This is a genomic window from Vibrio sp. 10N.261.54.E10, assembly GCF_002877735.2.
Lineage (GTDB): Bacteria > Pseudomonadota > Gammaproteobacteria > Enterobacterales > Vibrionaceae > Vibrio > Vibrio crassostreae_C.
Window position 1 is genome coordinate 230687 of record NZ_MCXE02000001.1, and the last position, 57671, is coordinate 288357.

The 57671-nt window shown below is 44.7% G+C and carries 49 protein-coding genes (1 of these 49 cut by a window edge); 32 read left to right on the forward strand and 17 right to left on the reverse strand.

The genetic code is table 11. The features are described 5' to 3' along the window. Positions 1-385: 385 nt before the first annotated feature. Together ung and BCU07_RS00940 are read left to right on the forward strand one after the other, a co-directional pair. Positions 386-1066, forward strand: coding sequence for a uracil-DNA glycosylase (ung, locus tag BCU07_RS00935; RefSeq protein ID WP_102428207.1), 681 nt, complete (start codon positions 386-388; stop codon positions 1064-1066). Between the two features lie 86 nt (positions 1067-1152). Further along, the gene (locus tag BCU07_RS00940; RefSeq protein ID WP_017070073.1) at positions 1153-1704 is read left to right on the forward strand and encodes a hemerythrin domain-containing protein; all 552 of its coding nucleotides are present in this window, start codon (positions 1153-1155) and stop codon (positions 1702-1704) included. A 151-nt stretch (positions 1705-1855) separates the two neighbouring features. Here BCU07_RS00940 and BCU07_RS00945 read toward each other — a convergent pair whose 3' ends face one another. Beyond that, on the reverse strand, positions 1856-2044 hold the full coding sequence (locus BCU07_RS00945) for a DUF3545 family protein (protein ID WP_017059319.1): 189 nt from the start codon (positions 2042-2044) through the stop codon (positions 1856-1858). Between the two features lie 709 nt (positions 2045-2753). Between BCU07_RS00945 and BCU07_RS00950 the strand changes: the two genes are divergently transcribed. Beyond that, positions 2754-4181 (forward strand): alanine/glycine:cation symporter family protein, encoded by a 1428-nt coding sequence (locus BCU07_RS00950; protein ID WP_032545312.1) that lies wholly within the window; start codon positions 2754-2756, stop codon positions 4179-4181. Positions 4182-4389: 208 nt separating this feature from the next. Then, positions 4390-5166: a peroxide stress protein YaaA gene (gene yaaA, locus BCU07_RS00955; protein WP_102428206.1), complete on the forward strand. Its 777-nt coding sequence runs from the start codon at positions 4390-4392 to the stop codon at positions 5164-5166. Positions 5167-5281: 115 nt separating this feature from the next. Here the strand turns inward: yaaA and srmB are convergent, their stop codons facing one another. Then, complete coding sequence (gene srmB / locus BCU07_RS00960; RefSeq protein ID WP_017059323.1) at positions 5282-6547, reverse strand: ATP-dependent RNA helicase SrmB; 1266 nt, start codon at positions 6545-6547, stop codon at positions 5282-5284. A gap of 107 nt (positions 6548-6654) precedes the next feature. Further along, positions 6655-7383, reverse strand: a complete 729-nt coding sequence (locus BCU07_RS00965) for a tRNA1(Val) (adenine(37)-N6)-methyltransferase (protein WP_102428205.1) — start codon at positions 7381-7383, stop codon at positions 6655-6657. A gap of 314 nt (positions 7384-7697) precedes the next feature. On the opposite strand from BCU07_RS00965, the gene brnQ reads away from it, so the two are divergent. Continuing rightward, a complete protein-coding gene (brnQ, locus tag BCU07_RS00970) occupies positions 7698-9011 on the forward strand; it encodes a branched-chain amino acid transport system II carrier protein (protein ID WP_017059325.1) in 1314 nt (437 codons plus the stop codon). 146 nt (positions 9012-9157) lie between these two features. On the opposite strand, the gene fldB is transcribed toward brnQ, so the two are convergent. Then, positions 9158-9679 carry a flavodoxin FldB gene (gene fldB, locus BCU07_RS00975; RefSeq protein ID WP_017062875.1) on the reverse strand — a complete coding sequence of 174 codons (522 nt, stop codon included), beginning with the start codon at positions 9677-9679 and terminating at the stop codon, positions 9158-9160. A 150-nt stretch (positions 9680-9829) separates the two neighbouring features. Between fldB and xerD the strand changes: the two genes are divergently transcribed. The 8 genes from xerD (at position 9830) to BCU07_RS01015 (ending at position 19303) form a co-directional block, all read left to right on the forward strand. Further along, positions 9830-10744 carry a site-specific tyrosine recombinase XerD gene (gene xerD / locus BCU07_RS00980; RefSeq protein ID WP_017059327.1) on the forward strand — a complete coding sequence of 305 codons (915 nt, stop codon included), beginning with the start codon at positions 9830-9832 and terminating at the stop codon, positions 10742-10744. 26 nt (positions 10745-10770) lie between these two features. Continuing rightward, entirely contained in the window at positions 10771-11550 is a 780-nt protein-coding gene (locus BCU07_RS00985) for a thioredoxin fold domain-containing protein (protein ID WP_017067617.1), read from the forward strand. An 80-nt stretch (positions 11551-11630) separates the two neighbouring features. Next, positions 11631-13367, forward strand: a complete 1737-nt coding sequence (gene recJ, locus BCU07_RS00990) for a single-stranded-DNA-specific exonuclease RecJ (RefSeq protein WP_017059329.1) — start codon at positions 11631-11633, stop codon at positions 13365-13367. 235 nt (positions 13368-13602) lie between these two features. After that, positions 13603-14701, forward strand: a protein-coding gene (prfB, locus tag BCU07_RS00995; RefSeq protein WP_100208942.1) for a peptide chain release factor 2 whose coding sequence is annotated in 2 segments (ribosomal slippage) — positions 13603-13677 and positions 13679-14701 — 1098 coding nt in all. Because the reading frame shifts where the segments join, the coding sequence is not laid out codon by codon here. 98 nt (positions 14702-14799) lie between these two features. Beyond that, positions 14800-16332, forward strand: coding sequence for a lysine--tRNA ligase (gene lysS / locus BCU07_RS01000; protein ID WP_017059330.1), 1533 nt, complete (start codon positions 14800-14802; stop codon positions 16330-16332). A 271-nt stretch (positions 16333-16603) separates the two neighbouring features. Beyond that, positions 16604-17938, forward strand: a complete 1335-nt coding sequence (vpsR, locus tag BCU07_RS01005; protein WP_102428204.1) for a cyclic-di-GMP-binding transcriptional regulator VpsR — start codon at positions 16604-16606, stop codon at positions 17936-17938. A 587-nt stretch (positions 17939-18525) separates the two neighbouring features. Further along, positions 18526-18777, forward strand: coding sequence for a DUF1127 domain-containing protein (locus tag BCU07_RS01010; RefSeq protein WP_102428203.1), 252 nt, complete (start codon positions 18526-18528; stop codon positions 18775-18777). Positions 18778-18991: 214 nt separating this feature from the next. Next, complete coding sequence (locus tag BCU07_RS01015) at positions 18992-19303, forward strand: DUF6482 family protein (protein WP_004735016.1); 312 nt, start codon at positions 18992-18994, stop codon at positions 19301-19303. 68 nt (positions 19304-19371) lie between these two features. On the opposite strand, the gene mutH is transcribed toward BCU07_RS01015, so the two are convergent. Beyond that, positions 19372-20037 carry a DNA mismatch repair endonuclease MutH gene (gene mutH / locus BCU07_RS01020; RefSeq protein ID WP_102332791.1) on the reverse strand — a complete coding sequence of 222 codons (666 nt, stop codon included), beginning with the start codon at positions 20035-20037 and terminating at the stop codon, positions 19372-19374. A 616-nt stretch (positions 20038-20653) separates the two neighbouring features. Here mutH and rppH point away from each other — a divergent pair. The 5 genes from rppH to BCU07_RS01045 are packed head-to-tail and all read left to right on the forward strand — an operon-like array spanning position 20654 to position 25964. Beyond that, the gene (gene rppH, locus BCU07_RS01025) at positions 20654-21172 is read left to right on the forward strand and encodes an RNA pyrophosphohydrolase (RefSeq protein WP_017059335.1); all 519 of its coding nucleotides are present in this window, start codon (positions 20654-20656) and stop codon (positions 21170-21172) included. 2 nt (positions 21173-21174) lie between these two features. After that, positions 21175-23424 carry a phosphoenolpyruvate--protein phosphotransferase gene (gene ptsP, locus BCU07_RS01030; protein WP_017059336.1) on the forward strand — a complete coding sequence of 750 codons (2250 nt, stop codon included), beginning with the start codon at positions 21175-21177 and terminating at the stop codon, positions 23422-23424. A gap of 8 nt (positions 23425-23432) precedes the next feature. Then, positions 23433-24224 carry a sulfite exporter TauE/SafE family protein gene (locus tag BCU07_RS01035; RefSeq protein ID WP_017059337.1) on the forward strand — a complete coding sequence of 264 codons (792 nt, stop codon included), beginning with the start codon at positions 23433-23435 and terminating at the stop codon, positions 24222-24224. A gap of 57 nt (positions 24225-24281) precedes the next feature. Continuing rightward, complete coding sequence (gene lgt, locus BCU07_RS01040) at positions 24282-25103, forward strand: prolipoprotein diacylglyceryl transferase (RefSeq protein ID WP_017059338.1); 822 nt, start codon at positions 24282-24284, stop codon at positions 25101-25103. 9 nt (positions 25104-25112) lie between these two features. Continuing rightward, complete coding sequence (locus BCU07_RS01045; RefSeq protein ID WP_017059339.1) at positions 25113-25964, forward strand: thymidylate synthase; 852 nt, start codon at positions 25113-25115, stop codon at positions 25962-25964. A gap of 555 nt (positions 25965-26519) precedes the next feature. Here BCU07_RS01045 and BCU07_RS01050 read toward each other — a convergent pair. Continuing rightward, positions 26520-27665, reverse strand: coding sequence for a Na/Pi symporter (locus BCU07_RS01050; protein WP_017059340.1), 1146 nt, complete (start codon positions 27663-27665; stop codon positions 26520-26522). Between the two features lie 389 nt (positions 27666-28054). Here BCU07_RS01050 and nhaR point away from each other — a divergent pair, with 389 nt between their 5' ends. Next, positions 28055-28945, forward strand: a complete 891-nt coding sequence (gene nhaR, locus BCU07_RS01055) for a transcriptional activator NhaR (protein ID WP_017059341.1) — start codon at positions 28055-28057, stop codon at positions 28943-28945. 100 nt (positions 28946-29045) lie between these two features. Then, complete coding sequence (locus tag BCU07_RS01060) at positions 29046-29339, forward strand: ArsR/SmtB family transcription factor (protein ID WP_004735028.1); 294 nt, start codon at positions 29046-29048, stop codon at positions 29337-29339. 277 nt (positions 29340-29616) lie between these two features. Here BCU07_RS01060 and rpsT read toward each other — a convergent pair whose 3' ends face one another. After that, positions 29617-29877, reverse strand: a complete 261-nt coding sequence (gene rpsT / locus BCU07_RS01065; protein WP_004739529.1) for a 30S ribosomal protein S20 — start codon at positions 29875-29877, stop codon at positions 29617-29619. A 251-nt stretch (positions 29878-30128) separates the two neighbouring features. Between rpsT and murJ the strand changes: the two genes are divergently transcribed. The 6 genes from murJ (at position 30129) to ispH (ending at position 37989) form a co-directional block, all read left to right on the forward strand. Beyond that, a complete protein-coding gene (gene murJ, locus BCU07_RS01070) occupies positions 30129-31691 on the forward strand; it encodes a murein biosynthesis integral membrane protein MurJ (RefSeq protein WP_032545655.1) in 1563 nt (520 codons plus the stop codon). A 70-nt stretch (positions 31692-31761) separates the two neighbouring features. Next, positions 31762-32697: a bifunctional riboflavin kinase/FAD synthetase gene (gene ribF / locus BCU07_RS01075; protein WP_017062867.1), complete on the forward strand. Its 936-nt coding sequence runs from the start codon at positions 31762-31764 to the stop codon at positions 32695-32697. A 63-nt stretch (positions 32698-32760) separates the two neighbouring features. After that, positions 32761-35637, forward strand: coding sequence for an isoleucine--tRNA ligase (ileS, locus tag BCU07_RS01080; protein WP_017059344.1), 2877 nt, complete (start codon positions 32761-32763; stop codon positions 35635-35637). Positions 35638-35794: 157 nt separating this feature from the next. Then, complete coding sequence (gene lspA / locus BCU07_RS01085; protein WP_004739521.1) at positions 35795-36295, forward strand: signal peptidase II; 501 nt, start codon at positions 35795-35797, stop codon at positions 36293-36295. Positions 36296-36444: 149 nt separating this feature from the next. Beyond that, complete coding sequence (fkpB, locus tag BCU07_RS01090) at positions 36445-36876, forward strand: FKBP-type peptidyl-prolyl cis-trans isomerase (protein ID WP_017059345.1); 432 nt, start codon at positions 36445-36447, stop codon at positions 36874-36876. A 156-nt stretch (positions 36877-37032) separates the two neighbouring features. After that, a complete protein-coding gene (gene ispH / locus BCU07_RS01095) occupies positions 37033-37989 on the forward strand; it encodes a 4-hydroxy-3-methylbut-2-enyl diphosphate reductase (RefSeq protein ID WP_029235913.1) in 957 nt (318 codons plus the stop codon). 139 nt (positions 37990-38128) lie between these two features. On the opposite strand, the gene btsR is transcribed toward ispH, so the two are convergent. From btsR to BCU07_RS01110, 3 genes are all read right to left on the reverse strand, one after another. Then, the gene (gene btsR / locus BCU07_RS01100; RefSeq protein ID WP_017067611.1) at positions 38129-38860 is read right to left on the reverse strand and encodes a two-component system response regulator BtsR; all 732 of its coding nucleotides are present in this window, start codon (positions 38858-38860) and stop codon (positions 38129-38131) included. Between the two features lie 105 nt (positions 38861-38965). Further along, entirely contained in the window at positions 38966-40636 is a 1671-nt protein-coding gene (locus BCU07_RS01105; RefSeq protein ID WP_017080271.1) for a sensor histidine kinase, read from the reverse strand. Between the two features lie 264 nt (positions 40637-40900). Beyond that, a complete protein-coding gene (locus BCU07_RS01110; protein WP_102428684.1) occupies positions 40901-42391 on the reverse strand; it encodes a carbon starvation protein A in 1491 nt (496 codons plus the stop codon). A gap of 354 nt (positions 42392-42745) precedes the next feature. Here BCU07_RS01110 and BCU07_RS01115 point away from each other — a divergent pair, with 354 nt between their 5' ends. Beyond that, the gene (locus BCU07_RS01115) at positions 42746-43096 is read left to right on the forward strand and encodes a DUF2799 domain-containing protein (RefSeq protein WP_017059350.1); all 351 of its coding nucleotides are present in this window, start codon (positions 42746-42748) and stop codon (positions 43094-43096) included. 117 nt (positions 43097-43213) lie between these two features. On the opposite strand, the gene murQ is transcribed toward BCU07_RS01115, so the two are convergent. Together murQ and BCU07_RS01125 are read right to left on the reverse strand one after the other, a co-directional pair. Beyond that, complete coding sequence (murQ, locus tag BCU07_RS01120) at positions 43214-44134, reverse strand: N-acetylmuramic acid 6-phosphate etherase (RefSeq protein ID WP_102428685.1); 921 nt, start codon at positions 44132-44134, stop codon at positions 43214-43216. Between the two features lie 45 nt (positions 44135-44179). Continuing rightward, positions 44180-45295 (reverse strand): anhydro-N-acetylmuramic acid kinase, encoded by a 1116-nt coding sequence (locus BCU07_RS01125; protein WP_102332793.1) that lies wholly within the window; start codon positions 45293-45295, stop codon positions 44180-44182. Positions 45296-45416: 121 nt separating this feature from the next. On the opposite strand from BCU07_RS01125, the gene nagZ reads away from it, so the two are divergent. From nagZ to tyrA, 3 genes are all read left to right on the forward strand, one after another. Then, positions 45417-46406, forward strand: a complete 990-nt coding sequence (gene nagZ / locus BCU07_RS01130; protein WP_102321446.1) for a beta-N-acetylhexosaminidase — start codon at positions 45417-45419, stop codon at positions 46404-46406. A gap of 246 nt (positions 46407-46652) precedes the next feature. Next, positions 46653-47726: a 3-deoxy-7-phosphoheptulonate synthase gene (locus tag BCU07_RS01135; RefSeq protein ID WP_017059354.1), complete on the forward strand. Its 1074-nt coding sequence runs from the start codon at positions 46653-46655 to the stop codon at positions 47724-47726. A 117-nt stretch (positions 47727-47843) separates the two neighbouring features. After that, complete coding sequence (tyrA, locus tag BCU07_RS01140; protein WP_017056144.1) at positions 47844-48971, forward strand: bifunctional chorismate mutase/prephenate dehydrogenase; 1128 nt, start codon at positions 47844-47846, stop codon at positions 48969-48971. A 129-nt stretch (positions 48972-49100) separates the two neighbouring features. Here tyrA and BCU07_RS01145 read toward each other — a convergent pair whose 3' ends face one another. The 3 genes from BCU07_RS01145 to ettA all read right to left on the reverse strand — a co-directional run bounded on the left by BCU07_RS01145 (position 49101) and on the right by ettA (position 52308). Then, positions 49101-50132, reverse strand: a complete 1032-nt coding sequence (locus tag BCU07_RS01145; RefSeq protein ID WP_065584727.1) for a M23 family metallopeptidase — start codon at positions 50130-50132, stop codon at positions 49101-49103. Between the two features lie 49 nt (positions 50133-50181). Next, entirely contained in the window at positions 50182-50550 is a 369-nt protein-coding gene (locus tag BCU07_RS01150) for a PilZ domain-containing protein (protein WP_102428686.1), read from the reverse strand. Positions 50551-50640: 90 nt separating this feature from the next. Then, on the reverse strand, positions 50641-52308 hold the full coding sequence (ettA, locus tag BCU07_RS01155; protein ID WP_017056147.1) for an energy-dependent translational throttle protein EttA: 1668 nt from the start codon (positions 52306-52308) through the stop codon (positions 50641-50643). 263 nt (positions 52309-52571) lie between these two features. Between ettA and sltY the strand changes: the two genes are divergently transcribed. Further along, the gene (gene sltY / locus BCU07_RS01160; RefSeq protein WP_102428687.1) at positions 52572-54521 is read left to right on the forward strand and encodes a murein transglycosylase; all 1950 of its coding nucleotides are present in this window, start codon (positions 52572-52574) and stop codon (positions 54519-54521) included. Positions 54522-54693: 172 nt separating this feature from the next. Continuing rightward, positions 54694-54987: a trp operon repressor gene (gene trpR / locus BCU07_RS01165; RefSeq protein WP_017059358.1), complete on the forward strand. Its 294-nt coding sequence runs from the start codon at positions 54694-54696 to the stop codon at positions 54985-54987. Positions 54988-55115: 128 nt separating this feature from the next. Here trpR and yjjX read toward each other — a convergent pair whose 3' ends face one another. Together yjjX and BCU07_RS01175 are read right to left on the reverse strand one after the other, a co-directional pair. Further along, positions 55116-55637 (reverse strand): inosine/xanthosine triphosphatase, encoded by a 522-nt coding sequence (gene yjjX / locus BCU07_RS01170; protein ID WP_017062855.1) that lies wholly within the window; start codon positions 55635-55637, stop codon positions 55116-55118. Then, positions 55600-57671, reverse strand: the 3' portion of a protein-coding gene (locus BCU07_RS01175) for a putative bifunctional diguanylate cyclase/phosphodiesterase (RefSeq protein WP_102428688.1). The gene runs 307 nt beyond the window's last position; the window shows 2072 of its 2379 coding nt (coding positions 308-2379); its start codon lies off the right edge, out of view; its stop codon occupies positions 55600-55602. The genes yjjX and BCU07_RS01175 overlap by 38 nt, the downstream gene beginning before the upstream one ends.

Consider the following 57671-nt stretch of genomic DNA (forward strand, 5'->3'; position numbering starts at 1 on the left):
AAATTTATTTCCGTCTATTTCTAAAAATTGGCACCTTTCTTTCATAGTATTAAAGTGAATATGTAGTTCACGATGTCTTAGAGGAGGTGCCTTTATGTATTCAATCACCCAAACTTCAACTATTGCTGTCGCACGCCGTTTACCTACACCAAACCGTCACGTGCATAACCACGGCCACCATCGTACACAGCAGAAAAGTGGTTAATCGAGATAAGCACAACTTGAACTGATTATTATGATTCATCAACAAGTGAACCCTACACATCATGTTTATTGATAGCTGTATGAGGTATAACTAGAGCCTTATTTAGGACAGTTAGCCGATACAGCTATTTTTTTGTCTGGCGAAAGCCGCTAGAAACCTTGATGATTGGGAAGTAAAACGATGAGCGCACCAAAGACTTGGGAATCCATTATTAATGATGAACGTGATAAAGAGTACTTTCAGAGTGTCCTCGCGTTTGTTGAACAGCAACGTAATAGTGGTAAAACCGTCTACCCGCCACAAGAACAGGTGTTCAGTGCCTTTGATATGACGCCTTTCGAATCTGTGCGAGTGGTTATCTTAGGGCAAGATCCTTATCACGGTGCTAACCAAGCTCACGGCTTAGCATTCTCAGTGCTTCCTGGTGTGAAAATCCCACCTTCTCTACGCAATATGTACAAAGAGCTTGCACAAGATATAGAGGGCTTTGAGATTCCTAGTCATGGTTATCTCGATTCTTGGGCATCGCAAGGGGTGTTGATGTTGAACACAGTCCTTACAGTCGAAGAGGCAAAAGCACACTCACATGCTAAGTGTGGCTGGGAAACCTTTACCGATGCCATTATTGCTGAGCTCAATCAGCGCTCTGAACCGATCATCTTTTTGTTGTGGGGCGCACACGCCCAGAAGAAAGGTCAAGCGATTGATGACGACAAGCATCATGTGTTGGTTGCACCTCACCCATCGCCATTATCGGCACGCCGTGGATTCTTCGGTTGTCAGCATTTCTCTACAACCAACAAGCTGCTTTCTTCTATGGATCAACAACCTATTGACTGGCGTTTACCAACAGAAGTGTAGGTTGGTGGTTTTCTGAGCAGGGTCAAATCATAAATCAGCATATTCGTATACACTTATAAATAGTAGGTGTAATGGAGTGCAATACTATGATGATTGAAAGGATAAGACGAGAGCATGGCTATATGGCTCGTTTACTCGCGATACTCAACAGTAAGTTAGAGTTTCTGAAACAGGAGCGAGAAATAAACTATAGCCTGATCGCAGAGGTGGTTCATTACCTTATGAACCATTCAGACAAAGTGCATCACCCTAAAGAAGACGTCATTTATCGCTACTATCTTAAGCAATATGGCAGCGAGCAAGCGATTGAAGACTTGGAGTTAGAGCATCAATTGCTTTCTGAGAAAACGGCGGACTTTTTAGGTTTGGTCGATATGATCCTTCAAGATGCGGTGGTTCCTCAGCAAGTCTTTATTGAGCAGCTTGAAGCGTTTGTTAAGGCTCAGCGAAAGCACATGGAATATGAAGAGAAGCATGTGCTACCCATGATTGTTGAGGCGTTCACGGTGAAAGATTGGCAAGAAGTGGAGTCTCAATGGCTTCAACCGGAAGATGACCCTGTTTTTGGAGAGACCATCGCCGATCAATATCGCCAACTCGCGGCTCGGGTTCGACAAAATGAACAAGAGTGTGTTTAGCCCGTTGTAATGTTGAGGTGCACCTATTTTAGGTGTCCTCTATATTAGAGGGTTGGTTTCCAAATGGCGCTTTGAGCGGATTAACTACCTCAAAAAATAAAAAAGGCACCTATATAGGTGCCTTTTGCTATCTGATTTCTTATCGTGCTGATTAAAGTTTTATATCGTCAAGGCTAAAATCAAGACCTAGGTTCATCTCTCTCAGCTCTTTCTCAAGCTGCCTACGATCGTTGATGGCTTCGATTTCACGCCACTTACGCTTGAGTGGTTTCGAGCGTGATTTTTGAGTTACACGAGGCATTTCTAGTTCTGATACTTCATCGAATTGAAAGCTATCCATAAGCCATATCTCCTTCCGTGGGACTAGTTCTTACGAACCAATAAATATCATATTTAGGTTCACAATAACTTTGATTTGTTTCTCATTTGTTTCAAATCCATGAAGCTTTTGTTCTATTTTCTTATGCATGCTCACACATTGTGAGAATTATTATGTATAAAAAACAGGCAAACAAACCTAAGTAAACGATTAAATTGGGGGTTATTGAATGTTAATTCATTGTGCGAATGGAATAGCGTTTTGACTATAATGCATTGAAGTGCACATGGTACCGTGCGGTATAGGGATCTCATTGGCCTAGAAAAAAACGAAGATCTTCACTATACCTTGTAAAACCTAGGCTGACGTCATTTTTATAGGATGGTGTTCTTGTTGGGGTAGTGCCGCGGCTGTTGTTGATATTATGTCCCGATAATGTGACTTTTATTGGGCTGCATTGTTGAAAGTTGTGTTAACAAAAGGTGTGTTATTAGTGAAATGTCATTTTAATATAAGTGTATTTGCATATTGATTTTTAGGCCGTCTCGCTGCATTATCCGCCCGTCAAAAAATACACTGATACGTAAAATGGATGCATGAAGCGACATTTACAGTCTCAATCGCCGCAAGAATATAACAAGAGTGCCGACACAACATTGACAGAGGCATAGGCGATTAAGAGGAAGGCTAGGAAGCATGATCGGTGCTTAAACTCAATTACGAGGTTCACGTGACAGACTTAATCAATTTGATGAACGATCTCCTTTGGGGATCTATCTTAGTTTACTTACTGGTTGGTGTGGGTATCTACTTCACTGTACGACTAGGCTTCATTCAATTCCGCCATTTCGGCCACATGTTCTCTGTTCTTAGAAACAGCCGTAAAGCAGACAGTGCTGGTATCTCTTCTTTCCAAGCTCTTTGTACTAGTCTCGCTGCTCGTGTAGGTACGGGTAACATGGCAGGTGTTGCTGTAGCACTAACCGCTGGTGGCCCTGGTGCTATCTTCTGGATGTGGCTAATCGCAATGCTAGGTATGGCAACATCGTTTGCAGAAAGCACACTGGCACAGCTATACAAAACGCGTGATAACGACGGTAACTACCGCGGCGGCCCTGCATACTACATGGAGAAAGGCCTAGGCATGCGTTGGATGGGGGTTCTATTCTCTATCTTCCTCATCATTGCATTTGGTCTTGTATTCAACGCGGTTCAAGCGAACGCGATTGCAAGCGCAATGAATACGGCATTCGACCTTGAGCGTAGCTACGTTGGTGTTGGTATCGTAATCATCTCTGCGTTCGTTATCTTCGGTGGTATCCGTAAGATTGCACGCACAGCAGAAATCATCGTTCCAATCATGGCATTGGCTTACCTAGCGATCGCTATGTACGTGATGTTCGCGAACATCGAGAAAGTGCCTGAAGTACTGGCTCTTATCTTCAAGAGTGCATTCGGTCTGCAAGAAGCAGCAGCGGGTGGCCTAGGTTACGCAATCGCACAAGCGATGATTAACGGCATCAAACGTGGTTTGTTCTCGAACGAAGCGGGTATGGGTTCTGCGCCAAACGCAGCAGCTTCTGCTACGCCTTACCCACCGCACCCAGCATCACAAGGTTACGTGCAAATGCTAGGCGTGTTCATGGATACCATTGTTATCTGTTCAGCAACAGTCGCAATCATCCTGATGTCTGGTGAGTATGTACCACACGGTGAAGTAACGGGTATCGAACTAACGCAACGTGCACTAACAGCACAAGTGGGCGAATGGGGCGGCATTTTTGTAGCGGTAGCGATTTTCTTCTTCGCTTTCACTTCAATCATTGCAAACTACTCGTACGCTGAAACGAACCTTATCTTCCTTGAGCACAACAACAAGAAGGGCCTAGTGCTGTTCCGTATCGTTGTTCTGGGTATGGTTATGTTCGGTTCTCTAGCGACGTTACCAACGGTATGGGCACTGGCTGACGTATCGATGGGCCTAATGGCGATTGTTAACTTGGTGGCGATTATCCTGCTATCAGGTATCGTGATTAAGCTAGCGAAAGACTACAACCGCCAACTAGACGCGGGTAAAGTACCAACATTCGATTCGAATGACTTCCCAGAGCTTAAGTCTCAGCTGGAAGACGGTATTTGGGACAACAACAAGAAGTAATCTTGTTGGAGCGATAAACGGCTCATCCTAAAGTGATTAGAAAGGCTAAGGTTTCGACCTTAGCCTTTTTGTTTGCCTGTCATTTGTCTCATTCTGTCTATCGAAGCTCATTCTCCCTATCGAAGTAATAGGAAGAGTCATAAAGACAAGTTGATGTTTTTTCTATACTCTAGCAGCATCCAGTTAGATAACCGATTAGGGTAAAGTTATGTTAGTTGTCGTTTCTCCAGCCAAAACACTTGATTACGAATCACCATTAGCGACGGAACGCTTTAGTCAGCCTGAGTTTGTTGAACACTCTGCTGAGCTGATTGAAGAGTGCCGCAAACTGACGCCAGTAGATATTTCTGCACTGATGAAAGTCAGCGATAAAATCGCAGGGTTGAACGTAGCGCGCTTTGAGCAGTGGAGCGAGACCTTTACCCAAGACAACGCACGCCAAGCAATCCTAGCCTTTAAAGGCGATGTATACACTGGCCTAGACGCTGAAACGCTATCGGATGAAGATTTTGACTACGCACAAGACCACCTGCGCATGCTTTCTGGGTTATATGGCTTGCTTAAGCCGTTGGATTTGATGCAGCCATACCGCCTAGAGATGGGTACACGCTTAGCCAATGCTCGTGGTACTAACTTGTACCAGTTCTGGGGCAACATCATCACAGACAAGCTCAATGAAGCGTTGAATGCTCAAGGCGACAATGTGTTGATCAATCTAGCGTCGAACGAATACTTTAAAGCCGTGAAGCCGAAGAACTTGGATGGCCAAGTGATTACCCCTGTATTCAAAGACTGCAAGAACGGTCAGTACAAGGTGATCAGTTTCTACGCGAAGAAAGCGCGTGGCATGATGGCTCGCTACATCATCGAGAACAAGATCGACTCGGTTGAGGCGCTGACCCAGTTTGATACGGCGGGCTACTACTTCGTTGAAGAAGAGTCGAACGTGAAAGAGCTTGTCTTTAAGCGCGAAGAGCAAAACTAGTAGTCCTTGGCTAACGAGTAGCTCTCGGTTTTAGCCTGATAACAGACCAGATAGAGAAAAGCCCCATGCAGCGAACTGCATGGGGCTTTTTTATTGAATCGTTGAAGCTGGTAGATTACTTCTTCTTTGCTGCTTTCTTTTTCTTCGCGATTTTTTTCTTCTTCGCGATTTTTTGTTTCTCTACCGCTTTCTTATCTTCTTTCTTCGGCTTCTTCTTCTTAGTCACGGCCGCTTTCTTATGCGTAGGGCGCATGCCTTCAATAAAGCGTTCTTTGATTGGTTCGTCTGTGTAACGAGCCACACGCTCAATCATTAGTTGATCGTGCGCTTCAATGATAGAAACCGCGTTACCTTTTTTACCAGCACGAGCAGTACGGCCAATACGGTGTAGGTATACGTCAGCAGTACGTGGCATGTCGTAGTTGATTACGTGGCTTACGTCTGGAAGGTCGATACCACGAGCAGCAACGTCAGTCGCTAGTAGTACGTTTACAGAGCCGTCACGGAAACGAGCAATCGCGTTGTTACGACGATCTTGAGGCATTTCACCTTGGATCCACGCACATGGGATTTGCGCGCTTTCAAGTTGAGCTCGTAGATCACCTAGACGATCACGCGTCTTCAAGAATACGATGCTGCGCTCAGCTTGCTCTGTGATGACGTGCTTTAGGATGTTTAGCTTGTGCTCTGCCGTGTCTGCACGGTGGTACCACTGAGTGATCTTCTTACGCTCACGAAGTGATGATTTCGCATCGATCTCCGCTGGGTTTTTAAGTAGATCTTCAGTGAAGCCTTCAATGCCTTTACCTTCTAGTGTTGCTGAGAACAGTAAAGTTTGTTTACGCCAGCGACACTCTGCAGACAGACGGTCAACAACAGGACCAAAGCCCATGTCTAGCATGCGGTCGGCTTCATCTAGAACCAGCCATTCAATCGCACGACAGTCAAAACGCTCGCCTTCAATGTATTCCATCAAACGGCCAGGTGTTGCTACTACGATATCTTGAGTGGTACTTAAGATATCTGCGTGCTCTTGGTACATAACACCGCCCGTGATCGTGAAGATATTTAGGCTGGTGTATTTAGCAAGCTCACGTGCTTGTTCGGTGATCTGCATTGCTAGCTCACGCGTTGGCGTCAGGATAAGCATACGTGCAGGGCCAGATTTCTTACGTGGGAAATCCAGTAGGTATTGCAGTGCTGGCAATACAAATGATGCTGTTTTACCAGTACCTGTTGGCGCAGAAGCCAAAACGTCTCTTCCATCTAACGCTTGTGGGATTGCTTCAGCTTGTATCTGTGTTGGACGTTCGTAGCCCATTTCGTCAATTGCTTTAAGCAGCTCTTGGTTTAGATCGAGTTCTGCAAAGGTTCTGATCACTGTTGTTTCTCCACAAGCAATAAATGTTTCTGCCTCAAAAAGCAGACGATAAAAAAGAGTAGTCGGACATTATAGAAGCATTAGTGATTAGGATCACATGGTATTTGCTACATCTTGAGATAAAAATCTTTAGTGAGCGCAATAAATGCTTCGCTATAACCACCTTGATGGTGAATTGTAAGCGATTCGCGCTGCAAATCTTGCTCGCAAGCAGGATCTTTAGATAACTCAAATAGAATTCGGCTAGCCGGTTTCTTGTCTGTTGTTTTCACATCAAGGCGTTTTGCTAGAGACCAACCACATTGCTCGGCAAGCTTGATAAAACCTTCCCCCTCAGGCGTCGGTAGGATGAAACTGGCAGTCGCGGCTTCAGTGGTTATCTCGAAACAACGCTGGGCAAGCGCTAAGTGATCCAAGCTGTCGGTGTGTCTGGCGGTGGCTCTTTGGCTTTGCTGCGCCTGTTCTCCAGAGTTGAAGTAGGGCGGGTTACAGATGATCGCATCAAACCTTTGTGGAAAGTCGGCTGTCAACACGCTGCCGTGATGAAGGGAGATGCGATCTTGCCAAGGCGACTGCTCAATATTGACTGTGGCAGCATTAATGGCGTGTTGATCAATATCTATCGCAGAGATTGAAGCATCTTCAAAACGCTGAGCAGCCATCAAAGCCAGCAGACCTGTCCCTGTTCCAATATCGAGTACACATGATCTTTGTGGCAGGCTTACCCACGCGCCAAGTAATACGCCATCGGTACTGACTGGCATACCGCTTTTCCCGCCGTAAATTGAGAATTGCTTAAAATTGAAGCTTTTAGTTTGCACTGTTTTGTCTTTCATTAATGTTCTGAGTATCGAGATATTTTAAGTGATTAGCTCTAATGTTAACCGCTTGTATGAATCAATGTTCTGCTTGGGAGAATATTGTTGTGCATTATGGTTAGTTTATAATTGTGGCTATTTTTCTATAGCTAGTGGAATCCACTGCTTTTTGTTCTCATATGCAAATTTATATGGTGTTTTTGTGTGGTGACTTGCAGCTAGCCAGTTGTTTCGTCATTATGCGCGACTATTTTATAGATTGATTGGCAGCTTTGAGCTGTAACATTCATGTAAGCACAACATAAATTCATAAATATAATTAAGGATTATCTGTGAAACAGAGTCTAAAACTAACAGATATAATGGCATTGGGCTTTATGCTTTTTGCGTTTTTCTTGGGTGCGGGTAACATCATCTTCCCACCTCTAGCTGGCCAATTAGCCGGTGATCACTTCCTTCCAGCGATGTCTGGTTTTCTGCTGACTGCCGTTGGTCTGCCGTTAATCACTATCGTCGCGGTCGCAGTGGCTGGTGGCTCTTGGGGTCACTTAACTAAAGATCTTCCTAAGAAAGCAGCAACCATCATGGCTGTACTGATCTTTATCATTATCGGTCCTGCATTTGCTGCACCGCGTACTGGCCTTGTTGCCTATGAGATGGCGGTGAAACCGTTCTTCATCGATGCCTCTCAAGCTCACCTAACTCTCTTTTCGATTGCATTTTTTGCAGTAGCGATGTTCTTCTCATGGTCGCAAGGTAAGCTTATTGACGTCATTGGTAAGGTGCTAACACCTGCACTGTTCGTTGGTTTGGTTGTGCTGGCGATTGCTGTATTCGTTAACCCTCAAGGCGATATTCTTGCGGCTCACGGTGAGTACATCACTCAACCACTGACCAAAGGTTTCCTTGAAGGCTACAACACCATGGATACTTTTGCTTCTTTGATGTTTGGTATGCTGATTGTTGATGCGATTCGTAGCAAGGGCATTACTGACCGTGCAGCGACGACTAAGTACCTAATTAGCGCGGGTTGTATTGCCGCAGCGGGTCTGGCGTTTGTTTACATCTCTCTATTTTTCCTAGGCGCAACAAGTGCAACAGTCGCAGCTGGTGCAGACAATGGCGGTGCTATTTTAAGCCTATACGTTCAATCGTTGTTTGGTCCTTCTGGTCAGCTAGTGCTTTCTGTGATCGTACTATTAGCATGTCTAACTACGGCGATTGGCCTTGTGTCAGCATGTTCTGATTACTTCAGCTCGCTAACGCCTCTGTCTTACAAGACTTGGGTAATCATCAATGGTGTAGCTTGTGCAACCGTTGCGAACGTTGGTCTTTCTCAACTGATTTCTCTGTCTGTTCCAGTACTGTTTGCACTGTACCCAGTCGCTATCGCGTTGGTTGCTCTGACATTCTTACGTAGCCGTTTCCCTAATCCAAAAGCGGCTTACCGCGTAGTGGTATTAGTGTCACTGCTGTTTGCTCTTATTGATGGCGCTAAAGTAGCGGGTGTAGACGTGTCTGCACTTAAGATGCTGCCACTGTTTGAGATCGGTATGGGTTGGTTGCTTCCAACAACGGCTGCAATCATCTGTATGTTCTTTGTTGGCAAGTCAACAGAACAAGAGATGGCTGAAGAGACTGTTTAATCTTCCGTTGAGATTAGATTGTCCTTCGAGATGAAATAGAAAAGGCCTCATTACTTCGCAGTAATGAGGCCTTTTTGTATTCTGTGGTCTTTTTATATCCAGCTAGTTACTTGGTTAGCTACTTAGCCGGGAGTACTTCTGTTTGGTTATAGCTTTTCGCTGTACTCAACCAGTACTTGCTCAACCCAGCTTGCGATACGGTCGTCGCTTAGCTCGTATTGTGAATCTTCATCAAGCGCCAAACCAACGAATTGAGATTTGTCTTCGGTTAACGCTTTAGACGCTTCGAACTCGTAGCTGTCATCGTTTGGCCAGAAGCCAACAAACTCTGCACCCGCGGTTTTCAGTTCATCATGCAATAGACCCATCGCATCTAGGAACCATTCGCCGTAGCCTTCTTGGTCACCCAAACCAAACAGAGCCACAACCTTGCCTTTCATAGGCGTGGTTGCGATGTCTTCCCACAGTTCATTCCAATCTTCTTGGATTTCACCGAAGTCCCAAGTCGAGATGCCCAGCAATAAAAGGTCGTAGTCCGCCATCAATGAAAGAGGGCTTTCTTTCACGTTATGGATATCAACTAGGTCTTCACCAATAATGCCGCGAATTTTCTCTGCTGCCATTTCTGTGTAGCAGGTGGTTGAGCCGTAAAATAATCCAATTTTCATAGCAAACGTTCGATTTTAATTTCAGATGGCGAATTCTAACCATAAATCGACTTCGATTGCAGCGATTATCCGCTCAAGTCGTAATTTTTATGGCATTCATATTTGCTCTGGCATACTCTCAAAACAGTTTCCAATATTGTGAGTAACACTATGCAGTCGCCTCAAGGGCAGAGCGCAGACCACGGTCTCGTTGAGCAGTTTTTAGATGCTATGTGGATGGAGCGAGGATTATCGGAGAATACGCTTGTCTCGTACCGTACCGATTTGTCCAAGTTATTAGCGTGGATGGAAAAGAACAATTACCGCCTCGACTTCATTAGCCTTTCAGGTTTACAGGATTATCAAGGCTGGTTAGCCGACGCCGATTTTAAGCAGACCTCTCGTGCCCGTATGTTGTCGGCGATTCGTCGCTTGTTCCAATATTTGCACCGCGAGAAAATCAGAGGCGATGATCCAAGTGCCTTGTTGATCAGCCCGAAGCTGCCGCAACGCTTGCCGAAAGATTTGAGCGAAGAGCAGGTTGATGCTTTGCTCGATGCGCCAGATCCGAACGATCCGATTGAGCTTCGCGATAAGGCGATGCTTGAGTTACTCTATGCAACCGGTTTGCGTGTGACAGAACTGGTTAGCTTGACGATGGAAAACATCAGCCTAAGACAGGGCGTGGTGCGTGTTATTGGTAAGGGTGGCAAAGAGCGCTTAGTACCAATGGGCGAAAATGCGGTGGATTGGATAGAGACTTTTATTGAACAAGGTCGTCCACATCTACTTGGCGAAAACAGTTCTGATGTGGTTTTTCCGAGTAAACGCGCCAAGCAAATGACCCGTCAGACGTTCTGGTATCGTATTAAGCACTACTCGGTCGTCGCTGGGATCGATACAGAGCTGTTGTCACCACACGTATTGAGACACGCTTTTGCGACGCATTTACTGAACTATGGCGCAGATCTCAGGGTCGTACAGATGTTACTTGGGCATAGTGACTTATCGACAACCCAAATTTATACTCACGTGGCGACTGAAAGGCTGAAGCAAATTCACGCGCAGCATCACCCACGTGCTTAAATCCATTTATTTTTAAGGTGAACTTAATGAGCGTATTACGCCGTCTTCCTCTACTAGCGCTTCCTCTTATGATTACTGCATGTAATGCATCAGAAGCGAAAGTAGAAACAACATCAACAGCCGTAGAAGCTGCTCCAGCTCAAGCTATTGATACAGCTGCGTTAACTAAGCGTTTTGAAAAAATCGGTATTAAGGTCGATAAGATTGTGCCTTCGGATATCGATGGTCTTTTAGAAGTTCAAACCAACAGCGGCATTATCTTTTCTTCTCCAGAGGGCGATCACTTTCTAGCCGGCACTCTTTACTCTTTGGATGAAAACGGAAAGTTCAGTGATGTTTTGGCTGAGCGTCAAGCTCCGCTGAATGCTGAAAAAGTCGCGGCGATGTCGGATACGGTTATTGAATACAAAGCCGATAACGAAAAGTATGTTGTGACGGTATTTACTGACATTACGTGTGGCTACTGTGTTCGTCTGCACAGCCAAATGCAGGGCTACAACGATCTGGGTATTACCGTTCGTTACATGGCTTACCCACGCCAAGGTGCGACAGGGCAAGTTGCCGATCAAATGGCAGCAATCTGGGCTTCAGATGATCCAAAAACAGCGATGCATGACGCTAAAGTAAATCGTCAAATGCCAGCGTCTGGTAAAGATCTAGCAGAGCAAAAGCAGATCATTTCTAAACAGTACCAATTAGGTCGTGAGCTTGGCATCAATGGCACACCGGCTATCGTGCTAGCAAGTGGTGAGTTGGTGAGTGGTTACTTACCGCCAGCACAACTTCTTCAACGTTTAGAGCAATAATCTCGTTTTCTGTATTGCCAATTTATCCCCCATGTTTTTGATTTAAGGAGTGGCCTGATTGATATCGGGCCCATTTTTATATGATAGAGATCCAACGCCGTCCTGAGGTCGACATTTCAGTCTTACCTGCTCACTTACCTGACTTGTTAAAGCGCATTTATGTGAGTCGTGGAATCGACAGTGCCGACCAACTAGAGACAGCAGCGAAAGGCTTGCACTCTTATCAAAAACTGGGCGGCATTGATGCTGCGGTTGAGCTGTTGTTCAAAGCTATTCAGCAGCAAAAACGCATCATCATTGTTGGTGACTTTGATGCCGATGGCGCGACCAGCTCGGCGCTGTCTGTTTTAGCGTTACGTATGCTCGGCAGCTCTAACGTCGACTATCTGGTACCAAACCGTTTTGAAGATGGTTATGGCTTGAGCCCTGAGGTTGTTGAACAGGCAATCGAGCTTGGTGCTGAAGTGATCATGACGGTCGACAACGGTGTATCTTCAATTGAAGGTGTTCGCTTTGCTAAAGAGAAAGGGCTAGAGGTTCTGGTTACCGATCATCACTTGCCGGGCAATGAACTGCCAATGGTCGATGCTATGGTTAACCCAAACCTTGAAAGTTGTGCTTTTCCTTCGAAAGCCCTAGCGGGGGTTGGTGTCGCTTTTTACCTGATGATGGCATTGTGTGTTCACATGCGTAAATTGGGTTGGTTTGCAGAGCGCGGCATGACAGAACCTAAGTTGATGGAACTGATTGACCTTGTGGCGCTGGGTACGGTTGCCGACGTGGTTCCACTCGATGAAAACAACCGAATTTTAGTTCATCAAGGTTTGCAACGTATTCGTGCGGGTAAAGCTCGTCCGGGCATTCAAGCCTTGATCGAAATTGCTAAGCGAGACGCTAAGCGTTTGGTGGCGTCTGACTTTGGCTTTGCTCTTGGTCCTCGTATCAATGCAGCTGGTCGATTAGACGACATGTCTTTTGGTGTTGAGCTGCTAATGAGTAACAACATCCATGCGGCTCGTCGAATGGCGAGTGAGTTAGATGGCTTGAACCAAACACGTAAAGAGATCGAAGAGGGTATGAAGCAAGAAGCGATGGCTTTTTGTGAGCGCCTTGAATTTGGTAAAGACGACCTACCTTCTGGCTTGGCACTATTCCAACGTGATTGGCACCAAGGTGTGATTGGTATTTTGGCTTCGCGTATCAAAGACAAATACCACCGCCCAGTGATTGCGTTTGCAGATGGCGGCGAAGGTAGTATTAAAGGCTCTTGTCGTTCGATTCCGGGTCTGCACATGCGTGATGCATTGGACCGAATTGATACTCAAAACCCTGGCTTGATTCTTAAATTTGGTGGCCACGCAATGGCGGCTGGTTTAACCATCATGGAAAAGGACTTTGAACGCTTCAGCAAGCTGTTCAATGATGTGGTGAAGAATGAACTTGGAGAAACAGCACTGAAGGGCATTATCTTGTCTGATGGTGAGCTGTTACCAGAAGAGTTCTCGATGCACACCGCTGAAACGCTGCGTTCAGGTGGCCCGTGGGGACAAGCTTTCCCTGAGCCAATCTTCGATGGTGAGTTTAAAGTGCTGCACCAAAAGCTGGTGGGTGAAAAGCACCTTAAGCTGATGCTTGAGCCGCTCTACAAAGGCCACCCAACCAATGTGATGATTGACGGTATTGCCTTTAACGTCGACCTACGTCGCTGGCCTGATGCATCAGTAAAAACCGTTCATCTTGCATTTAAGCTCGATATCAACGAATTTCGCGGCAACCAATCGTTGCAGCTGATGATTGATCATATCGAAGCCAAATAGTGATTTTGGGCTCAATAATGCTCATCATATAGTGCCAAATTCAACAAGCTCTGTTCAAAAACAGGGCTTGTTTTCCTTCCTGCCCTTACAAAATTTACGTGTTTTTTATGCCTGTCAATTTTATATCCCATTAAGTTGTTGAATCTTGGTTCACCACTCTAAAAAATTCTGTATCTCCGTCACACTTTTGAGTACAATTCTTCGGTTAAATTCTACTCATAAATGATGAGCTAAAATGTTTGAAATCAATCCTATAAAAAACCGTCTGCAGGATGTGTCTGAGCGCACAAATATCCTGAGGGGGTATCTTTGACTATGACGCTAAGAAAGAGCGTCTAGAAGAAGTAAACGCAGAATTAGAACAACCGGATGTATGGAACGAACCTGAGCGTGCTCAAGCGCTAGGTAAAGAACGTTCTGCATTGGAAGCGGTAGTAGAAACGATCGACCAACTTGACCAAGGTGTTGAGGATGTTGATGGCCTATTAGAGCTTGCGGTTGAAGAAGAAGATCAAGAAACGTTCGATGAAATTGAACCAGAACTGGCCGAGCTTGAAGCTAAGCTAGAGAAGCTGGAATTCCGTCGTATGTTCTCTGGTGATCACGATGCATCAGATTGCTACATCGATTTACAGTCAGGTTCGGGCGGTACAGAAGCTCAAGACTGGACTTCAATGATGTTGCGCATGTACTTACGTTGGGCAGATTCGAAAGGCTTCAAGACTGAAGTTATCGAAGTGTCGGATGGTGATGTTGCTGGCCTTAAAGGCGCAACGGTACGTATTTCTGGTGAGTATGCTTACGGTTGGTTACGCACAGAGACTGGTGTTCACCGTCTAGTTCGTAAGTCACCATTTGATTCAAGTGGTCGTCGTCATACTTCATTTGCATCTGCGTTTATCTATCCTGAGATTGATGACAACATTACGATCGACATTAATCCTTCTGACCTACGTATTGACGTATACCGTGCCTCTGGCGCTGGTGGTCAGCACGTAAACACCACGGAATCAGCGGTACGTATTACTCACGTTCCGACTAACACTGTGGTTCAGTGTCAGAATGACCGTTCGCAGCATAAGAACAAAGATCAAGCGATGAAGCAGCTACGTGCTAAGCTTTTTGAACTTGAGATTCAAAAACAAAATGCTGAAAAACAAGCGAGCGAAGAGACGAAATCAGACATCGGTTGGGGCAGTCAAATCCGCTCTTACGTGCTGGATGATTCTCGTATCAAAGATTTACGCACCGGCATCGAAAACCGTAATACTCAAGCGGTTCTTGACGGTGACTTAGACAAGTTTATTGAAGCTAGCCTGAAATCAGGTCTGTAAGCTTTATCAACTATTAAGCTTTACCAATAATATTGGTAAAAATGCCTATATTTGCAAAAATATAGCGGTCCAAATTTTAAAAGCAGGGTACATCTCTAATGACTGATGCTGTTCAAAACGAAAACGCACAAGAAGCTTCTTCACCTGAAGAGAACAAACTAATCGCTGAGCGCCGCAGCAAGCTGGATCACATCCGCCAAAACTGCAAAGCTAACGGTCACCCAAATGACTTCCGTCGTGAGCACCTAGCTGGCGATCTTCAAGCGGAATTCGGTGAGAAGACTAAGGAAGAGCTAGAAGAGCTTAACCACATCGTTGCGATCGCTGGTCGTGTTATGGCGAAGCGTGGTCCATTCCTTGCGATTCAAGAAACTTCTGGTCGTATCCAAGCATACGCAGCGAAAGACGTTCAAAAAGTACTGAAAGAGAAGTACCAAGGCCTAGATATCGGTGACATCATCGGTGTTAAAGGTGCGCTTCACAAATCAGGTAAAGGCGACCTTTACGTGAACATGGAAGAGTTTGAATTGCTGACTAAAGCACTTCGTCCTCTACCAGAGAAGTTCCACGGTCTAACTGACCAAGAGATGCGTTACCGTCAGCGTTACGTTGACCTAATCGTGAACGAAGATTCTCGTAATGCATTCATCGTGCGTTCTAAGCTTGTATCTTCAATCCGTAACTTCATGAGCGCGAAAGGCTACCTAGAAGTTGAAACGCCAATGATGCACGTGATCCCGGGTGGCGCAACTGCACGTCCGTTCATCACTCATCACAATGCACTAGACATCGACATGTACCTACGTGTTGCACCAGAGCTTTACCTTAAGCGTCTAGTGGTGGGTGGTTTTGACCGTGTATTCGAGATCAACCGTAACTTCCGTAACGAAGGTCTATCTCCACGTCACAACCCAGAATTCACAATGATGGAATTCTACCAAGCGTACTCTGACTACAAAGACCTTATGGATCTGACAGAAGAGATGCTAAGCACGGCAGCAATGGACGTTCTTGGTTCTACTTCTATGCCTTACGGTGACGAAACGGTTGAGTTCGGTGGCACTTACGCTCGCATGAGCATGTTCGATGCAATCAAACACTACAACCCTGAGCACGCTGAGATTCAAGCGCTAACAGAAGCAGACCTACAAGACCGTGAAAAGATGGTTGCTATCGCAAAATCTGTACACGTAGACGTAGAAACGTTCTGGACATGTGGTCAGCTTCTAGAAGAGATCTTTGGTGAAACGGCTGAGCCTCAGCTAATTCAACCAACGTTCATCACTGGCTACCCAGCGGACATCTCTCCTCTAGCTCGTCGTAGCGATGACAACCCGTTCTTCACAGACCGTTTTGAGTTCTTCATCGGTGGCCGTGAAGTTGCGAATGGTTTCTCTGAGCTTAACGATGCACAAGACCAAGACGAGCGTTTCAAAGCGCAAGTTAACGCGAAAGACGCGGGTGATGACGAAGCGATGTACTACGATGCAGACTACATTACTGCACTAGAGCACGGCCTACCGCCAACAGCGGGTCAAGGTATCGGTATCGACCGTCTAGCAATGCTATTTACAAACACGCACACAATCCGTGACGTGATCTTGTTCCCGGCAATGCGTCCACAGGCGTAATTCTCGCTTATAGGGCGTAACAGCCTATGTAATTAAAAAGCCACCTTCGGGTGGCTTTTTCTGTTTTGGGGCTTCAAAACCTAGTCTGTACCGCACTCTTGATTCGAAAAATCGTTATTTCTGACATAGTCTTACTATTGAGACATAAAATCTAAGATAGTCTCACTACTATACGTCTCTGCGCTGAATACGCTCTCGCGGCATTTTGTCGAACGATGAAGCAGTGACTCGTATTAGTCTGATTTAAATAAAAATAGAATAAGGAAGAAGGATGGGAACTCAATTTAAGATGGATTCCTTACCAGGTTCTCTTATCGTCGTTGGTGGTGCGTACGAACCCTGGTTATCAGTGTTAGAACAAGTGGGTTGGCAGTGTACCCAGTGTGCAGATTTACGAAAAGCCGATGCCTTGATTGCTGATATTGGCCCATGTATTGGTATTGTCGATCTTAGTCATGATGAGTTCAGTCTCAACGGTATTGCTAACCTTGTGAGCAATAACAAGCAGGTGAGATGGCTCGCCTTTATCCGTGAATCTCAATTAAGCTCTGATACGATCTGCCAGTTTATCGTCAACTTCTGTATCGACTTTTTCACGGCACCAATCCCAGATGCTCAATTGCTGAGTACCATTGGTCACCAACTGGGTATGCTTAAGCTTGAGCAGAAGGTATGGCCAAACTACGGCATCAATAACAACATGGGACTGCTAGGCGATTCTGTGGCCGTGAAGCGCTTGAGAGACCAAGTAAAGCGTATTGGGCCGACTGATGTCAGTATCTTGATTTATGGCGAGAGTGGGGCTGGTAAAGAGACGATTGCACGCTCGATTCATCAAAATTCGTCGCGAGCACAGAAACCATTTTTAACGGTTAACTGTCGTGCCTTGTCTGAAATGAGAATAGAGGCCGAGGTGTTTGGCATATCAGCACAGTCAGCGACTGCGCCTTGTATGTTGGAAGAAGCCGATGGCGGAACCATCTTGCTTAATGATGTTTTAGCGATGCCACGCAATCAACAACTGAACCTGTTGCGCTTTCTACAAGAAGGTAAGATTGAAACTGCGAATGGACCTAAATCTGTCGATGTGCGTATTCTGGCCGCGAACTCCTCTGATATCGAGAAGGCGTTGATCGAGGGCGACTTCAATGAAGAGCTTTATCACTATATCAATGTTCTGCGTATTCATGTTCCAAGCTTAAAAGAACGTGTGAGCGATATTTCAGTACTGGCGAATCATTTTCTGCGTGAGTACTCGAAAGAGTTTAATGCTCAAGCGAAGAGCTTCTCAGGCGATGCTATCCGTTCGATGAATCGATACCATTGGCCTGGAAATGTGCGTGAGCTGATGAATCAGATTAAGCGTGTTGTGTTGATGTCTGATGCTGTGATCATTGAGGATCACCAACTGGATTTACCAAAACAGAATGATGAACGTCGCAGTTTGAAAAGCATTCGTGAGCGTTCAGAGCGCGATGCATTGTTGATTGTATTGGAATCTTACGGTGGACAGGTCTCGTTGGCTGCTAAGGAGCTCGGAGTATCACGAGCAACGATGTACCGTTTATTGAATAAACACAGCCTTATTTCTGAGGGCGTTATTTAGAATTCTTTGCTAAGTGATTCAATCTGTTAGTGTAAATTTAAGAGCGACGCATCATGCGTGGCTCTTTTTGTTGTTAGTCGCTGTGTTCACATTCGAACAATTGAGAGATGCCCCCTAGGTCACTAAGAGATATGTTCTGTGATCTTATATAATAATAGTGAATATCTTATATATAAATGAATATGCAACTGATATTCCAGGTGAATGCATTGTTTTAAAAATGTGAGCCAATTAGCGGTTGAATAATATACTCACTTGGTTAGACTTTAACCGTGAAAGCAGCGTTTTAACAAAGACTTGTCTGCTTTCACTACCCCATTTCTTTTTGGATTTCTTAGTTAGCTTGGAGGCGCAAATGAAACATTTCGATTTTATACAGCATATTTGCGCTTCGTTTGATCCGTGTTCTGACATGGTGACTGTTATGTCACAAACATCAGCCATGGCCGATCGAAACACCCAAGATAAACCTAACTAATAGATCCGTACCCTTATTTGGCTGCGGAAAAATAGCAGCTAAGTGAGAAGCCCTCATACTATTTAACACGCTATTTTTCCTCAGTTTATTTTACAACTGGAGAGTTATTATGCGTCACTCAGTATACTTAAAACTAGCAACAGTCCTTATCCGTGCAGACCTTCGTCGTGAAGAACGTAAATGGCAACGAAAAGTTCGTCGTAGTTCATACGATCTACCATGGAACAATACTCATTTATTGAGAGATATTGGCCTTGAAGCCGATGGTCGACCAATTGGTTTTTCTGAACCTGAAGTCGTTACGATTGAACGTCGAGTTCGTCACCTTCGTCGAGTCTTAAGCGCGCGAATACCGACGTAATCTTGTGGGGTGATAGCGCCTTTCACCCCTTAAGATAAATATCAGCGATAGTTGTGGCGTCGGAAGTGCAAGCTTTTGAACTAGAACTGGCCAAAAAAGAGAAGCACTTGCTTCTCTTTTTTGCTTTTTTAAGCCGTTATGTGTGCTTTTTTAAGTCGTTATCTAGTAAAGAAAAAGAGTTCTACTACGCTTTATAGAGCAAGGGAGGCTGGCTATGCAAAAGCATCAATTAGACATGTGGTTACATGGAGAGCACAAAGACTCGTATCAAACACCAAAGGTATACGTTATTGGCTGTTCCGATATCTCGGAATATCTATTAGCAGTGGAATATAAACACAAGCTAGAACCGGTAAAGCAAGACGGTGAGCCGCTTCACTTTGGATCCTTGGATCAAGTGAAAGAAGAGTTACTCCGGCTCGGCTTTGAAAAGGCGTATCTTCGCTTACACAACGCCTATGATGAGTTTGGTAATGAGCCAAGCCAAAGCTACTGTGATATTGAACTGGCGCTCAAACCTCATTAGAACTCGTTTCTTACTACCGACGGTTGATAACACACTGATCATCCTATCTTTGAAGTGCGTTAAGCGACCTATGCGTAGTGTGTCGTCAGCAATTTGTGGGTGAATTGAGTTCTTAGGTAAAAACCACGCGGTTTAGTCTTGATGGGCTTTCCACTTGCACCGTAGGCTTCCGTTAACACTCGGCTGTTGGCGGCTTTTGGTCGTAGATGCAGCGCTTCACCGTGCCTTGCTGTTATTTGTTCAACATTGCCTAACACGATCAATTCCATCAGTTCTTCCCAATCCCTTTTTAGAAGCTCGTTTTCAGCCTCGCTTGGTGTCCATAGCAAAGGGGATCCTACATGCCTCTCTGCTAGCGGGATCTCTCTTTCTCCCTCGACAGGGATCCACAACACCTTAGACAGCTTGTTTCGAACGTGGCTGGTTTCCCAAGTTATGCCTTGCACACCCATCAAAGGAGCAACACACACAAAGGTGGTTTCGAGTGGCTTGCCAGAGTAGCTAATCGGAATGCTTTTTAGCTCGATACCGAGCTTGGCAAAATCTTGTTCTGGCTTACTGCCTGCAGGTGCACCCAAGTGCCATTCCAATAGCTGCCCAACCCAGCCTTTATCACGCTTAAGGTCGTTTGGCATCACCATCTCAGCTTCGTCAGCGAGCTCTTTAAAGGTCATTCCGGCGATGGCATACGCGCGCTCTAACAGCTCTTGTTGTGTTTGTGGTTCTGGTTTCATAATAAAAGGCATGATCAAAAAAATGATTTTATCAGAAGTTATCACCAAATGACGACTGGTTAAGAAATGATCTCCTTGCGAGAGAAGGGATCAAATTCAGGGTTATCCACAGGACATAAAGGTAATTAATTGAAATATTAATTTAGTGGATAAATAAACAGGGGTTTATGGTGGATAAAATGCTTGCCAAATGGGGTTCAAAATGAATCTTTCACTTAGTAGTGTGGATAAACATCGGAGTGGTTGATCTTTAACCATGTCAGGTTTCTGAAAGATCTTTTACATTTCTAATGTTTTTTAAAACTAGAATGTTATTTTAATCTACTGATTTATATAATAATAAAATTATTTTGACTGATTTGTTGTTTTTGGTGTTGATGAATCTATGGATTAAAAAAAACGATTGCGGGTAATTCTTCACATAGTTATTCACAGAAAAGGTGAATAAATGTGGTCTATGTCTCACTATTGTGTGGGTAACTAGAATTTGAGCAAAACTTATCCATATTCCTAGTTATTATTCATAAATATAGCGCTTATCACGTCACTAAGTTTGCTCCGATTGGGGATATGTGGAAAAATCAGAGTAATTAAAAATTTAGATAGAGGTTGGCCAGTGATAGATGGCGATGGTTACCGATTAAATGTTGGTATTGTAATCTGTAACAACCATGGTCAGGTCTTCTGGGCTAAACGATACGGGCAACATTCATGGCAATTCCCTCAAGGGGGAATAGATGAAGGTGAGACTCCGGAACAGGCAATGTACCGCGAGTTGTATGAAGAGGTTGGCCTTACTAAAAAGGATGTAAAGATCGTCGCGACAAGTCGTCATTGGTTACGCTACAAGCTACCCAAACGACTGGTTCGGTGGGATTCTAAACCTGTCTGTATTGGACAAAAACAGAAGTGGTTCCTTTTGCGCTTAGATTGCGATGAATCGCATATCAATATGCAGCGTGGAAGTACACCTGAGTTTGATGGTTGGCGTTGGGTGAGTTACTGGTACCCAGTTCGACAAGTTGTTTCTTTCAAGCGAGATGTTTACCGTCGAGCGATGAAAGAGTTCGCATCTTTAGCAATGCCGTTTAAAGAGCGAAAAATAAAAGGAAAGCGCAAATTGCGTAGAGGTTAAGCATGCTCAGTCAACTAAGGGAAATAGTTGAACACGTATCAAGAGTTGAAGATGTGTCGACGGCTCTTGATATTTTGGTTAAAGAGACATGCAGTGCGATGCAGACGGAATGTTGCACCGTGTATTTGGCAAATAATGATATGCAGCGCCTTGAGTTGATGGCAACTCAAGGCCTGATCTTCAAAGGCAATAGCATTCACATTGGTTTTGACGAAGGTCTGGTTGGCCTTGTTAAAAGAAGTGCTGAACCTATCAACCTTGCACAAGCGTCTGCTCACCCTGCTTATAAGTTTTTTCCAGAGCTTGGAGAAAACGTCTATCACTCTTTTCTCGGTACTCCGATTATCCACCGCAAGCAAGTGCTCGGTGTATTGGTCATTCAACAGAAGACCCCACGTTTATTTAGTGAGATGGAAGAATCCTTCCTTGTCACGCTCTCTGCACAACTTGCCGTTATTGTGGCGCACGCCCAAACTCAAGGCCATTGGCTGTTAGAGCAACAGAAGCTACCGGCTACTAAAGGTATTGCAGCTTCATCGGGCGTGGCGATTGGTGACTTATGGTGGGACAACACTCAGCCTGAACTCACCGATGTTTATCCTGCTTCGACGCTCAATATAGAGAGAGAGCATGAGTTGTTGGCGGTAGCGGTTGAAAACGCCCTCAATGACTTTAAGCGCATGCGAAAGCGCTTAGATAGCGAAATCAATAAAGATGCGTTGGCGATCTTTGACCTGTTTACTCACTTACTCAACGATCCTATGCTGCGTAAGGATCTAAAAAGCCAAATCCAGAAAGGCGATAAAGCCGATTGGGCACTAAGACAGGTTGTAGAGAGTTATTCTAATCGCTTTGCTCGTATGTCGGACGTGTATCTTCGTGAGAGAGCACAAGACATCCGAGAGCTCGGACAAAGGCTGCTCTATTTCCTCCACAACTCTGAACATGAACTTCGCACGTTAGATAAGCCGATTATCCTAGTGGTTCGTGAGTTAACCGCTTCGGTATTAGCGTCTATTCCCAAAGAAAAGCTCTTAGCGGTGATTTCCTTGGAAGGGGCGGCGAACTCGCACGCAGCGATTTTATCTCGAGCGCTTGGCATACCTTCCGTCATGGGGGTAAACCTCAACCTAGCTCAAGCTAATGGCAAGCGAGCGATTGTTGATGGGTATAGCGGTGAGATCTTTATTGAGCCGACTAAAAGCCTGCTCAAAGAGTATCGAGGGCTGATTCTAGAAGAGAGTGAGCTCTCCTCTATGGTCAATCGCGAGCTGTACCTACCGGCAAAAACGCAAGACAACAAGCAAGTCGAGATTCTGCTTAATGCGGGTTTAAGTGCAGACACTAACATCGCTATCAACCAAGGCGTTGATGGCGTAGGGCTGTATCGAACTGAAATTTCTTTCTTGTTGCAGCAAAGATTCCCGTCAGAGGATGAACAATTCAAGCAGTATCGTTCTGTACTGGCAAGCTACCCAGAGAAACAAGTGGTGATGCGTACACTCGATATCGGTGGTGATAAGGCCTTACCGTATTTTCCTATCGAAGAGGACAATCCATTCCTTGGTTGGCGTGGTATTCGGTTTACGCTCGATCATCCTGACATCTTTATTATTCAGTTACGTGCCATGCTACGTGCGAGCTGTGAAAGCCATAACTTGAGTATTTTGCTGCCGATGATCTCTGGTGCACAGGAGTTGGATGACGCGCTACAGTTGATTGAACAAGCGTATGATGAAGTGCATGAGCTTGATAACCGAGTGCGTATGCCTCGCGTTGGTATCATGATTGAAGTGCCATCCATGCTGTACATACTGCCGCTGATTGCGCATAAGGTCGACTTTGTTTCAGTCGGTACCAACGACTTAACCCAATATTTATTAGCGGTTGATCGGAACAATTCACGAGTATCCGATGTCTATGAATCAATGCACCCTGCGGTGATCATGGCATTAAAACAAATTCATGATACTTGTAAGCAATATCAATTACCTGTTTGTATTTGTGGCGAGTTAGCCGGTGACCCGATGGGCGCGCTGCTATTGATTGGATTGGGGTATGAGACGTTAAGTATGAATACCTCGAATGTCGCAAGAACCAAATATTTGATTCGTCAATCGAACTTGGCTGAATTACAGGATTTGGCAAATAAGGCACTTTCAAAACCGTATGGTAGTGACATCTATAGTATGATGCTGAACTATTTCGAAGAGCGTGAATTTACAGGCTTCATTCGAGCAGGTAAAAAATAGGATTTAACGTGTCATATGAACTGATAGGCTTGTTAGCGGGCCTTGGTGCTATTGTTGGTGTTTTAGCAGGCTTGCTAGGCATTGGTGGTGGTTTGCTGGTTGTTCCTGCCTTACTGTTTTTGCTTCCTAAAGCGGGTATCCCCCAAGAGTTTGCGATGCAAATGGCATTGGCTACTTCGCTATCAACCATCATCGTTACGTCGGGATCGTCTGCGATTAACCATCTAAAGTTGGGTAACGTAGAGATGTTTGTCGTTAAATGGTTGATGCCAGGTGTGGTGATAGGTGGCTTCCTCGGCTCTTTCGTGGCCGATGTAATTCCAGCTCAATACTTACCAAAAGTCTTTGGTGTGATTGTTTTGGTGTTGGCGTTGCAAATGCTATTGTCGATTCGCTCCAAGAGCCAAAAATCGATGCCGGGTTCAGCTAAAACCGTGTTGTGTGGCGGCGGGATTGGTTTGGTATCAAGCTTAGCGGGCATTGGCGGTGGGTCTTTATCGGTACCTTTCCTTAACCATCACGGTGTGGAAATGCGTAAAGCCGTCGGCTCATCTTCGGTATGCGGTTGTGTTATCGCGATTTCGGGAATGCTAGGTTTCATTTGGCATGGATCTTCTGTCGATGATCTTCCTGCGTATAGCTTGGGTTATGTTTATCTACCGGCTTTGATCGCGATATCTTGTACCTCAGTTTTGACCACTCGAGTGGGTGCGAAACTGGCCACTCAATTGCCAACCCCTGTGCTGAAGAAATTCTTTGCGGTATTTTTAATGTTTATAGCAGCCACAATGCTGCTGTAGTGTCTTTTCTGTTAGTCATTGAGCTAACCGTTAATCAATTTAGATAGAGAGCCAAGTATGTCTCAGGGTTTTATCGAATTCCCAAATATCGATCCTGTTCTTATTGAACTAGGACCAATCTCAGTTCGTTGGTACGGCCTAATGTACCTTGTCGGTTTTATGTTTGCTCTTTGGTTAGCAAATCGCCGAGCTGATCAACCGGGTAGTGGTTGGACTCGAGAGCAAGTATCAGACTTACTGTTTGCTGGCTTTCTAGGTGTGGTGTTGGGTGGTCGTATTGGCTACGTACTTTTCTACAACTTTGACCTTTTCCTAGCAGACCCACTGTACCTATTTAAGGTATGGACTGGCGGTATGTCTTTCCACGGTGGCTTGCTGGGTGTTATCACCGCAATGTTCTGGTATGCGAAAAAGAATGGTCGCACCTTCTTTGGCGTGGCAGACATGATTGCACCACTCGTCCCATTTGGTTTAGGTATGGGCCGTCTAGGTAACTTCATGAACAGCGAGCTTTGGGGCCGTGTGACTGATGTGCCATGGGCGATTGTGTTCCCTAACGGTGGTCCACTTCCTCGTCACCCATCTCAACTTTACGAGATGGCGCTTGAAGGTATCGTGCTGTTCTTCATCTTGAACTGGTTTATCAAAAAGCCGCGTCCTCTTGGTTCTGTATCAGGGTTATTCCTAGCTGGATATGGTACATTCCGCTTCTTAGTAGAATACGTACGTGAACCTGATGCTCACCTAGGTTTGTTCGGTGGGTTTATCTCTATGGGACAAATTTTGTCACTGCCAATGGTTATCATCGGTGTGCTGATGATGGTGTGGGCATACAAGCGTGGTCACTACAAAGACGAATTACCACAACAAACGAAGTAAGGAATTGGTGTGAAACAGTATTTAGATCTCTGTCAGCGTATCGTTGATGACGGTACTTGGATTGAAAATGAACGCACGGGCAAGCGTTGCCTAACCGTGATCAATGCTGACCTTGAATATGATGTTGGTAATAACCAATTCCCACTGGTAACAACGCGTAAGAGTTTTTGGAAAGCCGCAGTTGCTGAGCTGCTTGGCTATATCCGTGGTTACGACAATGCTGAAGATTTTCGTAAGCTAGGGACTAAAACTTGGGATGCGAATTCTAACCTGAATGAAGCATGGCTGAATAACCCTTACCGCAAGGGTGAAGATGACATGGGCCGTGTTTATGGCGTTCAAGGACGTGCATGGGCAAAACCTGACGGCGGTCATATCGACCAACTGAAGAAGATTGTTGATGATCTAACTAACGGTATTGATGACCGCGGCGAGATCTTAAACTTCTACAACCCAGGTGAGTTCCACATGGGATGTTTGCGTCCGTGTATGTACAGCCATCACTTCTCACTACTTGGTGATACTCTGTACCTAAACAGCACTCAGCGCTCTTGCGATGTACCCCTAGGCCTGAACTTCAACATGGTTCAAGTGTATGTCTTCCTAGCTATCATGGCGCAAATCACGGGTAAGAAAGCTGGCGTGGCTTACCATAAGCTAGTAAATGCTCATATTTACGAAGATCAACTTGCACCTATGCGTGATATCCAGTTAAAGCGTGAGCCGTTAGCTGGCCCAACATTCCATATCAATCCTCAGATTAAGTCTCTAGAAGATTTGGAAACATGGGTAACGATGGATGACTTCTGGGTTGAAGGTTACGAATGCCACGAAGCGATTAAGTACCCATTCTCGGTTTAATCTCACTCGCTTTGTTTGATTGAAAGGCTGCCTCTGTGCAGCCTTTTTTGTATCTAAGTTACAGTGACGAGTAATCGAGATTCGAAGAGCAGAGAAATCATATGCTGTGTGATGCTTTATGTTACTCGTATACTCTCAACGCGCATTGGCTCTTTCTCTTCGATACTCGCTTACACGCATCTCGAATCTTTTTTCGATTCATCATTCCCTAGACTGACGAAGGAAGGAGTTGGGAGTCTCTTTCGTGGTGTGTTTGTGGGATTCCCTATCACGCTCGTTCCTCGCTGTAGGGAATGACGGAAATATATAGATGCGGGTAAACGAGATGCGGGATACGAAGAACTAGAACGGACTTCTTTGGTGAGTAATGCTTACCTTACCGATTTACTCTTATATCGTATCAGTTTCAGCTCTTGTCACAAGCTTACTCATATCTCGAATTTGATTTTAGCTCTTCGTTACTCGTTTACCCGAATCCCGTATCTGCTCTTAAAAAGAAAAAGCCCGCAACCTAGGAGGTAGCGGGCTTTGCTATAAGCGATGTTTATTTTGCTATTAAGCGGTAAGAGCTAACACGCTACCAGGCAGTACAAGGAATACCGCAACAAGGTAACCAGCCACTACAGCTTTGTTCTTCACAGCCATGTCTGAAATCATGTCTGCCGCTTTAACTGGAAGTTCACGTAGGAACGGGATACCGAAGATGAATACCGTTGACATGATGTTGAACACCAAGTGTACTAGAGCAATTTGTAGTGCGAATACTGCGAACTCACCAGACACTGCTGTAGCTGCAAGTAGAGCCGTAATACATGTACCGATGTTTGCACCCAGAGTGAATGGGTAAACGTCACGTACTTTAAGAACACCTGAACCTACTAGTGGAACCATCAAGCTTGTTGTCGTAGAAGATGACTGAACAAGGATAGTAACGATAGAGCCAGAAGCGATACCGTGGATTGGACCACGACCAATTGCATTCTTTAGAATCTCACGAGCACGACCCACCATCAGGCTCTTCATTAGCTTACCCATTACCGTGATAGCTACGAAGATAGTTGCGATACCTAGAGCGATAAGCATGATGCCGCCAACAGTGTCGCCAAACGTTGATAGTGGTTCTTTAATCGCACTTACAACAGGCTTAGTGATTGGCTTGATGAAGTTAAGACCACCCATGCTCATATCACCTGTTGCTAGCATCGGTGATACTAACCAGTGAGAAATTTTCTCTAGAATTCCAAACGCCATCTCTAGTGGTAGGAAGATAGCAACGGCTAATAGGTTAAAGAAGTCGTGGATTGTCGCACTTGCGAATGCACGTTTGAACTCTTCTTTACAACGAACGTGACCAAGGCTAACTAGCGTATTGGTTACCGTAGTACCAATGTTAGCACCCATGATCATAGGAATTGCTAGCTCAACAGGTAAACCACCTGCCACAAGGCCAACGATAATTGAAGTAACTGTACTTGATGATTGAATAAGCGCTGTTGCTACTAAACCAATCATTAAGCCTGCAACTGGGTGTGAAGCAAATTCGAAAAGAACCTTTGCTTGCTCGCCTGTTGCCCATTTGAAGCCTGTACCAACCATTGAAACTGAAAGTAATAGTAGGTAAAGCATGAATGCCAAGTTAGCCCAGCGTAGCCAACGAGTAGTGCTCGAGATAGGCGCTGCTGCAGTAGTAGCTTGGTTCATAATGTTTTCTCCATTGGACCGTTTAAGTCTGTGTTTGGTCTGTTTGTTTAATCTGAGCGTGATGTTAGAGGGGAAATATTTCAGTAATATTACATTTTGGTTTAGGTGCGACTTTTTTGTGATGATTTACTCTTTAAATATTCCAATTGCTAATGTGGTTGTTTTAAGTTGTTGTTTTGAATTGTTTTTTAATGGAAATTCTATAGGTGATATAGATCTTAAAAGTTAGAAAAAAATTGAAAATAATCGATGAAATATTACATTATGAAATCAGACACTTCGAAAAAATAAGTGGTAAATCTATGTTTGGTTAGGTTTTTCCGAGTTTGTTGAGTGGCGGTGTCATATTTGATATAAAAGGGTATCTACTCTTTTATTACGGCACATCTATGTCGCATCTCAACTACAACCATCTGTATTACTTCTGGATGGTTTGCAAGCAAGGCTCTGTTACTAAAGCTGCAGAAGCCCTATTCCTAACACCACAAACGGTAACGGGGCAGATAAAAGCCTTAGAAGAACGCATGGATGGCAAGTTGACCAAGCGTAATGGCCGAAGTGTTGAGCCTACAGAGCTTGGGCAACTGGTCTTTAAATATGCCGATCGTATGTTTGGCCTGAGTTACGAGATGCTGGACATCGTGAATTACAGCCAGCACTCCAATATTCTGTTTGATGTTGGCGTCGCGGATGCGCTCTCTAAAAGACTCGTCAGTAAGATACTGATGTCGACCATCCCTCCAGATAACAGCATTCACTTGCGCTGTTTTGAATCGACCCATGAAATGCTACTTGAGCAACTCTCTCAACATAAGCTCGATATGATTTTGTCTGACTGTCCGGTGGACTCTAGTCAAAGCCCGGGCCTGTTCAGTAAAAAGCTGGGTGAGAGTGGAATGAGCTTTTTTAGTTCAGGTCAGGTTGAAGGGGTTAATTTCCCTGCTGTATTGGAGCAAAGAAAGCTTTTGATCCCTGGCAGCCGAACCTCAATGGGTCGTAAAGTGCTGCAATGGTTTGATAGACAAGGGCTTAAGCCAGATATTTTAGGTGAGTTTGATGATGCCGCATTGATGAAGGCTTTTGCTCGTTACCATCATGACGTAATATTTTTAGCACCGACGATTTATATGTCTGAAGTGGAAGACGACACATCACTGCAACTATTAGGCGGTATTGAAGAGTTAAAAGAGGAGTACTACGTCATATTTGCTGAGAGGATGATCCAACATCCAGCAGTAAAAAACGTATGTGACGCAGATTTTAGCAAATTGTTCGAGTGAGATAGTTTGTTAATGAATTGATATCGATTATCATAACTCCGCAATATGCCGGAAATACTGATAGCCCGTAGTTGGCGTAAAGGTTGTAGGGAGCCAAACTATGAACTTAAAAGAGATGGAGAAGAACTCAGCACAAGCTGTGATTCTACTCAAAGCCATGGCTAACGAGCGTCGCTTACAGATTTTGTGCCTATTACATGGCACTGAACTGTCGGTTGGGGAGTTGTGTGGCAAGTTGGAACTGAGTCAGTCTGCTTTATCTCAACATCTTGCTTGGTTGAGAAGAGATGGTTTGGTCGAAACTCGCAAAGAAGCTCAAACTGTGTATTACACATTGAGTAGTGAAGAAGTAAAAGCGATGATTAACCTACTGCATGGTATTTACTGCAAGTAGCTTATTGCTGGTGGGAGGGGGATTTCTTATCAGCGATAGAATGACACAAGGAAGTGTTAGCATTTCACATTGAACGTTAGTGTTTACCTATCTATCTACGTACCAATTTGCTTCTCTATTTATTTTTCTTATTGTTTGTTTTATCTATCTGCTTAAATTGTTTATCGGTCAGAAAAACGGCTGTTAGCACGTAAAATAAAAGCGTTACTCAAAATTTAGATATAAAAAAACCGGCCTAGGCCGGTTTTTTTCGTTTTGCGTTGTAATCAAATTTCTATTAAAGAGCTTTGATTGCAGCAGCGAAACGAGACTTATGACGTGCAGCTTTATTCTTATGAATAAGGCCTTTAGTCGCCATACGGTCAAGAAGTGGTGTAACTTCTACAAGAGCAGCAGTTGCAGCTTCTTTATCACCAGCTGCGATAGCTGCGATAGTCTTTTTCATGTAAGTGCGCATCATAGAACGACGGCTAGCATTGTGCTGGCGACGTTTCTCAGCTTGGATAGCGCGCTTCTTAGCAGATTTACTGTTTGCCAAGGGTCTAACTCCCAAAAACTTAGTTCGGTGACAATTTAAGGGCGAGGACTATCCCTCATTAGCGCTTAATTGTCAAATGATTTGTGCAAAAACCAATCGTAGCCAAACAAACTTTGGTATGGAAAGGTCATCGCGGTTAAGATGGCGGGGATTCTAACAGCATTTTTAGACCAATGCTAATAAATATGCTTCTTAGGACAGGATAGTATTTATCCTCGCTTGAAAGTAATCAACCAGTGTCAGAGGTTTCTGTGAGTAAACGACTATTAAAGTCAGGCCTGATTGTCAGCGCAATGACTTTTGTTTCCCGTGTATTGGGGCTAGTACGTGATGTAGTAGTAGCAAATTTGATGGGGGCAGGAGCGAGTGCCGACGTATTTTTCTTCGCTAATAAAATTCCTAATTTCTTACGTCGACTTTTTGCAGAAGGTGCGTTTTCTCAAGCGTTTGTTCCTGTATTAACGGAATATCACGCCGCAGGTGATAAAGATAAGACACGAGATTTAATTGCTAAGGTGTCGGGGACGCTCGGGGTTTTAGTTTCTATTGTCACCGTCATCGGGGTATTGGGCTCTGGCGTGATCACCGCGATGTTTGGTGCGGGTTGGTTTATCGACTGGCTAAATGATGGCCCATCAGCACCCAAATTTGAGCTAGCGAGCTTTATGCTCAAGATTACCTTTCCTTATTTATGGTTTATCACCTTCGTCGCTTTATCTGGTGCCATTCTTAATACATTAGGTAAATTTGCGGTCTCTTCTTTTACTCCTGTGTTCTTGAACGTGATGATCATAGGCGCTGCATGGTTTATCTCACCTAATTTAGAACAACCAGAAATTGGTTTGGCTATTGGTGTGTTTCTTGGTGGCTTAGTCCAATTCCTTTTCCAAATGCCTTTCTTGATCAAAGCGGGTGTGTTGGTTAAGCCGAAGTGGGGATGGAGAGACCCGGGTGTGGTTAAGATCCGCACATTAATGATCCCTGCTCTGTTCGGTGTATCGGTCAGCCAAATCAACTTATTGTTTGATACCTTTATTGCCAGCTTCCTCGCAACAGGCTCTATCAGTTGGTTGTACTACTCAGACCGACTGCTTGAATTTCCTCTCGGTTTATTCGGTATCGCGATTGCGACTGTGATTCTTCCTGCTTTGTCTCGTAAACACGTAGATGCTCAAGGGGAAGGGTTCGCGCATACCATGGATTGGGGCGTGCGCATGGTGTTGCTGCTTGGTATTCCTGCGATGTTAGGTCTTATCGTTTTAGCTAAACCCATGTTGATGGTGCTATTTATGCGTGGTGAGTTCTCTCCACACGATGTACAGCAAGCATCGATGTCATTGGTAGCTTACGCATCAGGCTTGCTTAATTTCATGCTGATTAAAGTTTTAGCTCCGGGCTATTACTCTCGCCAAGATACCAAAACACCGGTTAAGTACGGCATTATCGCTATGGTGACCAATATGGTGTTTAACGCGATCTTTGCTTATTTTTATGGCTATGTGGGTTTGGCGATTGCGACGGCACTGTCTGCCTTTGTGAATATGGCCTTGTTATATCGAGGATTGCACCTTGCGGGTGTGTATCAATTAACTAAGACAACCTTGTTGTTCAGTGCCAAATTAATTATCTCAGGTGTGGTGATGGTAGCGGCTATTTTATGGCAGCTGGATAATATGCAACATTGGCTTGAATGGAGCTTTAGCCAGAGAGCGCTGACATTAACTGGCTTGATTGGACTTGGTGGCTTTGTTTATATTGTTTCGGTACTGATTTTAGGTATCCGAGTAAAACATTTAAAAGCAGCGACAGATTAATACTGATTAGTATATAATCCGTCGGTTTCACACAATAAATGATGCAAATAACAGGTTTTAGCTGATCATAATGGAACTGATCCGAGGTATACACAATATTAAAGCGCAGCATCATGGCTGTGTATTAACCATAGGTAACTTCGATGGTGTTCATTTAGGACATCAAGAGGTTTTGAGTCAGGTTTCTAAACAAGCTGCAGCATTAGGGCTACCTTCTGTTGTTATGACGTTTGAACCGCAGCCTATGGAGCTGTTTGCCCGAGATAGAGCGCCAGCACGTTTAACTCGTTTACGAGACAAATACGTGCAACTGAGTAAGCTAGATATCAGTCGCTTATTGTGTGTTAATTTTAATCAGTATTTTGCAAGTTTATCCGCGGAAGCATTCATTAAGGATCTTTTGGTTGATAAGCTTGGTGTGAAGTTCTTGGTGGTTGGTGACGATTTTTGCTTTGGTAAAGGTCGTACCGGTAATTTCGCTATGCTCAAAGAGGCGGGCGAGAAGTACGGTTTTGAGGTGGTCAGCACCCAAAGCTATTGCTTAAACCAATTACGAGTAAGCAGTACTGAGATACGAAATGCATTAGCGGTCGATGACTTGGCTGCAAGTGCTACCATGTTAGGACGTGATTACAGTATTAGTGGTCGAGTGTCCCATGGTCGAAAACTAGGGAGAACTATCGGTTTCCCTACCGCTAATATTCCATTAAAGCGTTGTGTTTCTCCTGTATCGGGAGTGTATGTTGTTGAAGCTTTGGATATCGACGGTGTTCCTGTCGGTGGCGTTGCTAATATTGGACAACGACCAACAGTTAATGGGGTAAGGCAGCAATTGGAAGTGCATTTTTTTGACTTTAAAGCCAATTTATATGGTAAACAGTTAGAAGTACGACTTTTGCACAAACTGCGCGACGAGATAAAATTTGAATCGTTCGACGCACTAAAGAATCAAATAGAATTGGATGCTGAAGCCGCAAGGGTGTGGCTGCTTCAGCTAAAGAATTAATCGGATGATTCCACCGATTAACATAATGTCTAACTTCGCCCAATATAACGGAATTAAGAATCGATGAGTGATTATAAAGATACCCTGAACTTACCAGAAACAGGGTTCCCAATGCGCGGCAATCTGGCAAATCGTGAGCCAGAAATGCTGAAGCGTTGGTACAAAGAAGATCTTTACGGCGAAATCCGTAAGGCAAAGAAAGGTAAAAAATCTTTCGTACTGCATGATGGCCCTCCATACGCGAACGGCGATATTCACATTGGCCACGCGCTGAATAAGATTCTTAAAGACATTATTATCAAATCTAAGACCCTTTCTGGTTTTGATGCACCGTACATCCCTGGTTGGGACTGTCACGGTCTTCCAATCGAGCTAATGGTTGAGAAGAAGAAAGGTAAGCCTGGTCAGAAGATTTCGGCGGCTGAATTCCGCGAAGAGTGTCGAAAGTACGCTGCGGGTCAAGTTGAAGGTCAGAAAGAGAGCTTCAAACGTCTTGGCATCATGGGCGAGTGGGACAAACCTTATCGCACTATGGATTTTGGCACAGAAGCGAACATCATTCGTTCTCTTGGCAAAATCGCAGACAAAGGTCACCTTCTTAAAGGTTTCAAACCCGTTCACTGGTGTACTGATTGTGGTTCTGCTCTGGCTGAAGCTGAAGTTGAATACAAAGATAAAGTTTCTCCATCTATCGATGTGAAATTTACAGCAGCTGACGAAGCGGCGCTTCTAGAGAAATTTACTCTAGCTGAAGGTCATGCGGGTCAAGGCGAAATTTCTATCGTTATCTGGACAACAACACCATGGACTCTGCCTGCTAACCGCGCAGTATGTCTACGTGATGATCTTGAATACGTGCTTATCCAAGTTGAAGCGAATGGCGACCAGCCTGCTCAACGTATCGTTGTTGCTTCTGAACTAGCAAAAGACGTAATGGATCGTGCAGGTATCGAGCACTTCCACAACCTTGGTTTTGCTACAGGTGCTGATCTTGAGCTTTCTCAGTTCAACCACCCGTTCTACGACTTTACTGTTCCTGCAGTTCTTGGCGATCACGTAACAACAGATTCAGGTACTGGTGTGGTTCACACTGCGCCTGGTCACGGTCAAGAAGATTTCGTGGTTGGTAAAAAGTACAACCTAGAAATCGCTAACCCAGTTGGTTCTAACGGCGTTTACCTGCCAGATACAGAGCTATTTGCTGGTCAGCACGTATTCAAAGCGAACGACTCTGTTTTAGAAGTTCTAAAAGAGAAAGGTGCACTTCTGCATCACCACGCTTACGAGCACAGCTACCCACACTGTTGGAGACACAAAACTCCAATCATCTTCCGCGCAACACCACAATGGTTCATCTCTATGGATCAAGCTGGGCTACGTGCTAAAGCACTAGAGTCAATCAAGAGTGTTGAGTGGTTGCCTGAATGGGGTCAAAGCCGTATCGAAGGCATGGTTGAAGGTCGTCCTGAGTGGTGTATCTCTCGTCAACGTACTTGGGGTGTGCCAATTGCTTTGTTTGTTCATAAAGAAACAGCAGAACTTCACCCAGAAAGCCCAGCGCTTATTGAAAAAGTTGCGAAGCTAGTTGAAGAGAAAGGCATTCAAGCTTGGTGGGATGTAGACGCTGCTGAACTTATGGGCGCAGAAGACGCTGATAAGTACGAAAAAGTAATGGATACGCTAGACGTATGGTTCGACTCAGGTGTTACGCACTTCTCTGTTGTTGATTCTCGTGAAGAGTACAACTTCCCGAACGAAGAGCGCACTCACAGTGCTGATCTTTACCTTGAAGGTTCAGACCAACACCGTGGCTGGTTCCAGTCTTCTCTAATTTCATCTATCGCGATGAAAGACGAAGCACCGTACAAGCAAGTACTAACGCACGGTTTCGTAGTGGATGGTAACGGCCGTAAGATGTCTAAATCTATCGGTAACGTTGTTGCTCCTAAAGACGTAACCAACAAGCTAGGTGCAGATATCCTGCGTCTATGGGTTGCTTCTACAGACTACACGGGTGAAGTTGCGGTTTCTGATGAAATCCTGAAGCGTTCAGCGGATGCTTACCGTCGTATTCGTAACACGGCTCGTTTCTTCCTAGCGAACTTGAACGGTTTCAACCCTGAAACTGACCTAGTTCCTGCTGAAGAGATGGTTGCACTTGATCGCTGGGCTGTTGGCCGTGCTCAAGCTGCACAAGAAGAGATTGTTAAAGCATACGGCGAGTACAACACTCACGGTGTGACTCAACGTCTAATGCAGTTCTGTTCTATCGAAATGGGTTCTTTCTACCTAGACGTAATCAAAGACCGTCAGTACACAGCGAAGCAGGGCAGCCATGCTCAACGTAGCTGTCAAACGGCGCTTTACTACATCGTAGAAGCTCTAGTTCGTTGGATGGCACCTATCATGTCGTTCACTGCAGATGAAATTTGGAACGAAATGCCAAGCTCTTTACCAACTGGAGAGCAGCGCGACACGTTCGTATTCACAGGTGAGTGGTTCGAAGGTCTATTTGGTCTTGCAGAAGGCGAAGAGCTAAGCAACGAATTCTGGACTGAAATCCAGTCTGTTCGTGGCGCAGTGAACAAGCTTCTTGAAGATGCTCGTAAAGAGAAAACGATCGGTGGTGCACTGCAAGCTGAAGTTACTCTATACGCTGACGATGCACTAGCGGCTAAAATCAACAAGCTAGAAGATGAGCTACGTTTCGTACTTATCACCTCTGCAGCTGTTGTTAAGCCACTGAGCGAGAAGTCTGATGCAGCGCAAGCGACAGACGTTGCTGGTCTATTCGTTGAAGTTGCGGCTACTGAAGCTGAGAAGTGTGACCGTTGCTGGCACCACACTCCAGATGTAGGCACTATCGAAGGTCACGAGAAAGTTTGTGGTCGTTGTGTGTCGAACATCGACGGTGAAGGCGAAGTGCGTAAGTTCGCATAACGACTCAGAGAAAGACTGAACTTTTTGTAAAAATCATAGCCCCAGTATCAACTGGGGTTATTTTTAGTTATAGGAAATGTGTTTAACCAAGTTGGTAATCAAGGTCACGTAAGGTGACTAACAATGAATACCAACTTCGTAAATACTAGGAATAGAAATGAGTGAAGTTTCGTTAAAACAATCTGGTGTACGTTGGTTATGGCTGGCTCTATTGGTCTTCTTGGCTGATATCGGCATTAAACTCTTTGTCATGGACAATATGGGTTATGGTTGGGCAAACCGTATTGAGGTGCTGCCATTCTTTAACTTTTTGTACGTGCATAACTACGGTGCAGCGTTTAGCTTCTTGAGTGATCAAAGTGGTTGGCAGCGTTGGTTATTTACGGGTATCGCATTTGCGGTAACAGGTATGCTGACGTACTGGATGAGCAAACTACCAGCAACAGAGAAGTGGAATAACATTGCTTATGCGATCATCATTGGTGGTGCAGTAGGTAATGTGTTTGACCGAGTCGTACATGGCTTTGTTGTCGATTACTTAGACTTCTACTGGGGCACTTACCACTGGCCTGCATTTAACTTAGCGGATATGGGAATCTGTATCGGTGCTGCGATGATCATCTTAGATGGTTTCCGTAAGAAAGACGAAAGCAAATAGCTTGCTTCAAAGTCAGTCTATGACTCACAGAATAGAATAGCCCTAAGCGCTGTCGGTTGATTCCGACGGCGCTTTTTTTTATGCTTCAGTCAACAAGGAAGCAAAGCACAGCGCATCCTCAAATAATAAAGAAGTCTAAGGAAAGTAACGTGGCAGCAATTAAAAATGATTCAGCAGTAACTCTACATTTTACGATTAAAATGAAGGATGGTTCAGTTGCCGATAGTACGGAGAACATGGGCAAACCAGCGAAGTTCGTCATGGGTGATGGCAGCCTAAGTGAGAACTTTGAAGCGTGCTTACTTGGACTTGAAGCCGGCACTGAAAAGTCTATCGAACTGAAGGCGGAAGACGCGTTTGGTATGCCAAACCCAGATCATATTCACTATATGGATCGTGCTAAGTTTGTTGGCGACTCTGAAGTTGAAGTGGGCACTATCATGGCATTTTCAGGTCCTGACGGTATGGAAATTCCAGGTATTATTACTGAGATCGCAGGTGATTCAGTGACGGTTGATTTTAATCACCCACTCGCTGGTCAAGACGTTAGCTTTGACGTCAATATCTTAACGGTAGAATAACTCTCTTAACGTTAGAATAGCTGTCTTCACGCTAGAATAAGATAGCCTTACAGCTGTGATCTCACCCAGAGCTTCACTGTCTAGACGCTTCACTGTAGAATGCGAACCTCGCTGACGGCGAACTCTATAGAAGCAACCTTAGTACCGCGGTAAATGATGAGCAATGAAATGAAAATAATGTTAGCTAACCCTCGTGGCTTTTGTGCCGGTGTCGATCGTGCGATCAGCATCGTAGAGCGTGCACTCGAAATGTATCAGCCACCGATCTATGTTCGCCATGAAGTGGTACACAACCGCTTTGTTGTTGAGGGGCTCAAGCAGCGTGGTGCTATTTTTGTCGAAGAACTGAGTGAGGTGCCAGACGACAACATCGTGATCTTTTCGGCTCACGGTGTTTCTCAAGCGGTTCGTAAAGAAGCGAAAGAGCGTGAGTTAACGGTATTTGATGCGACGTGTCCTTTGGTGACTAAAGTTCATATGGAGGTTGCTCGTGCGAGCCGCAAACATATGGAAGTGGTACTGATTGGCCACGCAGGTCACCCTGAAGTGGAAGGCACTATGGGTCAATACGCGAGCCAAACGGGTGGTATGTACTTGGTTGAGAAGCCAGAAGACGTGCAAAACCTAATGGTGAACGATCCAACTAACCTGCACTACGTGAGCCAAACGACGCTATCTGTTGATGAAACCGCTGATGTAATCGAAGAGCTACGTCGTGTATTCCCTGAGATTCAAGGCCCTCGTAAAGACGACATCTGTTACGCGACTCAAAACCGTCAAGACGCTGTGCGTGAGATGGCGAATGACGTTGATGTGGTGATAGTGGTTGGTTCTAAGAACTCATCGAATTCAACTCGTCTAAAAGAGCTAGCTGAGAAACTAGGCACACCAGGCTACCTAACTGACTGTCCTGAAGACATTCAAACCGAGTGGGTTGAAGGGAAAAAGAAAATCGGTGTAACAGCCGGTGCTTCTGCTCCTGAAGAGCTGGTAAACCAAATTCTAGATCGTATTCGTGAGCTAGGTGCGACTGACGTTGAAGAGATTCAAGGTCGTGAAGAGAACATGTTCTTTGAAGTACCAAAAGAGCTACAGATTAAGCAAGTCGACTAATCTCTATTGATTGGTGACAAGATCGATGCGTAACACTATCGATTTGCAAACACTATTGATTTGTAAACAGCAGGAAGCCAACGTTGATACGTTGGCTTTTTTGATCGTGCTTTGGAACAAGGCGTCTAATTCTAACGCGTTACTGGAGACCGAGTTGCTCTTTTAAAGTCTTTAAATAACGACGACTCACCGGGACTTCAAAGCCAGTCAGGGTAATGATCTCTGCTAATCCATTTTCTAGCAGTTTGATCTCTTGGATCGATTTTATGTTGATCAAATACTGTCGATGACAGCGGATCAAATCGGTCTTTTTTTCCAAGATCTTAAGCGTTAGTTGCGAGGTTGCGGTTTGCGATGAGCTACGAACATGCACACCACTGATATCGGAATAGGCGCACTCTACCGTTTGGCTTGCCATGATCACAATGCGGTTATGACCAATACATGGGATTTGCTCTAAGTGACAGGGAGCAATCGCTGAGATGTTCTGTTCTGGTGCTTTCTGATTTTGTTTGATGACCTTATTCAGGCGACAAACGCTCTTGTTTAATCGACAAGGCTCGACTGGCTTAAGTAGGTAATCAAAAGCGTTATCTTCAAAGGCTTGAATCGCATATTGGTCGTAGGCGGTGACGAATACCACGTAGGGCATGGTATCTGGGTCAAGCATGCTTAACAGCTCAATCCCAGTAACCTGCGGCATTTGGATATCCAAATACACGACATCAGGCTTGAGTAGGTTGATCTGTTTCAGTCCTTCGATCGCGTTACTCGCTTGGCCTATGATTTCCACTTCTCCGGTTTCGGTCAGCAGCTCAATCAGCTCTTCGCGAGCAAAAAGCTCATCATCGATAACTAGTGCCTTTAACATCCTACAATCTTCATCTTGGTTCTATCCCTGCTTGGTTCACGCTTATCTTTTAAATGTCTGCTTCTAAATGTTTCAACTCGGAGCGATCCGTCTCCGAAAATACCATTATTTGAGTATAGGTATGATAAAGCTCATTCGAGTAAATTGCTGTGGTTGAGATTCTATTTTTAGTGCTGAATCTTGTCCAAAGAAATTAGTGAGTCGTTTATCAACAATTTCCATCCCTAATCCTACATGATCTTGAGATGGCTTCTGATAATTACCTGCATTGTCTTCAACGGTTAACTTGAACCCACCCTCGAAAGCCTCGCTAGAGATCTTTACTTTACCGCCTTCCAACATATTAGATATCCCATGTTTGATGGCGTTTTCTACCAGCGGTTGCAGGGTAAAGCTCGGCAATTGAGATTCATATAACTGCGGGTCGATATCCCATTCCACTTCTAGTCGATCGGTAAAGCGTGCTTTCTCTATGGTCAGGTAAGCGTTGACGTGTGCCAGTTCGTCTTTGAGCTTCACGGTGTTGATGTTCTGCTTTAGGTTGCTTCTAAAGAAGTGAGACAGGTGTTGAATCAACTCTCGAGCTTTATCTGGGTCACGACGTGTTACTGCGCTGATAGTATTAAGCGCATTGAACAAGAAGTGCGGGTTCACTTGAGCGTGCAGCAGTTTGATTTCTGCTTGTGTCAGTAGCGTTTGCTGCTGCTGGTAGTTGCTAAATAGGATCTGGCTCGATAATAGTTGAGCGATACCTTCACCCATCGACATATTGATAGTTGAGAATAGTTTCAGCTTTGGCTCATAGAGCTTGATGGTGCCGACCACTTCGTTACCCGCGCGCAATGGAATAATCAACGCAGAACCCAATTTACAATCCTGCGACAAGGAGCATTGGTATGGGTTCTCTTTGCCATCAAGGTAGATGATGTCGTTCTGTTCCATCGAAGTGAGCGTGCTTTGCGATGAAATCGGGGTGTTCGGAATATGGTGTTCATCACCAATACCAACGAACGCGAGGATTTTCTCTCGGTCGGTAATCGCTACCGCCCCTACGTTGGTCTCTTCATAAACGATACGTACGATTTTTTGTGCGTTATCGGAATTGAACCCACCATGCAAAATACCCACCGAACGTTCGGCAATGGTCAGTGCGCGGCGTGAGAAGGTAGCCGAGTACTTTTCGAAGATGGTTTTTCTGTCTTGGATGATGCTCATGAACAGTGCTGCACCGACCGAGTTAGCGATGATCATTGGCGCCGCAATATCGGAGACCAGAGCATAGGATTGTTCGAAGGGTTTTGCGACCGCCAGCAGAATCAGCATCTGAATGATCTCTGCAAACAGGGTTACCGAGAAAACCACTAACGGATTAAACAGTTGGCTGGCTTTGTTCTTTCTCACGAGATAAACGTGTAACAGGCCGCCAATCAAGCCTTCTGCTGTGGTTGAAATCGCACAAGCCAAGTCTGTGAAGCCGCCTAATGAGTAACGGTGAATTCCACCAGTAAAGCCGACGGCAAAGCCAACGACAGGGCCGCCAAACAGACCTCCCATTACCGCACCCATCGCACGCGTGTTGGCGATGGCATCATTGATCTGCAGTCCGAAATAGGTACCCATAATGCAGAACAGGGAAAACAGAACGTAGCAGCTGATCTTATGGCTTAAGCGAGATGAGATGCTCAACAAAGGGAGAATCAGTGGGGTTTTACTCAGCATGTAAGCAATCACTAAGTAGACGCAGGTTTGTTGCAGCAGAGAGAGAATGAGTTCCATATTTTCACCTATTGAGACGCTGGTTAAGTGTAAAGCTCATTGCTTGGTAACGGTAGCTTTGCTTGTGTTTTCGTAGGTTATATTCGCTTCCCAGAGTCGAAAGCACTAACGCCTGAAAACACTAAAGCCCATCACAGTGGACGGGCTTTAGTCTTAGATTCCACGAATCACTGAGTGATTACGGGAGCAAGCGAAGTTGTGTTTGGCTGTTCTTTTGTCTCTTTCTCTGAAGATTGGTCTCTTGTTCCCAAGAGCCTTAAAGAACTAGGCTGTTTTGGTAACGCCTTTTGCTTCTTTCTCTTCTTCATCAGCTAGGTCGATATCGCCTTTGCCTTTTGAAATTTTAATAACGTAAGCCGCAATACCTAGCGCACTCACCACACCAATGATGGTTGAGATTTGCATTGGTAGACCGAAGCCCAGTTGGCTGTTGTTCAGGATGAATGTGATACACACAGACGTCATGAAGATAGCTGGAACTGTTGTTACCCAGTGCAGTTTGTTGTGGCGAAGTAGGTAAGCTGAAGCTGTCCACAGCATCATTACGGCTGTTGATTGGTTAGCAAAACCGAAGTAGCGCCAGATGATACCGAAATCAACTTGAGTCAGGATGCCACCGATAACGAACAGTGGTAACGCCATTAGTAGACGGTTACGCAGTGTTTTCTGTTCCATGTTGAAGTATTCAGCAAGGATAAGACGGCTTGAACGGAACGCTGTGTCACCAGAAGTGATTGGTAGGATAACCACGCCAAGGAAAGCAAGGATACCGCCAAATACACCCAGTAGACCAAATGAAGCGCTGTATACTACGTTACCTGGGCCGCCGTTTGCAATTGCGTCAGACAGAGACTCAACCGAACCGAAGAAAGACAGAGCAAGTGCACACCAGATTAGAGCGATGATGCCTTCACCAATCATTGCGCCGTAGAATACGAAGCGACCGTTCTTCTCGTTTTCCATACAACGCGCCATCAGAGGAGACTGAGTGGCGTGGAAGCCAGAGATAGCACCACATGCGATAGTGATGAAGAGAGCAGGCCAAAGTGGTAGATCGTTAGGGTTCATGTTGGTGAACATGTCTTTCATCTCGAAGCCACCCATGATTTGGTGCTCGTCAGATAGACCAATCGCAGTGATTAGGCCAACAGACATAAAGATAAGCAGTGCACCGAACAATGGGTAGAAGCGACCAATGATTTTATCGACAGGGACAATCGTTGCGATGATGTAGTAAGCAAAGATGATAACAACCATCGTAGTTGCAGACATCGCGAAATCAGTTTGGTCGTTCACTAGGTTAGTGATCATACCTGCTGGAGCAGATACGAATACCACACCAACAAGAAGCAGTAGAACAATGGCAAAGATGTTCATAAAGTGTTTTGCGCCATTGCCTAGGTAACGTCCAGTGATGGTTGGAACCGAAGCTCCGCCATTACGGATAGATAACATACCTGAGAAGTAGTCGTGTACTGCACCTGCGAAGATACAACCTAGAACGATCCAAAGCATTGCTGCTGGACCATAAAGGGCACCCATGATAGGGCCGAAGATTGGACCTACACCTGCGATGTTAAGCAGCTGAACTAGGTAAACCTTTGGTGTCGACATTGGAACGTAGTCCACGCCATCTTGCTTAGTGTGAGCAGGTGTTTGGCGTTTTTCATTGATACCGAAAATCTTCTCGATAAAGGTACCGTAAATAAAGTAGCCACCAATGAGTGCTGCGACACAGGTAAGAAACCACATCATAATTTGTTATCCCTGAATGTATTAATTAAGTCAGGGTGTATATTAAAGGAGTCGATGAGAAGAAACTTCCGCTACGAGAGTGAGTGGTCGAATAGCCAATTTAGCGGTGTTATAACTGATTTAGTGGTTTGTTCACTGTGCTGAGTGGCCGATATTTCTATCGAGAGGCCTATTAGCTCTATAGAGAGGTTGTTTGAGTTGGCTTAACGGCGACTATTGATTCTGAGTGGTCGGAATGAACCTAAAGTGGCGAACATTAGACAATAAGTGGACATCGATAGGCGTTCAGCGGAGAATCACCACAAAGGCAGCGCTTCGTCAGAAAGTGGTGAAGTAACAATATAAAGGATTGAAATGAAAAAAATAATCGTACTATTCGCCGTGGCATTTAGCCTTGCAGGATGCAGCGCCAATGTTCAAGATTTAGCAGCTGAAGGCAATTGGCAAGAGATTGGCTATCGTGATGGTATCAAAGGCCACACTCAGCGTTCGTATTCAGAGATGACTGAGCTTGGCGCAGTCGATCAAGCGAGTTACACAGAAGGTTATCACCTAGGTGTGACTGAATATTGTAATCCGAACCATGCTTATCAGATTGGTTTATCTGGTCAGGTGTATGAAGGCGTGTGTTCTGGTACGGAAGACGCTCAACGTTTCCGTATGGAATGGCAACGCGGCTGGGACGAGTTCTCAAACGACTATTAAGCCCAAGCTAGCCATAAAAAATTAAAACTAAAAAAAGACCAGTACCGCGTGTGTGCTGGTCTTTTTGTATGTCGTTGAAGTAGCTGTCTAAATGAGAAGCTACAAGCCAAATTAAGATTACTGATTATTCTCGACGGCTTTTCTCAAGAAGCCATTTTGCTTATCAAGCTGAGCCTTGGCTAACTCTAAATCTAGCCCTGTTAGAATCATCAAAATAGATAACTTCACATCGTAATCAGTCGCTTTAAGTGTCGACACTGCCAGTGCTTTGTCGCACTCCGTTGCTTGGATAACGATACGAGCAGCGCGAGCAACCAACTTTTCATTGGTCGCTTTTACGTCGACCATCAGATTTTGGTAGCTCTTACCAATGCGAATCATGCTGGCTGTGGTCAGCATATTAAGCACCAGCTTTTGTGCTGTACCTGATTTGAGTCGTGTTGAACCAGTCAATGCTTCTGGGCCAACCACCGGGCTAATTGCGATTTGAGCGATTTCAGCAATTGGAGAATCAGGGTTACAAGACAATGCAACCGTTACTGCGCCAAGCTGATTGGCATAATTGAGTGCACCAATCACGTAAGGTGTGCGCCCGCTCGCTGCAATACCTACCACGACATCATTTTCTGTAAATTGAATGGCTTTCAGGTCTTCAATACCGAGAGTCAGCGAATCTTCCGCTCCCTCTTTGGCTTTTAAAATCGCTTCTGGTCCGCCAGCGATTAAGCCGATAACCATTTTGTCTGAAACACCGAAAGTCGGAGGGCATTCTGATGCATCTAAAACACCCAATCGACCACTGGTGCCTGCGCCCATATAAATCAGTCGACCACCGTTTTGAAAGGCATGAGCAATTTTATCGACCGCTTTCGCGATCTGTGGCAGTTCCGATTCAATCGCCAGTGGGACTTGTTTGTCTTGTTGGTTAATCTTTTCAACCACTTCGAGAGAGGTGAGCAGATCAATATCCATAGTGTCAGGGTTTCTCCCCTCCGAAACGAGGTGCGAGAGCGCTGATATGAGAGCGTCGTTACTCATAATGATCCTTAAATGGTGATTCTAAAATTATGGTTCTAAAGTTGTTTAGTCAGCTCGATAGAGAACGCCTAGAGAGGCCGCTCTGCTTGCGCCAGTCACTTCTGGTAAATTGCTTGGCAGTTTATGAACATGACGCTGAGCAAGCCACGCAAAGGCCATTGCTTCCATGTAATCGGCATCCACGCCTTTACTGGTGGTTGAGTCAACCTCCCAACTTGGAAGCAATTCAGACAGTCTCTTCATCAACAATGGGTTTCTTGTACCACCGCCACACACATACAGTGCAGGCTGGTTACCCAAGCGATAAGTCTCCACTTCATTGGCTATCGTCAATGCGGTGTATTCACAAAGCGTGCGCTGAACATCTTCTACTGCAAGATCTTTAAATTCTGTTAATTGTTGCTCTAGCCAAGGTAGGTTGAATAGTTCTCTACCAGTACTTTTCGGTGGCATTTGAGATAGATAAGACTCATTTAACAACTGTTCGAGTAAAGCTTGATTGAGTTGACCTTTAAGCGCAAATTGCGCATCACGGTCAAACTTCTCACCCGTGTGTTTATCAACCCAAGCGTCCATCAACATATTGCCCGGACCTGTATCATAACCAAGCGTTGGCTGATTAGGGCGCAGCACTGAAATATTCGAGATACCACCAATATTCAACACCACAACCGAGCTGTCTTGCGGGTGGAAAATCGTATGGTGGAAGGCGGGGACTAATGGCGCACCTTGTCCGCCTAATGCCATGTCTTTACGTCGAAAATCGGCAACCGTTTGAATCTGTGTTTTAGCGGCAATGATGTTGGCATCACCCAACTGCATGGTAAATGGCGAATCGCCTGTTGGCTGGTGGAACACTGTTTGACCATGATTACCTATCGCAGTTACAGAAGGTGCTGGTGTGCCTGACTTTTCGAGAAGTTGCAGAACCGCATCAGCAAACAGATGGCCAAGCTGGTGGTCGAGTTCGCCAATGGCAATCAAATCGGTTTTCTGACCAATACAGACTTCAAGTAGACGCGCTTTGAGATCATCAGGCATTGGGAACTCATCATGAGCAAGCAATGTGATGCGCGTATCTTCAATCGACACTAAGGCAGTATCAACACCGTCCATACTCGTCCCTGACATCACACCGATATACAGTTCTTTATGATCCATTCCTAAGCTCTTGCACTGCATTCTTAAAGTCTTCCACAGATTGGTTTAAAAACATTGTAAAGCAAATTTAAAGAGAATAACCTCGGGAAGTTTATGAAATTAGGTTTAATAAGGGATAAATATGGGACCGTTGTGGGTTGATGTTGCAGGCTACGAACTGACTGCGGAAGACAAAGAAATTTTAGAGCACCCAACTGTTGGTGGTCTCATCTTATTTGCTCGAAACTACCACGATAGCAAACAGTTATCGGCGTTAAACAAAGAAATTCGCAAGGTAGCGAAACGTCCTATTTTGATTGGTGTCGATCAAGAAGGTGGCCGAGTTCAGCGCTTCCGCGATGGCTTTTCAATTATCCCAGCTGCTCAAGAATTCGCGACTAAGAATAATGGCGAACAGTTAGCAGAACAAGCGGGTTGGTTGATGGCGGCAGAATTGATTGCCCATGATATCGATCTGAGCTTTGCGCCAGTATTAGACAAAGGCCACGAGTGTAAAGCGATTGGTAGCCGAGCGTTTGGTGAAGATATTGATACCATTGTTCGTCATAGCAGCGCTTTCATCAAAGGCATGAAGTCGGTTGGCATGGCGACGACAGGCAAGCACTTCCCTGGACATGGTGGCGTGATTGCTGACTCACACTTAGAGACGCCATATGACCCTAGAGACGACATCTTCGAAACCGATATGGCAATCTTCAAGGCGCAAATTGAAGCTGGAATATTGGATGCCATGATGCCAGCTCACGTGGTTTTCTCTCACTATGATGATCAACCTGCGAGTGGTTCACAGTATTGGCTACAGAAAGTATTGAAGCAGCAGCTTGGGTTTAAAGGCTTGGTATTCTCTGACGATTTAACGATGGAAGGCGCTGCCATTATGGGCGGACCAGCCGACAGAGCGAAAGCGGCCTTGAATGCAGGTTGTGACATGGTGTTGATGTGTAATAAACGAGATGCACAAATTGAAGCTCTGGATCACTTAGCGATTCAAGAGGTGCCTTTAGCCAACTCATTGCTTAAAAAACACAGCTTTGATTTGTCGACACTTCACTCGGATGCTAGGTGGAAAAAGACCTCAGAGACGATTAAGCGAATGCTAGGCAGTGAGTGATAAATAAACACATTATAATTTTAGATAAGGCGATATGATAAATATCGCCTTTTTTGTATGTGTGATCCGTGGTTTAAACCTATTTATCTCTTAGAGTGAGTCAAATATAATGTGTAAAATAAAATTTACACTTAATGTTTTTTATTGTTTACACTTGCAATCGTTTTTTTAGCTGTTATTGTGTTTTTAAAGATTGTTAACCCAAACGGAAATGTTGGGTGTAAAAATAAATATACAGGTTGAGTTATGCAGAAAAGTGAATTAAGCAATGTCAATATCATCGACGAACAGGTACTGATTACTCCTGAGGAGTTAAAAGCAAAACTGCCTTTGAGTGATAATGCTCGTCGTTTCATTCAAGAGTCTCGTCAAACTATCGCAAACATCATTCATAAGAAAGATCATCGCATGCTTGTTGTATGTGGCCCATGTTCTATCCATGACATTGAAGCTGCGAAAGAGTACGCGAAACGCCTAAAAGCCTTATCTGAGCAACTTAGCGATCAACTGTATATTGTTATGCGTGTTTACTTTGAGAAACCTCGTACCACTGTCGGTTGGAAAGGTTTGATCAATGACCCACATCTAGACGGCACTTTCGATATTGAGCATGGTCTGCATGTTGGTCGTGAACTACTTGTTGAACTCGCTGAGATGGAAATCCCACTAGCGACTGAAGCATTAGACCCAATTAGCCCGCAATACCTAGCAGATACCTTCAGCTGGGCGGCTATTGGCGCTCGTACGACTGAATCTCAAACTCACCGTGAGATGGCAAGTGGTCTTTCAATGCCAATCGGTTTTAAAAACGGCACCGATGGCAACCTAGGCACTGCAATCAACGCAATGCAGGCGGCTTCTTCTAGCCACCGTTTCATGGGTATCAGCCGCGAAGGTCAGGTTGCACTACTAACAACGCAAGGTAACCCAAATGGTCACGTGATTTTACGTGGCGGTAAGCAGACGAACTACGATTCAGTATCGGTACACGAATGTGAGCAAGAGCTGGGTAAATCTGGTTTAGAGGCAGCGCTAATGGTCGACTGTAGCCACGCGAACTCTCGTAAAGATTTCCGTCGCCAACCTTTAGTTGCAGAAGATGTGATTCACCAAATTCGTGAAGGCAACAAGTCGATTATCGGCCTGATGATTGAAAGCCATATTAACGAAGGAAACCAATCTTCGGATATACCTCTCAATGAGATGAAATACGGCGTTTCTATTACCGACGCGTGTATCAATTGGGATTCAACTGAGGCACTATTAAAACATGCACATACGGAATTAGTCCCGTTCTTAGAGAACCGCTTGAAAGGTTAGTCAGAGTTTAAATTTAAGTGCCTCATCTAATGAGGCATTTTAAGATCTGTTGCTAGCGAACCTGCATGATTGTGGGCTTATAGATTGGCACGGGCTTATAGATTAGTAAGGAATAAAATGGCCGTTGAACTGAACGAATTACGCGACCAAATCGATGCTGTCGATAAACAAATGTTGGATTTACTGGCTCAACGCCTTGCTCTAGTAGAGAAAGTAGGCGAAGTAAAAAGTGAACATGGTTTACCTATTTATGTACCAGAGCGTGAAGCTGCGATGCTGGCATCTCGTCGTCAAGAAGCTGAGAAAATAGGGGTTCCACCACAGTTAATCGAAGATATTTTGCGTCGTACTATGCGTGAGTCTTATGCCAGCGAGAAAGATTCTGGCTTTAAGTGTCTTAACCCAGAGTTACGTTCAGTGGTTATCGTTGGTGGTAATGGTCAACTTGGTGGCTTGTTTGGTCGTATGTTCAAACTGTCTGGCTACGAAGTAAAAATCCTTGGCAGCCAAGATTGGGATAAGGCCGACGAAATCTTAGATAATGCTGGGCTTGTGGTTGTTACGGTTCCAATTCACCTAACGGAAGGTGTGATTGCGAAGCTAGGTAATCTACCAAGCGATTGTATTCTATGTGATTTGACGTCAATTAAATCTAAACCTCTACAAGCAATGATGAACATGCATCAAGGCCCAGTAGTTGGATTGCACCCAATGTTTGGCCCTGATGTTCCTAGCCTTGCTAAGCAGGTGATTGTTTACAGTGATGGTCGTGGTTCTGAAAGTTACCAATGGCTACTGAATCAATTTGGTATTTGGGGCGCGAGCCTTTGCCAGATGGATGCAGCTGAACACGATCACGGCATGACCTTGATTCAAGCACTTCGTCACTTCACCTCTTTTGCTTACGGCTTGCACCTGAGTAAAGAGAACCCGAACATTGATCAACTTCTGAAACTAAGCTCGCCAATCTACCGACTTGAGATTGCGATGGTTGGTCGTCTGTTTGCTCAAGACCCGAACTTGTACGGCGATATCATTCTTTCTTCGGATGAGAATATTGAGATGATTCGACGCTTCCATAGCTGTTTCGGAGAAGCGTTAGAAATTCTAGATGGTAAAGATAAGGCTAAGTTTGTTGAGAGCTTCAACCAAGTGAGTGATTGGTTTGGTGACTACTCACAACAATTTTTACAAGAGAGCCAAAGCCTGTTAAAACAAGCACATGACTCGATTCATCGCGGTTAATAGTGTGGTTTGAAAAATAAAAAAGAGCGACCATTTGGTCGCTCTTTTTGTTTGTGTTGAATGCCGATATTGCATCTGGCCTATAGTAGGCGAAATGCATTTGGATCATCATGGGCCAAACGAACAAACCTAGTTAGTCACGATAGGCTCTTTGTTATTCTCGTTCGATACTCGGTTATCATCGCTGGATACTGTGTCGATAGTTGAACTGATGTAAGGCACGTTAGTTAGGTTGATCTGCAAGCGAACCACGTTATCAATCAGCTGAACGAGTGGGCCCCATTTCACCTTTTTCTCTTTCTCAAACACGTAATTGAAGTTTTCTGGTGTCCAATCCATCAAGTATTGAGGGTTCAATGAGCGACCAAGGAAGCGTACTTCATAATGCAGATGTGGCCCAGTTGAGTTACCTGAGTTACCACAGCTCGCAATCACATCACCTTTACTGACAAACTGACCGCTGCGAACTTTGAATTTTTGCAGATGCGCGTAAGAGCTCATGAAGCCAAATGAATGGCGCATGGTGATAAAGTTACCAAAGCCTTTCTTGCTTGGGCGTACGGTTTCAATCACACCATCTGCCGGTGCTAAGATATCTTCACCACGCTTACAAGTAAGGTCGATACCAGTATGGTTGTGGCGTTTGCCTGTAATTGGGTTAGTACGGCGACCGTATGAAGACGAGATGCGTTGATAAGCCATCGGACTATCATTAGGAATTAAGCGGAACATGGTAGCTCTTACCGCGGAATCGACGGCTGCAGCATCAATACGGTCTTCTAGTGAAACCTCATCGGTGTGTAACTCTTCATCAGCCAGGCCTAGAACGGATTCCACATCGAATACACGCTTACCCAGTAATTGAATTGTACCTTCTTTCTCAGTTAAGGCTTGAGATAGGTTGTGGTTGGTTTCAACTTGTTCCGCGTATAAGAACTCGGTCTGCTCTTTTTCAACAATCAGAGTTTCAATTAACTGTTGTGCATCACCGGCTTGTGCAGCTAGCTTGTTTTTACTCTCAAGGTGCATGTAGGTTGCACCACCAATCAACATCGGTACTGAGAGCAGGGTTGTCATGCATAAGAGTACGGCTTTTCGACCGAAGTAAAACGTCTGTTCCCCCTGACTAGAGGGAATAGTAATGGACACTTTTTTAGACATGGTTCTGTATTAACTAAATGCTTCTAATAGAAAAAGGGTAATGGAGATATTATTCCTTACCTAAGTTGGTAAGGTGTTCAATCTCTCTATAAAGCAGGTCATCGTCACCAACATTAAGCTCAACAAGGCGCTTAAGGTGGCTGATACTATCAATATCTAAATGCTCTATGCGTAAACGCATTGAGGTATTGATGGTAGAGACTATCGTTGCTTCTAACTGAATATTGATATCACTGTTTTCGAGTTTAAAGCTCACTTGAACAGGGACATCATGGCTAAGTTGTTTTGATTCATTGCATTGAATGAGTAAACCATGGAGTGATAAGTCTTGCACTGAGCCTGATACCTTTACTTGTCCTTGTGAGATCTCAGTCGGGACTTGATAAATAACTCGTGAAAATTGACGTCTTTCAACCATAAGTAATCTCTCTATATCGATGCATTACACGTAAGCCAGATATATCAAAGGCCGCTATTATCGCGGCCTTTGTTCAAAATACAAGCTTATTTACTTAGCTATACGCTTGTACTTGATACGGTGTGGCTCTGCCGCTTGTGCGCCTAGAGTCTGCTTAAGCCACTCAGTGTACTCAGTATAGTTACCTTCGTAGAAGTTAACTTGACCTTCATCACGGTAGTCTAAGATATGGGTCGCAATACGGTCAAGGAACCAACGGTCATGCGAGATAACCATTGCACAGCCCGGGAATTCAAGCAGTGCTTCTTCAAGAGCACGTAGCGTTTCAACGTCAAGGTCGTTGGTAGGCTCATCGAGTAGCAGTACGTTACCGCCCGCTTTTAGCAGTTTCGCTAAGTGAACACGGTTACGTTCACCACCAGAAAGCTCACCGATGATCTTCTGTTGGTCGTTGCCTTTAAAGTTGAAACGAGAACAGTAAGCACGCGCAGGGATTTCGAAGTTGTTGATCTTAATGATATCAGCGCCTTCAGAGATCTCTTGGAATACTGTCTTAGTGTCGTCCATGCTGTCACGGAACTGATCAACAGAAGCAAGCTTAACGGTTTCGCCTAGTTCAACTGTACCTGAATCTGGCTGTTCTGCACCGCTTAGCATCTTGAATAGTGTTGATTTACCTGCACCGTTGGCACCAACGATACCGACGATTGCGCCCTTAGGCATGCTGAACGATAGGTCGTCGATAAGAACGCGATCACCAAACGATTTAGTCAGGTTGTTCACTTCAAGAACTTTATCACCTAGACGCTCACCTGGCGGGATGAACAGTTCGTTGGTTTCGTTACGCTTCTGGTATTGGCCAGTTGTCAGTTCTTCAAAACGAGCCATACGAGCTTTAGACTTAGCTTGACGGCCTTTAGGGTTTTGACGAACCCATTCAAGTTCTTTCTCGATTGTCTTTTGACGTGCGCTTTCGCCCGCTTTTTCTTGCTTAAGACGCTCGTCTTTTTGCTCTAGCCAAGACGTGTAGTTACCTTCCCATGGGATACCTTCACCACGGTCAAGTTCTAGAATCCAGCCAGCTGCGTTGTCTAGGAAGTAACGGTCGTGGGTAATCGCCACAACAGTACCACTGTAATCAACAAGGAAGTGCTCAAGCCATGCTACTGATTCTGCATCCAAGTGGTTGGTTGGTTCATCAAGAAGCAGCATGTCTGGCTTTTCAAGAAGTAGACGACAGATAGCAACACGACGACGCTCACCACCTGATAGGAATTCAATTTTCGCATCCCACTCAGGAAGACGAAGTGCATCAGCAGCACGCTCTAGAGCAGTCTCTAAGTTGTGACCGTCTTTTGCTTGAATCAGAGCTTCTAGTTCGCCTTGCTCTTTTGCCAGTGCATCGAAGTCTGCATCTGGTTCTGCGTAAGCTGCGTAAACCGCATCAATACGCTTAAGTGCGTCAGCAACGTCAGAAACCGCTTCTTCTACGATTTCACGAACAGTTTTTGATTCGTCTAGCACAGGCTCTTGTGGTAGATAACCTACTTTAAGGCCTTGTTGTGCACGTGCTTCACCATCAATATCAGTATCAATACCAGCCATGATACGTAGTAGGGTAGATTTACCTGAACCATTTAGACCCAAAACACCGATTTTAGCGCCAGGAAAAAAGCTAAGAGAAATGTCTTTAAGAATTTGACGCTTAGGTGGAACAGTTTTGCTCACCCGAGACATGGTATATACGTATTCAGCCATTGCCGATCGATCCTAATTATTGTTCAAAATTGTCTGCTATTTTATACCAATATCCTCAAAGATGTTACTCCTAGGGCAGAAAAGCCACTCTTGAACTAATCCTTACCTATTATTGTCACATTGGTCATTAAAACTATATTTAATGGGCTTCTGAGGCGAAGTGTTAAATATTAATAATATTTACACTCAAACCCTTTACATTTGATGTGATGTCGGGCGTAAATAGACTTCACGTATTCATACACGCACTAAGGAAAGAGCGAATGTTTTTCCGCATTGGTAATACGAAAATTGCTGTGGCTGCATCGGCAATTTTGTCTTCGGTTTCACTGGCTCCGGTCGCTATGGCTAGCAATGCATCCGAGCTTGAAATGCAGCGTGACGTTTATGATAAAGCGCAAGAGGTTTTAGACAGCCGTGATCTAAAAGCTTACTCCGCGCTGCGTAACAAAATTCAAACATACCCTTTAACACCTTACACCGATTATCGGGCCTTTCTGATTGGCTTAGGTGATCGCACACCTGCTGAGGTCGATGCTTTCATTGAAGAGAACAAGGCATTGCCTTTCTCCAATCGAATGCGCGCACCTTATTTGGATTCATTGGCTTCTCAAAAACAGTGGAAGACGATCCTTGAGTTTCAAACCAAAGAGCCTGTCGGTGAAAAATACCAATGTATTTATTATCGAGCGCATTACGAGCAAGGTAACCAAGAGCTTGCCTTTAAAGGAGCTAAACAACTTTGGTTGAGTGGTAGTGGTGTTGATGACGCTTGTGACCCTTTATTTAAAAGCTGGGATCAAGCTGGGCTAAGAACTGATGAGCTGATTCTGGATAGAATGCTGCTAGCGTTCGAGGGCCGTAACGGTAAGTTAATGAGCTATCTGATTAAGCAATTGGATCATGATGAGTCAATTGCTCAAGCGAAGCAGATGAAGGCGTTGTACAACAAGCCTGAAAATGTACTCGCGTTTGCTAAAAAACATCCAGCGAATGAATTCTACCAAGCTCAAACCGAGTTTGCTTTCGAGAAGCTAGCAAGGAAATCATCAAGCAGTGCTCAAAAGGTGTTTGATGATGTCATCAAGGCTCAGAAGTTTTCGAAAGAGAAATCTCAAGAGCTCGCTGATTACCTAACGTTTCGTCTGATCAACACCGACTCTGAAGAGTTAATGGTGTGGCGCGACAAAATGATCGCGAGTTCATCAAAGCAAGTTCTGCTGGAACGACGTGCTCGCTTAGCAATTCAACATGCCGATTGGACGGGTTTGAAAGAGTGGATAGCGCGCTTGGATGATAAACATCAGGCTTCGCTTCGTTGGCAATATTGGCAGGGCAGAGCTGAAATCGCGACGGGCGATACTGACAAAGGCAATAAGCGACTGTCAGATATCTTGGGTCAGCGTAATTTCTACAGTGTGGCTGCGGCTAAGCAGTTAGGTAAGCCAGTTCAATATCCAACATCGACACTTAAATACAATGCTGAAACAGTGAAGCCATTCGACACCTCTTTGGTGCGTATTGGTGAACTGATTGACCGAGACAAAATTGCGGCAGCGAAAAGTGAATGGCGCTGGTTACTGACCAATGCAGATAAAGAGCAAAAAGAGATGCTTGCCGCTTACGCTGCGACACAGCGTTGGAATCACTTTACCGTAACAGCGAGTATCTCTGCGAAGATGTGGGATAACATTGCGCTGCGCTTCCCTGTTGCTCATAAGTGGTGGTTTAACTTCTACGCTGAAAAGCACGATCTCGATCCAATCACTTTGATGTCTTTAGCAAGACAAGAGAGTGCGATGGATTCAGAAGCTCGCTCTCCAGTTGGCGCGCGTGGCATTATGCAAATTATGCCCAAGACGGCGCAATACACAGCGAACAAACATAAGATTAAGTATCAGGGCAGCGATGATCTTTATGATGTCGGCAAAAACATTGAGATTGGCAGTCACTACTTAGATGGTTTACTCGCTCAATATGATGACAACCGTATCTTTGCGTTTGCGGCTTATAATGCTGGACCTAGCCGTGTGAAACAGTGGCGTTCACGCAGCGATGAAAAGCTCGATGCCTTTGCATTTATCGAAATGATCCCATTCAAAGAGACACGTGGCTACGTTCAGAATATCTTGATGTTTGAGACCTACTATCGAGATATCTTGGGTGAGAAAGGGACGTTTTTAGCGCCCCATGAGGCAAAAACGAAATACTAAGCCTTCGGCATTTGGCCCGAAACTGAGTAAGAATAAAGGCAGTGAGTGCTAACCATTTCCACTTACTGCCTTTTTACATTGGATCGCATCAAGTGTTTCGGTATAAAGTGTTAAACGCTTTCAATCGTTAAGCGACTCTTTAAAGTCAGAATTTAAAAGTAAGTGTAGAGATATGGCATCACAACCTGAATATGATAATTGGCAACAACTGATGGACTTGGTAAAGACGGCTGTCGAAAAAGATCAGCACGAGCTGTTGTTGACTATGATGATGACACCAGACGAGCGAGATGCTCTGGTTGCTCGAATTAATATCTTCTGTGAGCTGATGAAAGGCGATATGTCTCAACGACAGGTGAGTCAAATGCTGGGCGTAGGCGTAGCGACGATAACCAGAGGCTCAAATGAGCTAAAGGCCAAATCTGAGCAAGAGAAAGTCGTGATCGCCGACCTATTGCTAAAGTAATAATGGAATTAAGCTATCACGCGATAGTATGAATACGAATTCGATAAAAAACGCTAACTGGATGTTAGCGTTTTTTGTTTCTGAAGATTGTTCTTGGAATCTTTTGAAGTTTAAGGAAGCCTCAAATACTAAATAGGAAAGTGTTCAGGATTCACAAATGGGATCAGAGCCAAAATTAAAGCTTGATGATAGACCGAACTGCGTGACAATTGGTTATGTGTCAGTAGGCCAATGGCACCACCTTTCTGTTTGATATTGTCGGTACCAAACACTTCATCCATCACATCCCCTAACTCGTTTGCATGCTCTAGTTTCTCAAGCACGGCTGGTGGCAGCATCAGACTTGCTGAACGAGACTCGCCACGTTGGCCATTCGTTTCGATCACCATCCAGGCAAAGGTGACGTTTGTTTCTATTCCCGCTTCTAGACCAACATAGAAGTCTGCATCAGGCTGAGCTTGAGTTGCGTTGTGAACTCGATTCACGGCACCTTGATAGGTTTCATCATTGCTCATCGGTTGATCGGCGACACCACTAGGAACGCTGATGCCTTGGAAATCAAATTCAGTATCAGGAAAAGCAGATAAGAACGCACTTTTAACGGCGTTGATTTTAGCTGGGTTCAGCGATGCGATGATTACAGATTTCATGTGTCGGATTCTTTTTGTTGTCGATTAGATTGAGTTGATGTTGTCGGTACCAGTCACTCAATTCTTCTAGTGGCATGGGTTTACCAAAGTAATAGCCTTGCAGCATATCGCACTGTGCATCCTGTAACCACTGGTGCATGCCCTGAGTTTCAATCCCTTCGGCGGTGACCTTTTTCCCTTGAGCATGACACAACCCGATAACCGGTTTTACGATGTTCTGGTTATTGGTCTCAATCAAGGTATCCAAAAACGCTTTATCCAATTTAATTTTCTGAGTTGGATACTGCACCAGTTGAGTGATAGAGGTGTAACCGGAACCAAAATCATCAATCGCAAGTCGATAGCCCATGCATGCCAGTTCGTTCAGCAATGGAAAACCTTCTGAATTTGAGTAAAAGGTTTCAGTGATTTCAAAATCGATTAGGCTTGGTGGAATTCGATTTAACTCCGCGTGTTCTTTAATGAAACCCGCAAGATGAGTGGTTTCAATGCCAGCAGAAGATAGGTTGATCGACAATTGAATTGAGTGATCAAATTGAGCCTGAAGTCGATGGAATGAAGCAAACGCATTCTGTATTACCCAGCGGTCAACATGTTCAAACAGCCCGGTTTGTTCGGCTATTGGAATGAACTCATCAGGTGGAACTAAACCAAGTTGTTTCGAATCCCAGCGCAATAAAACCTCAACACCAATAATATGGGCTCCGGTTGAATCCATATAGGGCATATAGACGAGTCTAAATTCGTCATCAAAGTTCTTGTCTCTGAGTGCTCGCTCGATGTTTGCTTGGCGTTGAATTACTTTGTCTAAATCTCTTGAATAGTCAGCAAATTGGTTTTTACCGGCACGCTTGGCTTGGTACATCGCGGTATCCGCGTTGGACAGAAGCTTCTCGATTGAGTTGCCATCATTAGGGTAGGTCGCAATACCAATACTGACCGTGATCGGAAAGCTGCCTGATTCGGTGACAAAGCCTTTTTGCAGTGGAGTGAGCAAATCGTTCGAGAATCGATGCGCGACATTTCCTCGGTGACTAGGAGCGTTAATGTAGACAACGAACTCGTCTCCAGAAAGTCGGGCTGGCATACAATGAGCGTCGAATTCCTCTTTATAATGACGACAAATATCTGAAATACGCTGAGCAAAAGAAACCAGAATCGAGTCGCCGATTTGATGCCCGTATTTGTCGTTCACAAACTTGAAGTTGTCCAAGTCAAAATAGAGAACCCAGGTTTCGGTATTCGAACTCGGTTTTGGCAACGATTGCTGAACGAAGGTTTGAAACTGATGCCTATTGGCTATTTGGGTTAACTGATCATTTTCGGCCAAGAGCTTGGTTTGCTGGTAGGTGTTGTCTAGCTCTTGGTACATGTCATAAAAACGCTGTGATAAGCGGCCAAGTTCATCACGAGTGCCTAAGCGTTCAATGTTCTTACGTTGTTTTTTTTCGACTTGCTGTAGCTGTCGATCGAGCCGTGTTATTGGAGTAATCACAGTGCGAGACAGAAGCATGAGTAGCAGAGCGACAGTCACAAACGCAGACAGGGCAAACGACAAACTCAGCTTGTTCCAAATTGAATCGAGCTTGTTTTCTAATAGGAATTGCGCCGGATCGACCGTGGCGTACAGTTCTGGAGCAAGCTTGACTGAGTGGGTGACATCATTTTCCAAAGAAACCGCTATGGATGTGAAGAATAAACTGGTTTGGTAGTCGAACTCTATCTGTTTTCTCAGCGCATTAAATTTGTCGAGAGAGACAGAGACAACAACAAAGAACACATCGTCGGGTTGATTGTTAACGGTTGGGAAAATCGCTTTTCTATCTACCTTGTCATAGTGAACCAACATCCCTTCGCCTTGGGAGTTTTGAATATAGTTGGTACTCGATGTTGCTAAGGTGTCTTGATAGTGCAGGTCAACATACTCCAATATCTTACTGTCAATCTGAGTGCGTGAGTCATTGCTATTATCCGCGTAATAACGCAGTTTTCGATCACCATTAAGAAGCGCTAAACCTGTATAGCTTTCATCGT

Excerpts from the sequence above, each read along its gene's own strand:
- ribF (WP_017062867.1), top strand. The coding sequence starts at position 31,762 with ATGGAACTGATCCGAGGTATACACAATATTAAAGCGCAGCATCATGGC.
- xerD (WP_017059327.1), top strand. The coding sequence starts at position 9,830 with ATGCAGTCGCCTCAAGGGCAGAGCGCAGACCACGGTCTCGTTGAGCAG.
- BCU07_RS01105 (WP_017080271.1), bottom strand. The coding sequence starts at position 40,636 with ATGGAACTCATTCTCTCTCTGCTGCAACAAACCTGCGTCTACTTAGTG.
- BCU07_RS00945 (WP_017059319.1), bottom strand. The coding sequence starts at position 2,044 with ATGGATAGCTTTCAATTCGATGAAGTATCAGAACTAGAAATGCCTCGT.
- lysS (WP_017059330.1), top strand. The coding sequence starts at position 14,800 with ATGACTGATGCTGTTCAAAACGAAAACGCACAAGAAGCTTCTTCACCT.
- fldB (WP_017062875.1), bottom strand. The coding sequence starts at position 9,679 with ATGAAAATTGGATTATTTTACGGCTCAACCACCTGCTACACAGAAATG.
- lgt (WP_017059338.1), top strand. The coding sequence starts at position 24,282 with ATGTCTCAGGGTTTTATCGAATTCCCAAATATCGATCCTGTTCTTATT.
- BCU07_RS01050 (WP_017059340.1), bottom strand. The coding sequence starts at position 27,665 with ATGAACCAAGCTACTACTGCAGCAGCGCCTATCTCGAGCACTACTCGT.
- ispH (WP_029235913.1), top strand. The coding sequence starts at position 37,033 with ATGAGCAATGAAATGAAAATAATGTTAGCTAACCCTCGTGGCTTTTGT.
- btsR (WP_017067611.1), bottom strand. The coding sequence starts at position 38,860 with ATGTTAAAGGCACTAGTTATCGATGATGAGCTTTTTGCTCGCGAAGAG.
- BCU07_RS01010 (WP_102428203.1), top strand. The coding sequence starts at position 18,526 with ATGCGTCACTCAGTATACTTAAAACTAGCAACAGTCCTTATCCGTGCA.
- tyrA (WP_017056144.1), top strand. The coding sequence starts at position 47,844 with ATGGCCGTTGAACTGAACGAATTACGCGACCAAATCGATGCTGTCGAT.
- BCU07_RS00985 (WP_017067617.1), top strand. The coding sequence starts at position 10,771 with ATGAGCGTATTACGCCGTCTTCCTCTACTAGCGCTTCCTCTTATGATT.
- mutH (WP_102332791.1), bottom strand. The coding sequence starts at position 20,037 with ATGAAACCAGAACCACAAACACAACAAGAGCTGTTAGAGCGCGCGTAT.
- murQ (WP_102428685.1), bottom strand. The coding sequence starts at position 44,134 with ATGAGTAACGACGCTCTCATATCAGCGCTCTCGCACCTCGTTTCGGAG.
- nhaR (WP_017059341.1), top strand. The coding sequence starts at position 28,055 with ATGTCGCATCTCAACTACAACCATCTGTATTACTTCTGGATGGTTTGC.
- BCU07_RS01110 (WP_102428684.1), bottom strand. The coding sequence starts at position 42,391 with ATGATGTGGTTTCTTACCTGTGTCGCAGCACTCATTGGTGGCTACTTT.
- yaaA (WP_102428206.1), top strand. The coding sequence starts at position 4,390 with ATGTTAGTTGTCGTTTCTCCAGCCAAAACACTTGATTACGAATCACCA.
- ptsP (WP_017059336.1), top strand. The coding sequence starts at position 21,175 with ATGCTCAGTCAACTAAGGGAAATAGTTGAACACGTATCAAGAGTTGAA.
- ileS (WP_017059344.1), top strand. The coding sequence starts at position 32,761 with ATGAGTGATTATAAAGATACCCTGAACTTACCAGAAACAGGGTTCCCA.
- BCU07_RS00940 (WP_017070073.1), top strand. The coding sequence starts at position 1,153 with ATGATGATTGAAAGGATAAGACGAGAGCATGGCTATATGGCTCGTTTA.
- BCU07_RS01115 (WP_017059350.1), top strand. The coding sequence starts at position 42,746 with ATGAAAAAAATAATCGTACTATTCGCCGTGGCATTTAGCCTTGCAGGA.
- BCU07_RS01015 (WP_004735016.1), top strand. The coding sequence starts at position 18,992 with ATGCAAAAGCATCAATTAGACATGTGGTTACATGGAGAGCACAAAGAC.
- BCU07_RS00965 (WP_102428205.1), bottom strand. The coding sequence starts at position 7,383 with ATGAAAGACAAAACAGTGCAAACTAAAAGCTTCAATTTTAAGCAATTC.
- lspA (WP_004739521.1), top strand. The coding sequence starts at position 35,795 with ATGAGTGAAGTTTCGTTAAAACAATCTGGTGTACGTTGGTTATGGCTG.
- vpsR (WP_102428204.1), top strand. The coding sequence starts at position 16,604 with ATGGGAACTCAATTTAAGATGGATTCCTTACCAGGTTCTCTTATCGTC.
- recJ (WP_017059329.1), top strand. The coding sequence starts at position 11,631 with ATGATAGAGATCCAACGCCGTCCTGAGGTCGACATTTCAGTCTTACCT.
- ettA (WP_017056147.1), bottom strand. The coding sequence starts at position 52,308 with ATGGCTGAATACGTATATACCATGTCTCGGGTGAGCAAAACTGTTCCA.
- BCU07_RS01060 (WP_004735028.1), top strand. The coding sequence starts at position 29,046 with ATGAACTTAAAAGAGATGGAGAAGAACTCAGCACAAGCTGTGATTCTA.
- sltY (WP_102428687.1), top strand. The coding sequence starts at position 52,572 with ATGTTTTTCCGCATTGGTAATACGAAAATTGCTGTGGCTGCATCGGCA.
- BCU07_RS01150 (WP_102428686.1), bottom strand. The coding sequence starts at position 50,550 with ATGGTTGAAAGACGTCAATTTTCACGAGTTATTTATCAAGTCCCGACT.
- BCU07_RS01145 (WP_065584727.1), bottom strand. The coding sequence starts at position 50,132 with ATGTCTAAAAAAGTGTCCATTACTATTCCCTCTAGTCAGGGGGAACAG.
- BCU07_RS01135 (WP_017059354.1), top strand. The coding sequence starts at position 46,653 with ATGCAGAAAAGTGAATTAAGCAATGTCAATATCATCGACGAACAGGTA.
- ung (WP_102428207.1), top strand. The coding sequence starts at position 386 with ATGAGCGCACCAAAGACTTGGGAATCCATTATTAATGATGAACGTGAT.
- BCU07_RS01125 (WP_102332793.1), bottom strand. The coding sequence starts at position 45,295 with ATGGATCATAAAGAACTGTATATCGGTGTGATGTCAGGGACGAGTATG.
- yjjX (WP_017062855.1), bottom strand. The coding sequence starts at position 55,637 with ATGAAATCTGTAATCATCGCATCGCTGAACCCAGCTAAAATCAACGCC.
- trpR (WP_017059358.1), top strand. The coding sequence starts at position 54,694 with ATGGCATCACAACCTGAATATGATAATTGGCAACAACTGATGGACTTG.
- nagZ (WP_102321446.1), top strand. The coding sequence starts at position 45,417 with ATGGGACCGTTGTGGGTTGATGTTGCAGGCTACGAACTGACTGCGGAA.